At 40.5% G+C, this 57,671-nt stretch carries 56 protein-coding genes and 2 tRNA genes (2 of these 58 cut by a window edge); 30 read left to right on the top strand and 28 right to left on the bottom strand.

Annotation, left to right across the window (positions count from 1 at the left end; all coding sequences use genetic code 11):
* Both NQT65_RS01770 and NQT65_RS01765 read left to right on the top strand, forming a co-directional pair.
* Positions 1-516, top strand: the 3' portion of a protein-coding gene (locus NQT65_RS01770; RefSeq protein ID WP_256850353.1) for a pseudouridine synthase. Its footprint begins 171 nt before the window's first position; 516 of the gene's 687 nt are visible here — the last part of the coding sequence; its start codon lies beyond the left edge, outside the window; it ends in the stop codon at positions 514-516.
* Positions 509-952: an NUDIX domain-containing protein gene (locus tag NQT65_RS01765; protein WP_256850352.1), complete on the top strand. Its 444-nt coding sequence runs from the start codon at positions 509-511 to the stop codon at positions 950-952. The genes NQT65_RS01770 and NQT65_RS01765 overlap by 8 nt, the downstream gene beginning before the upstream one ends.
* Positions 953-1,006: 54 nt before the next feature.
* Here the strand turns inward: NQT65_RS01765 and NQT65_RS01760 are convergent, their stop codons facing one another.
* Entirely contained in the window at positions 1,007-2,275 is a 1,269-nt protein-coding gene (locus NQT65_RS01760; protein ID WP_256850351.1) for a sensor domain-containing diguanylate cyclase, read from the bottom strand.
* A 339-nt stretch (positions 2,276-2,614) separates the two neighbouring features.
* On the opposite strand from NQT65_RS01760, the gene mnmA reads away from it, so the two are divergent.
* The 5 genes from mnmA to NQT65_RS01735 all read left to right on the top strand — a co-directional run bounded on the left by mnmA (position 2,615) and on the right by NQT65_RS01735 (position 7,411).
* Complete coding sequence (gene mnmA / locus NQT65_RS01755; protein ID WP_004586724.1) at positions 2,615-3,715, top strand: tRNA 2-thiouridine(34) synthase MnmA; 1,101 nt, start codon at positions 2,615-2,617, stop codon at positions 3,713-3,715.
* The gene (gene hflD / locus NQT65_RS01750) at positions 3,715-4,317 is read left to right on the top strand and encodes a high frequency lysogenization protein HflD (protein WP_004586725.1); all 603 of its coding nucleotides are present in this window, start codon (positions 3,715-3,717) and stop codon (positions 4,315-4,317) included. The genes mnmA and hflD overlap by 1 nt, the downstream gene beginning before the upstream one ends.
* Positions 4,318-4,349: 32 nt before the next feature.
* Positions 4,350-5,720: an adenylosuccinate lyase gene (purB, locus tag NQT65_RS01745; RefSeq protein ID WP_024033516.1), complete on the top strand. Its 1,371-nt coding sequence runs from the start codon at positions 4,350-4,352 to the stop codon at positions 5,718-5,720.
* 77 nt (positions 5,721-5,797) lie between these two features.
* Positions 5,798-6,943 (top strand): cupin domain-containing protein, encoded by a 1,146-nt coding sequence (locus tag NQT65_RS01740; protein WP_256850350.1) that lies wholly within the window; start codon positions 5,798-5,800, stop codon positions 6,941-6,943.
* Positions 6,944-6,952: 9 nt separating this feature from the next.
* Positions 6,953-7,411 (top strand): GNAT family N-acetyltransferase, encoded by a 459-nt coding sequence (locus NQT65_RS01735; RefSeq protein WP_029772652.1) that lies wholly within the window; start codon positions 6,953-6,955, stop codon positions 7,409-7,411.
* A gap of 46 nt (positions 7,412-7,457) precedes the next feature.
* Here NQT65_RS01735 and NQT65_RS01730 read toward each other — a convergent pair whose 3' ends face one another.
* Both NQT65_RS01730 and NQT65_RS01725 read right to left on the bottom strand, forming a co-directional pair.
* Complete coding sequence (locus NQT65_RS01730) at positions 7,458-7,904, bottom strand: DUF4826 family protein (RefSeq protein ID WP_029772653.1); 447 nt, start codon at positions 7,902-7,904, stop codon at positions 7,458-7,460.
* Between the two features lie 143 nt (positions 7,905-8,047).
* Positions 8,048-9,451 carry a M28 family peptidase gene (locus tag NQT65_RS01725; protein WP_138611494.1) on the bottom strand — a complete coding sequence of 468 codons (1,404 nt, stop codon included), beginning with the start codon at positions 9,449-9,451 and terminating at the stop codon, positions 8,048-8,050.
* Between the two features lie 228 nt (positions 9,452-9,679).
* Between NQT65_RS01725 and NQT65_RS01720 the strand changes: the two genes are divergently transcribed.
* On the top strand, positions 9,680-10,477 hold the full coding sequence (locus NQT65_RS01720) for a spermidine synthase (protein ID WP_256850349.1): 798 nt from the start codon (positions 9,680-9,682) through the stop codon (positions 10,475-10,477).
* Between the two features lies 1 nt (position 10,478).
* Here NQT65_RS01720 and NQT65_RS01715 read toward each other — a convergent pair whose 3' ends face one another.
* Entirely contained in the window at positions 10,479-10,883 is a 405-nt protein-coding gene (locus NQT65_RS01715; RefSeq protein WP_256850348.1) for a GFA family protein, read from the bottom strand.
* A gap of 203 nt (positions 10,884-11,086) precedes the next feature.
* Between NQT65_RS01715 and NQT65_RS01710 the strand changes: the two genes are divergently transcribed.
* Together NQT65_RS01710 and NQT65_RS01705 are read left to right on the top strand one after the other, a co-directional pair.
* Positions 11,087-11,926, top strand: a complete 840-nt coding sequence (locus tag NQT65_RS01710) for a hypothetical protein (protein ID WP_256850347.1) — start codon at positions 11,087-11,089, stop codon at positions 11,924-11,926.
* 91 nt (positions 11,927-12,017) lie between these two features.
* Positions 12,018-13,865, top strand: a complete 1,848-nt coding sequence (locus NQT65_RS01705) for an ABC transporter ATP-binding protein (RefSeq protein WP_256850346.1) — start codon at positions 12,018-12,020, stop codon at positions 13,863-13,865.
* A gap of 355 nt (positions 13,866-14,220) precedes the next feature.
* Here NQT65_RS01705 and NQT65_RS01700 read toward each other — a convergent pair whose 3' ends face one another.
* Entirely contained in the window at positions 14,221-14,640 is a 420-nt protein-coding gene (locus tag NQT65_RS01700) for an MAPEG family protein (protein ID WP_029772660.1), read from the bottom strand.
* A 144-nt stretch (positions 14,641-14,784) separates the two neighbouring features.
* Positions 14,785-15,876, bottom strand: coding sequence for an endonuclease/exonuclease/phosphatase family protein (locus NQT65_RS01695; protein ID WP_256850587.1), 1,092 nt, complete (start codon positions 15,874-15,876; stop codon positions 14,785-14,787).
* A gap of 239 nt (positions 15,877-16,115) precedes the next feature.
* Between NQT65_RS01695 and NQT65_RS01690 the strand changes: the two genes are divergently transcribed.
* Positions 16,116-17,378, top strand: a complete 1,263-nt coding sequence (locus tag NQT65_RS01690; RefSeq protein ID WP_256850586.1) for a valine--pyruvate transaminase — start codon at positions 16,116-16,118, stop codon at positions 17,376-17,378.
* Between the two features lie 81 nt (positions 17,379-17,459).
* Here the strand turns inward: NQT65_RS01690 and NQT65_RS01685 are convergent, their stop codons facing one another.
* A complete protein-coding gene (locus NQT65_RS01685) occupies positions 17,460-17,903 on the bottom strand; it encodes a hypothetical protein (protein WP_256850345.1) in 444 nt (147 codons plus the stop codon).
* On the opposite strand from NQT65_RS01685, the gene NQT65_RS01680 reads away from it, so the two are divergent.
* Positions 17,888-19,075 (top strand): PQQ-dependent sugar dehydrogenase, encoded by a 1,188-nt coding sequence (locus NQT65_RS01680; protein WP_256850344.1) that lies wholly within the window; start codon positions 17,888-17,890, stop codon positions 19,073-19,075. The genes NQT65_RS01685 and NQT65_RS01680 overlap by 16 nt on opposite strands.
* A 58-nt stretch (positions 19,076-19,133) precedes the next feature.
* On the opposite strand, the gene NQT65_RS01675 is transcribed toward NQT65_RS01680, so the two are convergent.
* The 6 genes from NQT65_RS01675 to NQT65_RS01650 form a co-directional block, all read right to left on the bottom strand.
* Entirely contained in the window at positions 19,134-19,562 is a 429-nt protein-coding gene (locus NQT65_RS01675; protein ID WP_256850343.1) for a retropepsin-like aspartic protease, read from the bottom strand.
* Positions 19,563-20,171: 609 nt separating this feature from the next.
* A complete protein-coding gene (locus tag NQT65_RS01670) occupies positions 20,172-20,519 on the bottom strand; it encodes a DUF3024 domain-containing protein (RefSeq protein WP_256850342.1) in 348 nt (115 codons plus the stop codon).
* 536 nt (positions 20,520-21,055) lie between these two features.
* Positions 21,056-21,481: an SMI1/KNR4 family protein gene (locus tag NQT65_RS01665; protein WP_256850341.1), complete on the bottom strand. Its 426-nt coding sequence runs from the start codon at positions 21,479-21,481 to the stop codon at positions 21,056-21,058.
* Positions 21,482-21,525: 44 nt separating this feature from the next.
* Positions 21,526-21,981, bottom strand: a complete 456-nt coding sequence (locus NQT65_RS01660) for a hypothetical protein (protein ID WP_256850340.1) — start codon at positions 21,979-21,981, stop codon at positions 21,526-21,528.
* Between the two features lie 128 nt (positions 21,982-22,109).
* On the bottom strand, positions 22,110-22,451 hold the full coding sequence (locus NQT65_RS01655; protein ID WP_256850339.1) for a hypothetical protein: 342 nt from the start codon (positions 22,449-22,451) through the stop codon (positions 22,110-22,112).
* A gap of 107 nt (positions 22,452-22,558) precedes the next feature.
* The gene (locus tag NQT65_RS01650; protein ID WP_256850338.1) at positions 22,559-23,188 is read right to left on the bottom strand and encodes a hypothetical protein; all 630 of its coding nucleotides are present in this window, start codon (positions 23,186-23,188) and stop codon (positions 22,559-22,561) included.
* A gap of 249 nt (positions 23,189-23,437) precedes the next feature.
* Here NQT65_RS01650 and NQT65_RS01645 point away from each other — a divergent pair, with 249 nt between their 5' ends.
* Positions 23,438-24,400 carry an integron integrase gene (locus NQT65_RS01645; protein ID WP_256850337.1) on the top strand — a complete coding sequence of 321 codons (963 nt, stop codon included), beginning with the start codon at positions 23,438-23,440 and terminating at the stop codon, positions 24,398-24,400.
* 225 nt (positions 24,401-24,625) lie between these two features.
* Here the strand turns inward: NQT65_RS01645 and serS are convergent, their stop codons facing one another.
* The 6 genes from serS to lrp form a co-directional block, all read right to left on the bottom strand.
* On the bottom strand, positions 24,626-25,930 hold the full coding sequence (gene serS, locus NQT65_RS01640; protein ID WP_024033494.1) for a serine--tRNA ligase: 1,305 nt from the start codon (positions 25,928-25,930) through the stop codon (positions 24,626-24,628).
* Positions 25,931-25,939: 9 nt separating this feature from the next.
* Positions 25,940-26,320 carry a fluoride efflux transporter CrcB gene (crcB, locus tag NQT65_RS01635; protein WP_004586743.1) on the bottom strand — a complete coding sequence of 127 codons (381 nt, stop codon included), beginning with the start codon at positions 26,318-26,320 and terminating at the stop codon, positions 25,940-25,942.
* A complete protein-coding gene (locus tag NQT65_RS01630; protein WP_256850336.1) occupies positions 26,313-27,656 on the bottom strand; it encodes a replication-associated recombination protein A in 1,344 nt (447 codons plus the stop codon). The genes crcB and NQT65_RS01630 overlap by 8 nt, the downstream gene beginning before the upstream one ends.
* Positions 27,649-28,275: an outer membrane lipoprotein periplasmic chaperone LolA gene (lolA, locus tag NQT65_RS01625; protein WP_004586745.1), complete on the bottom strand. Its 627-nt coding sequence runs from the start codon at positions 28,273-28,275 to the stop codon at positions 27,649-27,651. The genes NQT65_RS01630 and lolA overlap by 8 nt, the downstream gene beginning before the upstream one ends.
* A complete protein-coding gene (locus NQT65_RS01620) occupies positions 28,275-30,803 on the bottom strand; it encodes a DNA translocase FtsK (protein WP_256850335.1) in 2,529 nt (842 codons plus the stop codon). The genes lolA and NQT65_RS01620 overlap by 1 nt, the downstream gene beginning before the upstream one ends.
* Before the next feature lie 154 nt (positions 30,804-30,957).
* Complete coding sequence (gene lrp, locus NQT65_RS01615) at positions 30,958-31,437, bottom strand: leucine-responsive transcriptional regulator Lrp (RefSeq protein WP_004586747.1); 480 nt, start codon at positions 31,435-31,437, stop codon at positions 30,958-30,960.
* Between the two features lie 142 nt (positions 31,438-31,579).
* On the opposite strand from lrp, the gene ald reads away from it, so the two are divergent.
* Positions 31,580-32,701 (top strand): alanine dehydrogenase, encoded by a 1,122-nt coding sequence (gene ald, locus NQT65_RS01610; protein ID WP_004586748.1) that lies wholly within the window; start codon positions 31,580-31,582, stop codon positions 32,699-32,701.
* A gap of 114 nt (positions 32,702-32,815) precedes the next feature.
* Here the strand turns inward: ald and pssA are convergent, their stop codons facing one another.
* The gene (gene pssA / locus NQT65_RS01605; protein ID WP_004586749.1) at positions 32,816-34,141 is read right to left on the bottom strand and encodes a CDP-diacylglycerol--serine O-phosphatidyltransferase; all 1,326 of its coding nucleotides are present in this window, start codon (positions 34,139-34,141) and stop codon (positions 32,816-32,818) included.
* Between the two features lie 287 nt (positions 34,142-34,428).
* Between pssA and trxB the strand changes: the two genes are divergently transcribed.
* The 4 genes from trxB (at position 34,429) to infA (ending at position 37,195) form a co-directional block, all read left to right on the top strand.
* Complete coding sequence (gene trxB / locus NQT65_RS01600) at positions 34,429-35,379, top strand: thioredoxin-disulfide reductase (protein ID WP_024033489.1); 951 nt, start codon at positions 34,429-34,431, stop codon at positions 35,377-35,379.
* A gap of 93 nt (positions 35,380-35,472) precedes the next feature.
* Positions 35,473-36,189 (top strand): leucyl/phenylalanyl-tRNA--protein transferase, encoded by a 717-nt coding sequence (gene aat, locus NQT65_RS01595; protein WP_138684626.1) that lies wholly within the window; start codon positions 35,473-35,475, stop codon positions 36,187-36,189.
* Complete coding sequence (locus NQT65_RS01590; RefSeq protein WP_054982611.1) at positions 36,182-36,886, top strand: arginyltransferase; 705 nt, start codon at positions 36,182-36,184, stop codon at positions 36,884-36,886. The genes aat and NQT65_RS01590 overlap by 8 nt, the downstream gene beginning before the upstream one ends.
* Before the next feature lie 90 nt (positions 36,887-36,976).
* Positions 36,977-37,195, top strand: a complete 219-nt coding sequence (gene infA, locus NQT65_RS01585) for a translation initiation factor IF-1 (RefSeq protein WP_002962494.1) — start codon at positions 36,977-36,979, stop codon at positions 37,193-37,195.
* 244 nt (positions 37,196-37,439) lie between these two features.
* On the opposite strand, the gene clpA is transcribed toward infA, so the two are convergent.
* Together clpA and clpS are read right to left on the bottom strand one after the other, a co-directional pair.
* Positions 37,440-39,701 carry an ATP-dependent Clp protease ATP-binding subunit ClpA gene (gene clpA, locus NQT65_RS01580; RefSeq protein ID WP_004586753.1) on the bottom strand — a complete coding sequence of 754 codons (2,262 nt, stop codon included), beginning with the start codon at positions 39,699-39,701 and terminating at the stop codon, positions 37,440-37,442.
* Positions 39,702-39,769: 68 nt separating this feature from the next.
* Positions 39,770-40,078, bottom strand: a complete 309-nt coding sequence (clpS, locus tag NQT65_RS01575) for an ATP-dependent Clp protease adapter ClpS (RefSeq protein ID WP_004586754.1) — start codon at positions 40,076-40,078, stop codon at positions 39,770-39,772.
* 209 nt (positions 40,079-40,287) lie between these two features.
* Between clpS and cspD the strand changes: the two genes are divergently transcribed.
* Both cspD and NQT65_RS01565 read left to right on the top strand, forming a co-directional pair.
* Positions 40,288-40,506, top strand: a complete 219-nt coding sequence (gene cspD, locus NQT65_RS01570) for a cold shock domain-containing protein CspD (protein ID WP_004586755.1) — start codon at positions 40,288-40,290, stop codon at positions 40,504-40,506.
* Between the two features lie 449 nt (positions 40,507-40,955).
* Positions 40,956-43,178: an NADP-dependent isocitrate dehydrogenase gene (locus NQT65_RS01565; protein ID WP_256850334.1), complete on the top strand. Its 2,223-nt coding sequence runs from the start codon at positions 40,956-40,958 to the stop codon at positions 43,176-43,178.
* 98 nt (positions 43,179-43,276) lie between these two features.
* Here the strand turns inward: NQT65_RS01565 and NQT65_RS01560 are convergent, their stop codons facing one another.
* The 3 genes from NQT65_RS01560 to NQT65_RS01550 form a co-directional block, all read right to left on the bottom strand.
* On the bottom strand, positions 43,277-44,521 hold the full coding sequence (locus NQT65_RS01560) for an amidohydrolase family protein (protein ID WP_126007255.1): 1,245 nt from the start codon (positions 44,519-44,521) through the stop codon (positions 43,277-43,279).
* Between the two features lie 10 nt (positions 44,522-44,531).
* A complete protein-coding gene (locus NQT65_RS01555; protein ID WP_004586758.1) occupies positions 44,532-45,914 on the bottom strand; it encodes an amidohydrolase in 1,383 nt (460 codons plus the stop codon).
* Positions 45,915-46,014: 100 nt separating this feature from the next.
* The gene (locus NQT65_RS01550; RefSeq protein ID WP_126007257.1) at positions 46,015-46,800 is read right to left on the bottom strand and encodes a hypothetical protein; all 786 of its coding nucleotides are present in this window, start codon (positions 46,798-46,800) and stop codon (positions 46,015-46,017) included.
* A gap of 250 nt (positions 46,801-47,050) precedes the next feature.
* Between NQT65_RS01550 and NQT65_RS01545 the strand changes: the two genes are divergently transcribed.
* On the top strand, positions 47,051-47,416 hold the full coding sequence (locus NQT65_RS01545; protein ID WP_054982616.1) for a DUF3718 domain-containing protein: 366 nt from the start codon (positions 47,051-47,053) through the stop codon (positions 47,414-47,416).
* A gap of 49 nt (positions 47,417-47,465) precedes the next feature.
* Here NQT65_RS01545 and NQT65_RS01540 read toward each other — a convergent pair whose 3' ends face one another.
* The gene (locus tag NQT65_RS01540) at positions 47,466-48,158 is read right to left on the bottom strand and encodes a DUF445 domain-containing protein (RefSeq protein ID WP_256850333.1); all 693 of its coding nucleotides are present in this window, start codon (positions 48,156-48,158) and stop codon (positions 47,466-47,468) included.
* 109 nt (positions 48,159-48,267) lie between these two features.
* Here NQT65_RS01540 and NQT65_RS01535 point away from each other — a divergent pair, with 109 nt between their 5' ends.
* Both NQT65_RS01535 and NQT65_RS01530 read left to right on the top strand, forming a co-directional pair.
* Positions 48,268-49,131 carry a fructosamine kinase family protein gene (locus NQT65_RS01535; protein ID WP_004586762.1) on the top strand — a complete coding sequence of 288 codons (864 nt, stop codon included), beginning with the start codon at positions 48,268-48,270 and terminating at the stop codon, positions 49,129-49,131.
* Positions 49,132-49,328: 197 nt separating this feature from the next.
* The gene (locus tag NQT65_RS01530) at positions 49,329-49,532 is read left to right on the top strand and encodes a CPXCG motif-containing cysteine-rich protein (protein ID WP_004586763.1); all 204 of its coding nucleotides are present in this window, start codon (positions 49,329-49,331) and stop codon (positions 49,530-49,532) included.
* Here the strand turns inward: NQT65_RS01530 and NQT65_RS01525 are convergent.
* Entirely contained in the window at positions 49,529-50,155 is a 627-nt protein-coding gene (locus tag NQT65_RS01525) for a riboflavin synthase subunit alpha (protein WP_126007261.1), read from the bottom strand. The two genes, NQT65_RS01530 and NQT65_RS01525, sit on opposite strands and share 4 nt — an antisense overlap.
* 128 nt (positions 50,156-50,283) lie before the next feature.
* Here NQT65_RS01525 and NQT65_RS01520 point away from each other — a divergent pair, with 128 nt between their 5' ends.
* The 4 genes from NQT65_RS01520 to NQT65_RS01505 all read left to right on the top strand — a co-directional run bounded on the left by NQT65_RS01520 (position 50,284) and on the right by NQT65_RS01505 (position 52,984).
* Positions 50,284-51,633, top strand: a complete 1,350-nt coding sequence (locus NQT65_RS01520; RefSeq protein ID WP_024033477.1) for an MATE family efflux transporter — start codon at positions 50,284-50,286, stop codon at positions 51,631-51,633.
* Complete coding sequence (locus NQT65_RS01515) at positions 51,626-52,672, top strand: DUF3080 family protein (protein WP_256850332.1); 1,047 nt, start codon at positions 51,626-51,628, stop codon at positions 52,670-52,672. Before NQT65_RS01520 ends, NQT65_RS01515 begins: the two co-directional genes overlap by 8 nt.
* A 113-nt stretch (positions 52,673-52,785) precedes the next feature.
* A tRNA-Val gene (locus NQT65_RS01510) sits at positions 52,786-52,862 on the top strand.
* A gap of 45 nt (positions 52,863-52,907) precedes the next feature.
* Positions 52,908-52,984: transfer RNA gene (locus tag NQT65_RS01505), tRNA-Val, on the top strand.
* 493 nt (positions 52,985-53,477) lie between these two features.
* Here the strand turns inward: NQT65_RS01505 and NQT65_RS01500 are convergent.
* Positions 53,478-55,841: an alkaline phosphatase D family protein gene (locus tag NQT65_RS01500; protein ID WP_256850331.1), complete on the bottom strand. Its 2,364-nt coding sequence runs from the start codon at positions 55,839-55,841 to the stop codon at positions 53,478-53,480.
* A gap of 406 nt (positions 55,842-56,247) precedes the next feature.
* Between NQT65_RS01500 and NQT65_RS01495 the strand changes: the two genes are divergently transcribed.
* The 3 genes in view from NQT65_RS01495 to NQT65_RS01485 are tightly spaced (at most 12 nt apart) and all read left to right on the top strand, a layout consistent with a single transcriptional unit that may run on beyond the window.
* Positions 56,248-56,952, top strand: a complete 705-nt coding sequence (locus NQT65_RS01495; protein ID WP_256850330.1) for a hypothetical protein — start codon at positions 56,248-56,250, stop codon at positions 56,950-56,952.
* Between the two features lie 5 nt (positions 56,953-56,957).
* On the top strand, positions 56,958-57,173 hold the full coding sequence (locus NQT65_RS01490; RefSeq protein ID WP_256850329.1) for a hypothetical protein: 216 nt from the start codon (positions 56,958-56,960) through the stop codon (positions 57,171-57,173).
* Positions 57,174-57,185: 12 nt separating this feature from the next.
* Positions 57,186-57,671, top strand: the 5' end (the start) of a protein-coding gene (locus NQT65_RS01485; RefSeq protein ID WP_256850328.1) for a CRTAC1 family protein. 1,443 nt of this gene lie beyond the right edge of the window; 486 of the gene's 1,929 nt are visible here — the first part of the coding sequence; the start codon lies at positions 57,186-57,188; the stop codon falls past the right edge of the window.

Genomic DNA, 57,671 nt, shown 5'->3' with positions numbered 1-57,671 from the left:
GTGCTTTGCCAATTTACAGACGATGCCAATAGAAAAACCTTGGCTGAATTTATTCCCATTAAAGGTGTATACGCTGCAGGCAGACTCGACCGAGATAGTGAAGGCTTGTTACTTTTAACAAACTGCGGAAAGCTTCAAAATACCCTTACCGCACCGAATAAAAAAACCAATAAAACCTATTGGGTGCAAGTTGAAGGCGAGCCTAGTGAAGAGGCCATTAATGCCCTGTGTAAAGGTGTTGAACTAAAAGATGGGATGACCTTACCCGCAAACGTAAAAATTATTGAAGAGCCAAAACTTTGGCCTCGCGTGCCGCCGGTAAGAGAGCGAAAGTCGATTCCTACAACGTGGTTAAGTATTACAATTAATGAAGGACGTAATAGGCAAGTTCGCCGTATGACCGCCCATGTTGGGCACCCTACATTAAGGCTTATTCGCTACAGTATTGGCAATTACACGCTAGATGGCATAAGCAGCGCACAGTACAGTGTTATAAAAGGTGAGGTAAATGCATAAACCCCATGTAACGGTGGCTGCTGTAGTAAAAAAAGGAGAGCGTTTTTTACTGGTAAAAGAGCGGGATAAATTTACTTCTAATATTTGTTATAACCAACCTGCCGGCCATTTAGAAGTAAACGAAACACTGGCTCAAGCAGCCAGTAGAGAGCTTTTTGAAGAAACAGGTTTGTCTCTAACGCCCACTGGCTTAATCGGTATTTATAACTTACATGCGGCTAATGGGGTGCATTACTTACGCTTTTGTTTTATGTTTGATGGCACCCAAGTCACCACTGAGCCCTGCCCAAAAGATGCAGATATAATTAGTGCTAACTGGCACAGTTTAGGGGACATTAAAGCACTGCCTCTAAGAAGCCATTTAGTTTTAAAATGTATTGAAGACAGCCTAAACCGCCCTATTCAAGACGTAGACTTTATTTACGAGGATAATTAAACATCTGCGCTTTATATAATTCTCAAAGCTATATAAATAGTCCAAGGCTATAAATTAACTTAATGCTAAACAATTTCGTCCTTGCCTTTTTGAATAATAAAGTGCGCTGTCGGCGGCCTTAATAAACTCTTTTTGATCGCAACTATCATCTTTATTAATTGCGTGAATACCCATGCTCAGGGTTAAGTAGCCGGTAAAGCTGTCTTCATGAGGGATGTGCAGCTCTTCAATTGCCTTTTGAATATGCTCAGCAATAAATAAGGCCCCTTGTTTATCGGTTTGAGGCAGCAATACAACAAATTCTTCTCCGCCATAACGCGCCACAAAGTCCTCTGTGCGGCTTACCGTACACGCTATTGCTTGCGCCACGTTATACAAACATAAATCACCTTCAACATGCCCGTAGCGGTCGTTAAATAGTTTAAAGTGATCAATATCGATTAAAATAATTGCCAAATCGTCACCACACTCAACAGCTTTTTCAAACTCTTTACTTAGCTTTTCATCAAAACGACGTCTATTTGCTATTTGTGTTAGCGAATCTAAAAATGCCATGTCGCGTAAAATATTTTGATCTTCTAAACGCTTGGTCGCATCATTAAATACAGCAATATATTCATCGCCCAAATTGATTCCAGATACTTCCATGGTAATTGTATTACCGTTTTTACAAGTAACATGGTAATCATGCGCGGGGATGTCTTGCCCTGTTTCATTGCCAATTTCTAACGCCGATTGCCACGTTTTTTTCACGGACTCTCGATAGTGAGGATCTGGGTATGCATTAACCCACCACTGCTCTAAGTTAGGTAAGTCATCAACGGTATAACCAAATACATCTATAAAGCGCTGATTAACTCTAATAATATCACCGGTTTTAGCACACACATTAGAGATAGGCATAGGCAAAATAGTAAATAAATGGGCGTAGTGGCTCATCTCGTGGCGCTTCATAGGATGATGCATTTTTTTAGAAAGGAAACTGTATGGCACATCTTCTTTTTCGTGAGAAAGCGAATGCTCCATAGTTAATACAAAGTACCACTCGTTCCACCATTTTTGTGTTGCTTCAACTAACGCCACTTCAGATTGGTTAATTAAATCTAAAGATGCGGTAACTGAATCAAAAATAGCATCAACGGGACTAGTCTGTTGAGAGTCTACGGGTACGTTGTGTTTAAATATTTCATGAAAAAGTTTGTAGGCAGATTGCTTAAACTCACTCGTCGGGTTTTCAAGTAACTGCTTTACATGAAAGCTTGAGTTAGTCGTATAAAACGTAATTAGGGTCGTAAGTTTTTTTACCTGAAAGGCGTAATTCATATATTCATTCCGTTGAAAATATTAAGGCAATAAAAATGCAAATTTAATACAAAAATCTTGCCTGTTCCTTAATTGTACAACAAACACAAGGTAATACGGACGCTATTATTATGCGCTCAGACAATAATGGCACCGAAATATCTTTTTACAATGGCTTATTTAAATTTTTCATCATTTTTTATGTTAAATGCGATTCAGTCTTATTTGCTATTTATTATATGAATAAAATAACTACAAAATCGTGTGTTTGCGCCACTCCTCCCTTTAAGCAAAAACAAAATGCGTGCTATAATCGCGGCCTTTCCAAGTTAACAGCAATCTGTATAAGCGAAATTATTCATGAGCGAAAATAGTCACATTAAAGTCATCGTTGGTATGTCCGGCGGTGTTGATTCTTCTGTATCTGCATATTTATTACAACAACAGGGCTACCAAGTAGAAGGCCTGTTTATGAAGAACTGGGAAGAAGACGACAATGACGAATACTGTGCAGCCGCTGAAGATTTAAAAGATGCACAAGCAGTGTGTGACAAATTAGGCATCGAGCTTCATACCGTTAACTTTGCAGCCGAATACTGGGATAACGTTTTTGAGTACTTTTTAGAAGAGTACAAAGCGGGCCGTACGCCAAACCCAGATATTATGTGTAACAAAGAAATTAAATTTAAAGCATTTTTAGAATTTGCAGCACAAGCACTTGGCGCCGATTATATTGCAACAGGCCATTATGTTCGTCGTGAACTACGAGACGACAAATACGTTATGTGCCGAGGCTTAGACGATAACAAAGATCAAAGCTATTTCTTATATACCTTAAGCCATGAACACATAGGCCAAACTCTTTTCCCAGTAGGCGATATAGCTAAACCAGACGTACGCCGTATTGCAGAAGAGCAAGACTTAATCACCCATGACAAAAAAGACAGCACCGGTATTTGTTTTATTGGTGAGCGTAAATTTAAAGACTTTTTACAAAAGTTTTTACCTGCTCAACCTGGTGTGATTGAAGATACTGACGGCAACAACGTAGGTGAGCACGAAGGGCTTATGTATCATACACTTGGCCAGCGTAAAGGCTTGTTAATTGGTGGCATGAAAGAAGGCTCTGGCGAGCCATGGTACGTTGTAGATAAAGACGTTGAGCGCAATGTGCTCGTTGTCGGACAAGGTAAAGACCACCCTCGCCTGTACAGCAATGGCCTAAACGCCAATCAATTACATTGGGTAGACCGTGTTGGTCCTCAAGGTACAACGCGCTGCACCGTTAAAACCCGTTACCGCCAAGAAGATATTAATTGTACCCTTCTCGTTGGGGAAGATGGTATGGCACGCGTATTGTTTGATGAACCACAAAAAGCCGTTACACCGGGTCAATCAGCTGTATTTTATGCCGATGATGTGTGTTTAGGTGGCGGTATTATAGATTCGGTGATTAAGTAATGAATCAACACCAAGTCATGGCGCTTGCCGCCATGTGCCAAGTGGCTAAACAAGTACAAAAAATCGCGCAATACGGCAGCGCAAACGATTCAGACTTAGACGTGCTATTTACAAGTATTGTACAAACATCACCCGCATCCCCGGTTGATGTTTACCAAGGTACGCATAACTTGCGCGACGGCTATAAAACATTAATGGCGCAGCTTACTGCTGGCGCTCAAAAAGATGTTGAAATAGTTAAGTACGTAGGTGGTTTGATGCAGCTTGAACGTATTTTAAATAACGAGCCAAAAAGCCTAGCTGAACTTGGCCGTCGTATCGACGACATTCATCGTCGCTTAGATCACTTTGCCATAACCGATGACACCGTAGTTGCCGGTTTAGCAGATATATACTCGTCGGTGCTGAGCCCCCTTGGGCACCGAATTCAGGTTTATGGTAAACCCGAGTTATTAAAACAGCAGCAAACGCAAAATAAAATTCGTGCCCTTTTATTAGCAGGAATTCGCAGTGCTGTATTATGGCGACAAATGGGCGGTAAACGCCGTCACTTTTTCTTTGCAAAAAGAAAAATTCTCGCTATTGCAAAAACAAACATTTAATTATCGTTCAAAACTAAAATTTAGGAGTTATTATGGAGCTTTCAGCGTTAACCGCTATCTCTCCAGTGGATGGTCGCTACGGCAGCAAAACCACTGAACTACGCAGTATTTTCAGCGAATTTGGCTTAATCAAATACCGCGTAACCGTTGAAGTGCGTTGGTTGCAAGCCTTAGCTGCAGCAAGCGATATTAAAGAAGTACCTGCATTTAGCGAACAAGCCAATGCACTTTTAAATGCCATAGTTGATAACTTCAGCGAAGCAGACGCACAGCGTGTTAAAGACATTGAACGCACCACAAACCACGATGTTAAAGCGGTAGAATATTTACTAAAAGAAAAAGTAGCCGATAACAGCGAAATTAACGCTATTAACGAGTTCATCCATTTTGCCTGTACATCAGAAGATATTAATAACCTATCTCATGGTTTAATGCTAAGCGAAGCTCGTGATAATGTGCTCCTTCCATACTGCGACCAACTACTTAACGCTATAAAAGAAAAAGCCATTGAGTACAAAGCAGTACCTATGATGACGCGTACCCACGGCCAACCAGCTACGCCTTCAACAATGGGTAAAGAGTTTGCTAACGTATACATGCGTTTAAAACGCCAACGCGACCAAATCGCACAGGTAGAAATGCTAGGTAAAATTAACGGTGCTGTAGGTAACTACAATGCTCACCTGAGTGCTTACCCAGATTACGATTGGCATACCCACGCAAGCAACTTTGTAACTAGCCTTGGTTTAACCTTTAACCCGTTCACTACACAAATAGAGCCGCATGACTACATTGCCGAGCTATTTGATGCTATTGCCCGCTTTAACACTATTTTACTTGATTTTGATCGTGACGTTTGGGGTTACATTGCCCTAAACCACTTTAAGCAAAAAACCATTGCTGGCGAAATCGGCTCTTCAACAATGCCGCATAAAGTAAACCCTATCGACTTTGAAAACTCAGAAGGTAACCTAGGCTTAGCAAATGCTATATTTGCTCACCTTGCACAAAAACTGCCTGTTTCTCGTTGGCAGCGTGACCTTACCGACTCAACCGTTTTACGTAACTTAGGTGTGGGTATGGGCTACACGCTTATTGCGTATCAATCTACACTTAAAGGCGTAAGCAAGCTTGAAGTAAATGAGCAACGTTTACTTGATGAGCTTGATCAAAACTGGGAATTACTTGCTGAGCCAATTCAAACGGTTATGCGTAAATACGGTATTGAAAAACCATACGAAAAACTTAAAGATTTAACGCGTGGTAAACGTGTAAATCAAGAGATTATGGCCGACTTTATCGATGGTTTAGACCTGCCAGAGCACGCTAAAGTAGAAATGAAAAAACTAACACCTGCCAACTACATTGGCCGCGCTGTTGAGTTTATTGACGATTTAGTTTAAATACTAAATTGCGCATATAAAAAGCGAAAGGATAATCCCTTTCGCTTTTTTTGTACTAAAAATTATAGGCCAACTCTATGTACCAATTAAAAATAAACAACCTCTGTGAGCAAGAATTTTTAAACCAATACTGGCAAAAAAAACCGCTATTAATTAAACAAGGCTTTACAGACTTTCAAGACCCAATAGAGGCAGAAGAGCTTGCCGGTCTTGCTATGGAAGAAAGTATAGAGTCGCGAATTGTTACTAACCACAATAACGATTGGCGAGCATACCAAGGCCCATTTGAAGACTTTGAAAAATTAACTGAGCAACACGCTACTTTATTGGTACAAGCGGTTGATCATTGGCATAGCGATGCAGCACAACTGCTTCACCCATTTAGGTTTATACCTAACTGGCGAATAGATGATTTAATGATCAGCTACTCAACCCCTAAAGGCGGCGTAGGTCCGCACCTAGATCAGTACGATGTATTTATTATACAGGGCGAGGGTAAGCGTCATTGGCGTGTTGGCCTACCTGATCCAACACTTAAACAATTTGCGCAAAATAAAAAACTACTGCAAGTTGAGCAATTTGAAGCCGTTATAGATTGTATTTTAGAAACCGGCGATATTTTATATATACCACCTGGGTGCCCTCACGAAGGCTATGCAATAGAAAACGCCCTTAACTACTCGGTTGGGTTTAGAGCGCCTAATCAACAAGACTTATTTTCTAGCTTTGCCGATCATGTTATTGATACCGACAGCGGCCAAAAACGCTATACCGATCATACTTTAGCCCTTAGGGACTCTAAAGGTGAGCTTTTACAGAGCGAAACCGATAAAGTTAAAACCCTTATGCAAGCGCTACTTAATAACGATGAGCTATTTAAGCATTGGCTTGGTAATACCTTAAGCCAAGCCAAGCACGAAATGGACTTAGCACCACTTGAAGAGCCTATAACCTGCGAGCAAATGAGTGATTTAATAACAAATAATGCAGAAGAGTTTGAGCGTTTAGGCGGCGTACGTGCTATCTATCAGCAGCTAGAAGACGCCCTATTATTAAGTATTAATGGCGAAAACTACCCGTTACCACTTTGCGACTTAAATGCCGTTACACTATTAACAGATCATCATTATGTTAATACCGACGATTTAAATGCAGCGCAGCCCAGCCTAGTTTTTATTCAAACCTTTACTACACTAGTTAATGAGGGGATGTGGTTTAATTAGAGGTGCGCTATGGGCTATCAAATTAATAAGGTCGAGTGGGATAGGCAAAAAGACCAGCTACAACAAATACGTGAAAAAGTATTTGTATATGAGCTACACATACCCAAACGAATAGAATTTGATAGCCAAGACAAACTAGCACACCATGTGCTAGTTACTCACAACAGTAACGCCCCCGTTGCCACAGGTAGGCTGTGTACAGATGGCTTAATAGGCCGAATAGCCGTTTTACCCGCACATCGTAATCGCCATGTTTATACTTCATTACTTACTTTTATTGTTAATCTTGCCGCTAACGATGGGCACCAAGTTATTAGTATTAATTGTATTTTAAATGAAGTTGAACGTTTTAAACGAAACGGCTTTATACAACAAGGCGGTGTTTTTATGGAAGCAGGTATACCTAGGCAGCGAATGCAATGCCAAGTGTCTGAGTTTGTCACTAAACCATTTACATTAGTACATTAAAAAAGGGCCGTTAATAGCCCTTTTTTACGTTTATACAAGCAATACCTTATTTTGGTTCATTAGCCCAAAGTTGCTCGTTTTCATGCATTTCGTATAAGCCGTGTGCACGGTTTATAAGTAAGTTAGCAAAGTCGACCTGGGTTTTATCACGCGCGCCAACACTCATTATTTGATCTGCTTTTAACTGCCATTGTAATGAAAAATAACGCATAGCATCGCGCGCATCTTTTGCTGCACTTACTTCTGCATGATCAGTAGGTAAGCGCCCTGTTATTACCCAGTAGCTCTTGCCATTTTGCGCTTTAAATTTCCACATAGCACACAATGGCGCTAAAAAGCGGCTATCTTTGTCTATTACTGATTTAGGCATAATGCCTTTTTCTGCTAAATATTTTTGGGCGTTTTGAAAACACTCGCGTTGCCAAGCAACCCGTTGTTGCTCTATTTGTGCTTGCTCTTGCGCTGTTAATGGTTTTTTTTCTTCTTGCTGCATTTTATTAACCTTTACTGCTTTTTTTTCTACACTCTAAGTGCATAACAAATAAGGTGCAAGCATAAAACACCTGCTTTGCACCTTAAATACACCATTTGATTTGTTTTTAATCACAATTGCGCTTAAGCAATAATAAATCGCTGTTATTTTATATTGTGATCAAACGAGCCTACATCACCTGGGAACACCACAGGCGATTCAATCCCGTCTTTGCTTATCGCTGCAACACCAAAATAGTAATTATCAATAACCACGTTTTTAAGTGTAGCTTTACTTACATTGCCCACATCTTGGCTAAATTGCCATTGCGGCTCACTGGTATAGCGCCAATAAATACGATAACCGGCAATATTATCATCATCTGAACTTTGCCACGAAAGCGTAGTGTCGGCCTTAACCGCGCCTTCAATTTTTACCTGCTTAGGGGGAGCTGGCGCCCAAGCCATTGAAGCCATTGTTACTGCGTTCAATGATGTAAGCTTTGCTGTGTAGTCAAAATCAACGCCATCTATGGTATCGCCATAGACCACACCATTTTCTGTACGTAAATCTTGATGTTGTCGGTCGTAATGCTCATTAGTTTCCATAATTCTGACTGCTGCAAAACCTGCATCGTTAAACGGTCTATGGTGCCCGCCCCGGCCAAATCTATCTAACCTGTAAACTAACATCGTATCTAAATTTGGAATATACCTATCGGCAATTGTATCTATATAGCGCGCTAAATTACGGCTCGCCGAATCGACTTCGCCACCTGTAAAACGGCGCGTTCTTGCTTGTTGTTTCGTTTCTACTACACGCGTGCCTTCTGAGAAAATACGCGCCGTTGTATTGTCGGTAACGCCATTAATACCGGTAATGTTGCCAATCATGTCGTTATTTAAAACGCCATGTACTTGCCAATTGTGCTCTTGCGCATACGCTGTGAGTATTTTACCGCCAAATAAACCTTGCTCTTCGCCAGACAACGCTGCATACACAACTGAGCCATTAAATTTATGCTTGCTTAGTACACGTGCAGCTTCAATAACCCCTGCCACGCCTGAAGCGTTATCATTAGCACCCGGTGAATCACTGGTAAAGTCCATTACATCGCTCACCCGCGAATCAATATCACCCGACATAATAACCATTCGGTTTGGCTCAGTACTACCACGCTGAATGGCCACTATATTCACTACTTCAACAGGATTAGGAATTCGTTTTTCACCTGATATAGTGTCTTTAACTTCAATAACTTCTAGGCAACCACCACATTGCGCTGATATTTTTTCAAACTCTTTTTTGATCCAACGCCGTGCAGCACCTATGCCCCGTGTATCTGACTTAGTTTCAGAAAGCGTATGGCGGGTACCAAAATCCACCAGCGTTTGTATGTCGCTCCCAATACGCTTAGCTGATACCTGCGCTGCAATATCATGTAGCTTTTGTTGTTCTTCATATTTTATGCTGGCATGAGCCTGTGCTGATAATCCTGCCGTACAAGCAAAGGCTAACGTACTCAATTTAATAAGTTTAGTTGTAATAGAAAAAGGGGTTTTGCGCATTATAAGCTCCTTATTTTTTACCTTACCATTACTCAACAACCTATTTAGTGCAACTATTTTGAGTTAAAGCTTTATACAAGTAAGCTCAACTGTAAAAATTAACCACACATAAGTACTCCCCTCTTTTAAGTAACCAAGCGTATTACAAACCTTGTTACATAAATACGCTATATACATAGCGTGTTTTCGTGGCAAACTAATGGGGTGTTTTATTTGTATTTGTAACCTATGCGCCAGCTTAAAGCCGACACTGTCTCTGCTAATTTAATTGCCACTAGTAACAACCAATATGGGCCTATTTGTGTTTATCAGAATACGGCCTATCGCTGGTTAACACTTGCCCAAAATGCGCAAAGCGATATCACTATTCAAGGGGTGATGAGCCTTAATGAGAATGAACGATTACTGATTGCGGTTAACCAATGTATGCTGTTATTTTTACTTAAAGCAGCTGAGCCTCTAAGTGTTTTAAATTTAGGTTTAGGTACTGCGGGCATTGAACGAGCCATTCATTATTTACATAACAAAACGGCTTATATAAATAACTTAGCTGTGTTTGACAGTGTAGAAATAAACCCCGCGATGATAAGCGTTGCTAAGCAGCATTTTAACTTGCCCGCTAATCATACGGTGCACTTACAAAATGCAGAGCTGTTTGTTGCAACGTGCACGCGCACATACAATGTCATTACAATTGATATTTTTAGTGGCGATGTACATCAAGACTTTTTATCTAACAGCGTATTTTGGCAAAACATACGTCGCTGCAGCGGGCTAAATGCGCAAATTATTATAAATTTAAACCCTAAAACAGGAAAAGAGCTCCAAGCTTTACTCGTCCTGTTTAGGCAACACTTTAGCTGTATTGCCCTTATAGAGTTTAACGAATACAAAAATATTGTCGTGATACTTTCTCAGCAAAGCTTAGTGCACATTAATAAAGAAGAAATAGCCCATTCGCCATTATTTAAAACGTGGGCGCCCACCCTTCACAACGACATAAACAGCATTTATCACATAGAGTAATTTAGCGCCCTGGTTCGTGTTTTTCATAGCACGGCAAATGGGTTTCTAATTGCTCCCAATTGGCTTTAGAGGTAACAAAATTATGCGACATTACCTGTTCAGTAATATCGTCATCTATCAGCCCTAGACGTATTCGCAAGCGAGATTTATCCTCTGCATTAGCACTGTAAATAGGTGAGCCACATGTTTTACAAAAAAAGCGCGCACGCCCAGGTTTGAAATTAAATTCAGTTAAATTATCTTCACCTTTGGTAAGTGTAAATTCGTGAGTGTTTACAAAACCATTAGTAGCAAAAGCAGTCCCGCTGTTTTTTCTGCATAGTGAGCAGTGACAATGAATAATTTGAGAAATAGCCCCTTTAATTTCAACACTTACCGCTTTACATAGGCACGTTCCAGTATACATATAATCCCTTTTATTATTTTTAATTGCGTGTAGTTAGGTATTTTAAGCGTTAAAATAAAAACGTCAGTAGAATAGATAAAACACAATATTGGTTGACTAATTTAAACCAAATTGGTTATATGGATTTTAAGTTTGGAAAATTAAAAGTCACATATTGGTTTACCAATTTATATACCTATACTTACATTAGTAAAAGAGGGATTATGCGCGTTAAATACAGCTTACTGTTAGTGGCCTGCTCAGGATTATTAGCCTGTAGCCAAAACAATCAAAATGCCCCCTCTGCAAAATGGCTATTAGTAGATAACTTTGAACAACAGCTAAAAGACTGGACAAAGGCCGACACAGACAACCAAACTCAACCTTATGTCGCTAACCCACAAGTAACTAAAATAGAAGTTGAGGACACAGCCAAAGGGATTAACCACTTTTTAATTAAAAAGCCTGCCGAAAATGGTATTGTCGGCAACCGCAAAGCCCTCAGCTATACAAAGCTTCCAAAAACAGTGCCCGTTGGCGAAACCTACACTTTTTTTACCCGTATTAACGTCGCCTCTTTTCCAAATAACCATGCTTTTGGATTAAGTAACTTAGAGCCAGAGCAAATAAACGTTCATGGCTACGACGCCTTTGAAGCCACTCTACGAGTTACCGATAAAACCGAATCAAATGGGTTAGTCAATACCGGGGCGCTAATGGTCAAAACTGATAAAGGCTATAGTAATATCCAAAACTATGCACAAGCGCAATCGGCTAAACCACTTGATACAAACAGTTGGTACAACATTTGGTACGTTGTTAATAATGCATCGGTAAAAATGCAAGGCCAGCAATACAATGTATATGTACAAGGCGGCGAATTTAAAAACCAAACCTTAGTGTATAAAAATGCCACCTTTAGAATGAAACGCGAACGCCCACTTAGCTATTTTTTAGCTAACTGTAATACGGGCCCACATAAAAAACCCTACGGAAATGGCGGTTTACGCTATGACGACATTTACATGATTAAAGGCGTAAACCTCACAAACCCTATTCGATAAAAGTAGCAGCGTAAATTAGTCCCTAAAGATCTACAGCGCGCCACTTAAATGGTATGATCATTTTCTATTATTTGTCATTTAAGTTTATAAAATGTATCGATTATTCGAAAAAATGACCAACGCATTTCCTGAGCAAAAGCCAACGCAGCCGCCCTCTACCTTATTTGCGTTTTGTCGTCATTACACTAAAGGTATGGAGCTGTCGTTAGTTTTAATGTCTGTTAGTGCTGCCCTGCTTGCCATTTTAGAAGTATCGTTATTTAGCTATATGGGCCAACTGGTCGATTGGTTGGGCACCTACACACCGCAAACCCTGTTTGAAGAGCAAAAAGCCGAACTTATAAAAATGGCGGTAGTGCTTTTAGTGATATTGCCTATAGTGGTGTTTTTTCACTCGGCTATTTTGCACCAAGCATTACTGGGTAATTACCCTATGTCGATTCGTTGGTCGGCGCATAGATACTTATTACGCCAAAGTGTTAGCTTTTATCAAAACGAGTTTGCAGGGCGTATTGCCACAAAAGTAATGCAAACATCACTGGCCGTACGAGAAGCCGTAATGAAACTGCTCGATGTACTAATGTATATTGTGGTTTATTTTGGCGCTATGGTGTTTTTAGTTGCTGAAGCTGACTGGCGTTTAATGCTACCGCTTTTAGTGTGGGTAATTATTTATGCCGCTATTCAAATGTACTTTGTGCCAAAACTTAAAAAAATTGCCAGCTCGCAGGCCGATGCGCGCTCTGAAATGACCGGCCGTATAGTCGACAGCTATACAAATATATCGACCATTAAGCTTTTTTCGTACACACAACGTGAAGAACAATACGCTAAACAAAGTATGGATGTATTTTTACAGCCTGTTTATAAGCAAATGCGTTTAGTAACCAGCCTTAACTTTGCCATTAATAGCCTAAATTACTTATTAGTATTTAGTGTGGCCGCACTATCCCTTTATTTATGGTCGTTAAGTGCAATTAGCGCAGGCGCCATTGCTGTTGCTGTTAGTTTATCGCTTAGATTAAATGGCATGGCGCAGTGGATCATGTGGGAAATAAGCAGCTTGTTTGAAAACATTGGTACCGCAACCGATGGCATGAAAACCTTATCTACGCCAATTAAAGTAGATGACAAACCCGATGCAAAAACGCTTGCCGTTTCTAAGGGCGATATCGCGTTTTCAAATGTTCACTTTAACTACGGCAAAGCCGCTAACGAAACTAATCGCGGCCCGGTAATGAACGGCCTAAACCTACATATCAAACCCGGTGAAAAAATTGGCTTAGTGGGTCGCTCTGGCGCTGGTAAATCAACATTAGTTAATTTACTGCTGCGCTTTTACGATACCGATTCTGGGACAATTAAAATTGATGGCCAAAACATTACCGATGTAAGCCAAGAAAGCCTTCGCCGCTATATAGCCATGGTTACGCAAGACACCTCCCTGCTTCACCGCTCTGTAAAAGATAATATTTTATACGGCCGACCCGATGCTTCAGAAGCCGAAATGCTCAGCGCTGCCAAGCAAGCTAAAGCACTCGAGTTTATAAGCGATTTAGAAGATAGCAAAGGTAATAAAGGGTTTGATGCTCAAGTAGGCGAGCGCGGTGTAACCCTCTCCGGTGGGCAACGCCAGCGTATTGCTATAGCGCGGGTATTACTTAAAAATGCACCTATTTTAATACTCGATGAAGCCACCAGCGCGCTCGACTCAGAAGTAGAAGCCGCAATACAAGCAAGCCTAGATGATTTAATGACAGGTAAAACTGTGATTGCCATTGCTCACAGGCTATCGACCATTGCGCAAATGGACAGACTTATTGTACTTGATGAAGGACGCGTTGTAGAGCAAGGCAGCCACGAAGCGCTCATTGCGCAAAATGGTATTTATGCTGGCCTTTGGGCGCATCAAACCGGTGGGTTTATTGGTGTAGATTAGGGCGTGTTGATCTTTGCGAATTGAAATTTGTTCAATCTAGGGGCGATCAAATCGCGGCGCGAGGTTTGTAACCTAGTGGGCTAAGTAAAAACCGAGCAACAAAGAGTTTATCGCCCCTAGGCAGAACCCAAAGGGCAGCGTATGTTTGGCATTTATGCTGCGTTATCGCCTATTTATGGGGAATAACCACACTTCATAGGCTCTGCCTTGCCTAAAAACCAAACATACTGCTGCAAATTCAAACGCCAAAGGTCAACACGCCCTAATCTCAGCTAAAAACTAAAAAGCGAAAGGGCTGATTACAGCCCTTTCGCTTTTTTATACTAATGGCTAAATAGCCTTTAATCACGTGATATTAAGCCATTAATCTTAAGCCAATTAAAATTAGCATAACAATATTGGCTATAAAACTGATTAAAAAGAAATACGTGCGTGGGCTTGGGTTTTTCTCTGTGGCTATAACGTAATACAGCGCCATATGAATTAATCGCGCTATTACATACACCCAAACACACATAGCAAATATAGGGCTTTGGTAATTTATAACAAATGCAAACAGCACAGTACCAATAAACAGCGCGCTGTTTTCTAGTGTGTTATGAAAAGTACGATGAGCTCTAAATATAAAACTGTCGTGCGATAAATCATCGCTAATTTTACCCGGTACAGCATTAGGCTGTTTAGCTTTGCTAAAGGTAGCTACCGACCACTGTACCACTAACATTATTAAGTAAACGTAAAACGCCATATAGGCAGAAAGCGCAACTTCAGTCATTTTTATGTCCTTAAAATTGTTTTAACTTAGTACTTACAGCAAGTTTTAAGCCTAAAATAAGTTTATTATAATTAGTAACTTATAATTTATAGGTTCATTAATAATGTAAAAGCTGCAAAGCTATTTATAAATGTTACCCACGTATTAACTCCTTAACGTTAGCGTAATTGATACCACTGCGTGATCGGTTGTTAAATCGTCTCGTTCGTATTCTGGGTTTATTAAATGCCTGTCGTATGTATGATAATCACTCACTTCATAAAAGCTATCATCGTAACTTGGGTCAAATTCACACGAGAGTAAAATATAATCAAGTACCGTACTACTTGTTCCATAGTAATGGGTAGGGCTGCGATTTAATAACGGCGCAGAGGGGCTATTACTTTGTTGAACATCTGCATTCCCAGCGTTTTGCTGGGTGTTGTGCGCCGTAAATTGGCTCATTTTTAGTGTTTTAAATAGCTGCCACGCGTCATTTAAACAATATTTAGCAAGGTATGTTTTAACATCAAACGCTGGGGCAAATCGCAATGTATTCGTTAGTAAATGGCTCAACACGCCATCGGCTAGGTCGTTATTAAAATCGCCCATTAACACCATAGGCTGTTGTGTAGCTTCGCGTCGGGTAATCATTTCTATCATTAGTAAAGTGGCTTCACTGCCGCGCTGAATGGTTGAGCCCCACGAGCCGGCCACATTTGCTTTAAGAGTGTCTATTATGTTTTTTTCGCTTGAGGATGGCTCGGTTTTGGCTGAGCTAGTAGTACTTTCATCACTCTCAATCATGGATCGTTTTGACTTAAAATGCACTACATAACAGTCGGTATTACCTACATGGGGTAATCTAATGGTGGCTCTTAACACCTTACGGCTAAACGTAAAATTACTATTAAGGCCAAGCATTTCAACAACCTCGGTATTGTGCTTAACCGCAGCAACATCAACAATCTCAAATTTAGACGCTATAGCCACGACCGGGCGCTTAAAAATAAAATCATCAATCACCTCTGGCGTATCAACCACAGCAAAATATGTATAGCCTTGCTGCGCCATTAACGCTTTTAGCGATTCAATACTAAATACTTCTTGAAAACCTATTACATCAGGCGCGTACTCATTTAAATAATCTACAATCCAGCGCTGTTTGCGTGCCCATTGCTCTGCGGTATAAATTTTTTCAAAATCGTAATACGCATTAGGCGGCTCAAGGTAGTTAAATAAATTAAACGTGGCTATTTTAAATCGCGTGTTTTTTACTACAGGCTCGTTTAAATCAGCGGCAGGTTCAGCCTCAAGCGTAGTGTGATGTAAAGTCGATTCAAAATTACTGATAACAATAGCCTAGCGAATAAAAGTGCATTAATTATACCCTAAAGGGTTTAAAGTTCTAAACCGTGAATTATTCTCAACATGCAAATAAAGCCCTTTATTTAGGCTATACTGCCCTCCTCGTTATTAGCGCACACATAGGTATTATGAACTACTCAAATTTTGGTACTAAATTTACACAACCCAACGGAATAACGCAGCTTATGGAAGATTTAGGCAGCGCTAACGCAAGCAATAATCCAAATATTGTTATGCTAGGTGGCGGTAACCCTGCACACGTACCACAGGTTAATGCTGTATTTTTAGATGAATTACAAAAGCTAGTAGCCAGTAATAAAGTATCGCAAGTATTTGGTTTGTACGACGGGCCAACTGGCAATGACGAATTTAGAGCGGCTCTTGCTAAACAGCTCAATAGCGAGTTTGACTGGGGTTTAACACCACAAAACATAGCATTGGGTAACGGCAGCCAAGCTAACTTTTTTGTGTTGTTTAATATGCTTGCGGGCAAAATGAGCGATGGCACTAATAAGCGTATTTTGTTTCCGCTTGCGCCTGAATACGTAGGTTACGCCGACCAAGGTTTATCTGATAATATGTTTGTGGCAATAAAGCCCGACGTCGAAATTTTAAATACACCCAGTGGCTCTAAGCAATTTAAATATGTCATTGATTTTGACGCGGTTGAAAACGTATTAGCCAACGATACCAGTATTAGTGCACTGTGCGTATCGCGCCCTACCAACCCAACTGGTAATGTCATTACCGATGCGGAAGTACGCCATCTAGACGCCCTTGCACACAAGTACAATATTCCCCTAATTATTGATAACGCCTACGGCGACCCCTTCCCGGGCTGTATTTACACCGATGCAAACCTTACGTGGAACTCAAACATTATATTGTGTATGTCGCTTTCAAAACTGGGCTTGCCAGGCCTGCGCACTGGTATTGTGGTTGCCAATAACGAAATAATTAAAGCCATTGGCCGTGTTAACGGCTCTATGGTGTTATCGCCTAACGCTATTGGCCCAAGCTTAGTAACCCGCTTAATTAACGAAGGCGAATTACTGCCTTTGTGTAAAAATACTGTATTACCTTTTTATAAAAATAAAGCAGAGATAGCCATAAACCTGTTTGATGAAATTTTTGAAGACTTGCCTGTCTATTTACATAAACTCGAAGGCGCGTTTTTTATGTGGCTATGGTTTAAAGACTCAAAAATAACCAGCGAAATGCTTTATCAAAAACTCAAAGAGCAAGATGTATATATAATTCCTGGGCATAACTTTTTTATTGGCATTGAAGATAGCTGGGAGCACAAACACCAGTGCGTACGCATTAACTACGCCAACGATGAAGCCACACTCAGAAAAGGCTTAGAGGCTATTAAGGCGCTTATTATGTAGCGCTTTAATTAACGTTATACATCGTACTTTAACGAGGTGGTTAACGCTTAGCATTAGCCACTGATTTTTTTATTTAACCTACTATTTAGGGGCTAACGCCTTGGTTAACAAGGCAAACAACAAGCCACCAAAAGCACCTGCTAGTAATTGCAAATAAAATCCCCATCCACGTGCGCCCGCTATAATATGAATATTCATAATCGACTCAATGGCCACTAGCACCAAGGCAAAAGCAGTGATACCCGATCCTACAAATAACACCATGCTGTATTTTTCAAACTTTTTAACAAGTAACACAACAGCAAAAAAAGCGATAGCCAAAGCAATGGCAATAATGGCGCCATAGGTAGGTAATAGCCCTAACCAATCATCTAGCGTTAAATTAATACGGTCGCTTAAGCTGACCACAACGCCCACATCAACTAATTGATTGACAACGTATTGGCTATGAAACAAGCTAGCAAGCGTAAAGGTAAATAACCAAGAAACTAAAAATATAGGGAGTAAACGTGTTAAAAATGGCATGGTTATCTCAACTTAAAATAAAGCTTTTTTCTTACAGTAGCAAAGGCTTGCAATGTAAACAACGACTCTCTCAATTCGCGCTATGGCTGTTTGTAGGACTATTTGCATCTACAGCCACTGCTGCTGAATTACCTAAAGAGCAATACAGCACTCACACACTCGCAGCACAATTAAATTCGCCGTGGAGCATGGTTAAACTGCCAAACGGGTCATGGCTAATTACAGAGCGCGACGGCCACGTTGTTATTGTAAAAAACAATCAGCAAACTAGAGTAAATTTAAACCTTGAAGGTTTATACGTTGCAGGCCAAGGCGGCTTACTCGATATAGTGCTCTCGCCTAATTTTAACACCAGCAAAGAAATTATATTTACCTACGCACAAGGCACAGCTGAGGCTAATCGCCTGGTAATTGCAAAAGCTACCTTTAATGGCACCGGCTTTTCAACGCCTGTTATTATTTACACAGTAGCGACTGATAAGAATACCCCACAACACTACGCTGGCCGCGCCCTCTTTTTACCCGACAACACTCTACTGTTTTCAACTGGTGATGGCTTTGATTTTAGAGAGCAAGCACAAGTAATAACCAGCCAACTTGGCAAACTATTACGCATAAACCTAGATGGCACTATTCCAAAAGATAACCCATTTATTAATCACAAAAACCCCAATGCACACGCTGTTTACTCGCTCGGTCACCGAAACCCACAGGGCTTAATATATGATTACGATTCCGAGCAAATTGTTAGCCACGAGCACGGCCCCGCAGGTGGCGATGAGCTAAATTACTTAACGCCAGCGACCAACTACGGCTGGCCGGTGATCACCTACGGTGACGATTACTCACAAGCACGTATTTCTCCATTTAGAGACTACCCCGGTATGCAAAAGCCAAGCGTAGATTGGACGCCATCAATCGCCCCGTCAGGCATGGCGTATTACGGCACTAAACATACAGCTTTCCCTTCACTTCAAAAACATGTGCTCATTACCACGCTTGTAGATAAAAAGCTCTACAGCGTTAATTTAGCTAATCGAAAGTTCACGCAGTCACACATACTTCCAGAAGCAACAGGAAGATTAAGAGATCTGTATGTAACCACTGAAGGTAATGTAGCAATATTAACCGATGGGAAAGATGCTGAGCTGATGTTGTTTAAAGCAAATTAGCTCACAAAGAGGATTAGAGGCGCTTCGCTATAATAGCGGCTTAAGGGGGCCGCTTTAATCACTCACAATCAGACAATGGTTCACTAATTGTCAGTGTATTAGTACCAAAATCTAATATAGCTTGGTATTTTCTAAAAAATGGAGAGCCTAATAACCCATGTATTGTATCGCCACCACCAGCGGCCTGAACATGGTCTAGGTTGAGTGATACAAACTCTGTACTTTCATACAATTGGCCTGCAAATTCAAATTTTAAAACGTCTATTAAGCCCATTTCGTGTTTGGCTGTACCTAAACCTGCGGCATTTTCCTCGCTTAGTTCTTCTTGTATTCCAAGCTTGTTAATACATGCTCTATCTAAAACAGATGCACCCGCCGCCGTATCTAAAATTAAACGTACTGTATGCCCGTTTATTTTAGCCTGAATAATTTGATGCCCTGTTTCTGTCACTTCAAATTTCAAGCTTGTGGTTTTAGCTAATTCCATAATGTTCCTTATTTAGGTTAATTGAAACACACTCTACTACAGTTACCTTCTAACACAACCGTATAAATGGTAAGTAACTAGCTTTCACTTATATCCTTTTGTAGTTAAAACATGGCAGAGATTTTTAAAGCTAAAAATACGAAAACTAATTTTCTTGGAGCCTATTAATTTACAAAGAGGGCAAGAGGCGCTTCGCTTTTAGAGAAATATAATAGCTTAAATAAAGGTGTTTTGAGCAAATTGCGACTTGATGTCTGAAGTCAAGATTTGACCCCAGCGTTTTACCGACCCCAGCGTTTTAAGCTAGACACCGATGGTTCTTCACTGCTTAAAAATTTGAAAAAAGGAACATCAAAAAACTTAAATATGACAAGGTTATTCGTGTAATCATTGAATTCGATGCTCAGGTCGTAATCCTTCCAAGCTATTTGAGGTCTACTTTCAGTATCTGCCGTAGAAGCTTTTGTATAAATCTGAATAGTGTCCATGTACCTGTAGCCCTAACTTTTAAATAAGGGGCGCAGGCATGTGGGGTATAATGGCGAAGCCGCCCCGCATGTATGCGTCCCAGCGAACGGAGTGAGTGACTTAATTTTTTTGTTATGTGACTTACCCAAAAAAGCAAGCATATTCATCATGATCTATAATGGCAAAGACTTGCTCAATAGTTTTTACATACATATTCGGCTCATAGCCATGCCATTTTAGATCTTGTCGCATCCAGAAAATTTTCCATTTACCTTGAGCGCGGATAAAAGTTGCTTTAGCCATGTCCAGGTCATGATATTCATTTGGGCTGTCCCAAACAGGACGCGTTTCATATATATAAACTGATTGTTTCTCCAGCCGCCAACCAATATCTAACTCATTTCTAATATGCACTGGTGGCCTACGCTTATTTAAAAACGCGTTGGCAGCTTTTTCTATCTTCTTTATTTCGAATTCACTTAAGGCCATAAACGTTTAATTTTTCACCTGTCACATAACACCCCACTAAGGGGCGATAATACATGGGCTAAAATTAGGAACGAAGTGACGCAGCCCATGTGTTAGCGTCCCAGCGAGCAGCGCGAGTGCCTTGAGTGGTTTGTTAGCTGACATGCTCTCCGTGTCGTTTCTTTAATTTACGAGGCAAAATAGTGTAAATAATCGCACAAATCACAATTACATATAACGAATGAAATATTAGACCTACTGCGTTTAAAGGATCTGGTTCGCACTGTGTTTTTATGACGGAGCAGAAGAAAAATTCCACTGCAAACGATGACAACACCCCTAGTCCAACTATAGCCATATAACTGAATATTGGTTTGAACTTTAACATTGTAACGAGCAGCAAAATTATTAGTACTGGAAGTCCGATAATTAGAGCGGTCTGCATAAATCCCTCCTTGGTTGGTTTTGGCAGCTAACGCCCCTAATAAACGGCAAATGCTTGGTGGCTATAATCCCGAAGGGATAGCCAGCGAGTATTTGTCCGGTTGATTGGTTTGTTATAAGCACGTTAACTCACTAATGCAGCTACTTACCTTAACAACTTCACCAGTTTCATGTGACCAAATATAAACCGAGTCACTGTAATTACCATTTTGTTTAAGTAGAATTAATTGATCGCCACACCCATTGCCAGCTATTGCGAGCGCATTCACTGGAAAATTCCCGAAACCTTCGCTAGATCTAGTTTCAGATATAATGTGATTGCAAGTGCGAGCAATGCGTTTTCTATCCGATGTATCAAAAATTGGATATTGTTCCCAAATGTCACCAGCTACTTCGATTTCACCGCCATTATTTTTTTGCATCGCAGTTTTGTAATTTTCGGGAAGCTTTGCTTTCAACTCTGTCTCAGCTGCAAGTATAAATTTTTCTTCTAGGTTGAATGCCAAAACATACTCCTGAGTGCTTATAACACTTTCCATAACCGGTTTGTGCCGCTCTTGCACAAATCCGGTTCATGGTATTGTTATTTACCCGACAACATCTGTTTAGCGATATTAATAACATCTAGTTCTCCACCCTCTATCTGAGTCGTTGACGCGACCGATATTACAAAGTTAATCGTCTTGGATTTTGCTAAATAATAATATAGATAAATGTCGTCTTCATCAGTATTTGCTACGGCAGCTCCAGTCATGCTGATACAGCCGACGCCACATTCACCTTGAACTAATTCAGAGTCAAATTCTACTAGTTTTTGATTTATCTCTTCAGATATCCTTTCAAACTGCTCTGCTATACCCGTGCCATATTCAATGCTTACAAATGGCATCTGATTTGGCCCGAAAGCAAGAATTCGTCTTAAGTTATCATTTTGAACCTTTAATTCATCTGGCAGCTGAATTAAAAAATGCTCAGTTTTAACATTTTGTGCATTTGTAAATAACGGAAATAAAGCAAGTACTAAAATAATAAATCTCATAACGTTCCTAGGGTAAATAACTTTTAAATAAGGGGCGCAGGCATGTGGGGCATAATGGCGAAGCCGCCCCGCGTGTATGCGTCCCAGCGAACGCAGTGAGTGACTTAATTTTTTTGTTATATGCCATTCTATAAACAACGCCCCGTACTAGAGATTGAATGTTTGATGACAGCATTGTCTTGGATTTCTGTTGTAGCCACTAAAACCCAATCTTTGCAGGGGATACCATTGCCTTCTATGTTTTCTAATTTAGAAGAAATATTTCCCGATAACAAATTTATGAATGCTTCTGAATCTATTTCTTTTAGTTTATTTAAAGCTTCTTCTTGCGGAGTACCAGTAGGAATAATTTTATATAGTTCACTTTTCCAAAACACTAATCGTTCTTCTACGCGTGTTTCCTTTGCGCAAGAGGCCAAAGCTAGCAAACTAATTAAAAACAGCTGAAACTTAAAATTTTTCACTGGCATATAACACCCGCATAACGGGCAAAAATACGTAGGCTACAATACTAAGCGAAGCGCAGGGAGCCTACGTTTTTTGTCCCTAGCGAGCGAAGCGAGTGTTAATGCGTTTGTTAACTCTCATAGCCCAACTCACTTCGCATTGTGTCTATTATCTGGTTCCTCAATTTTTTAAGGTCTTCTCCTTTCCTTACCATCTTTTGCTGAATTTCTGTTTCGAAATTGTAGCTGCCAGTCAAAAATGATTCAGGAGTAAGCTGTTCGTTCAATTGACGAAGCATTTCTGGCTGCATTGTAAGCAGTTCTTGATATAGCGACTCAAATTGCTCTAACTTTTCCATTAAGTTTCGAGAGCATACTATCCTCAGGCCGGTTAACTCGCTCGTGGCTTTTTGAAACCCTTCCTGTATGCCGATTGTGAAATCATTTAAAACTTTTTGATAATTTAATATGGCTTCTGTAGATGATTTCTCTTCGTAGAGTCTTCGCGTTGCGTCGGGAAGAGTTTTATTCATAAACACAACATAATCTTGCCCCGCTAGTTTTGCGGCATTATCAAGAATTTTAAAGTAGTTTTGATATTCAGTTTTTCTCGTTTCGAAGTGCTTTTCATCTCTTTCACGCTTAACCTTATATTTATGATGCAAGAATGGGAGTAAACCAGAACATATAAGCGCAATGACAGCCGGAATTATTATTTTAGCTTCCAGCCAGTTGTTAACTAGATTAGTAGATTCTTCCATTGAGCCTATATTCCTTGATGAGAGTTAACAATTTTGTCTACGACATTTGTCGTTTTATAAACCGATAAATGTCCATATATTACAATGCATTTATCTTAACCATCAAATAAACACCTGTAAACAATTAGTTAACTGAAAATTATTTTTAATCAGTGCGAAAATACACCAAAATGGTGGAGATCAGTAATATTGGACAAAACAATATGCACTGTCTATATATACAGTTAAATTTTACTAGAGATTCATATCATGAAATCACCTTTTTTAACTATGATAGCCGAACAAATGTATCTAAAGCGTTATGCTAAAAGTACCATTAAAGCGTATTTATACTGGATAGCTTCGTTTATTCGTTTTAACTCTATGAGGCACCCAACAACGATGGGAGATAATGAGGTCGAACTTTTTTTAAATCATTTAGTCAACCAACAAAATGTTGCTCCTAATACTCAAACACAAGCCTTAAATGCGTTGAGCTTTTTATTTAAAGAAGTGATTAAAAAGCCACTCTCATTATCATTAGGTTTTATTAAGAGCAAACGAGCAACTAAACTACCGGTAGTTTTAACGCAGCAGGAAATAAATAATTTTTTTAAAGTGTGCTCTGCGAAGCATTATTTACCCTGTGGACTACTTTATGGCAGTGGTATGCGATTAATGGAGGTACTGCGTTTACGAGTACACGATATTGACTTTGACTATAACTGCATTCGAATTTGGGATGGCAAAGGAGGTAAAAATCGTGTTGTAACGCTTGCAGTAGAGCTCATGCCGCAATTATGTTCTCAAATACAATTAGTTGATAGTTACCTGCAATTAGATCTGAAAAACCCCTTATATAGCGGCGCTTACATGCCGCATTTGTTACGTAAAAAATATCCAAACCATAACAAACAATTAGGGTGGGAATATTTATTTTCATCACATAAATTAAGCATTGATCCTGAGAGTAAGCAGCTGAGGCGTCATCATATTGATGAAAAGCAATTACAACGCGCTGTTAAACAGGCTGCTAACGATGCAAAAATTAGGAAATACGTTACACCACATACCTTACGCCATTCATTTGCAACGCACCTATTGCAAAGTGGCGCTGATATTCGCACGGTTCAGGCACAATTAGGCCATAGTGATGTGCGAACAACCCAAATATATACTCATGTTTTACAACAAGGAGCCAATGGTGTTGTAAGCCCATTTTCGAGATTATAAAACCAGCAAAAGTTTTTAATTGTGTGTCACGCGTTAAAGTACGCCTTATACAAAAATAGCGCCGATATGTATGAAGCCGATTCTTACACAATGAATTTCACTGCGAATTAATATCTCAGCTTTTACCTTTAACCTCGAACCTTTTCCTAAAACAAAAAAACCGCTGTTCGTTAAAACAGCGGCTTTCTTTCTAAAGCTTACAGCTAAAAAATGACAGCTAGTACTTTAAACTTTCCCAATCACTTCAAGTCCACCCATGTATGGGCGTAATACTTCTGGTACTACTACTGAACCATCGGCTTGTTGGTAGTTTTCTAGTATGGCTACGAGTGTACGGCCAACGGCTAAACCTGAGCCATTTAGTGTATGTAGTAACTCTGGCTTTTTAGCACCTTCACGGCGAAAACGTGCTTGCATACGGCGCGCTTGGAAATCGACCATATTTGAACAAGACGAAATTTCGCGGTAGGTATCTTGCGCCGGTAACCATACTTCTAAGTCGTATGTTTTAGCTGCGCCAAAGCCCATGTCGCCCATACATAAAATTACTTTACGGTATGGTAGTTCTAGCGCTTGTAAAATTTGCTCTGCGTGGCCTGTTAGCTCTTCAAGCGCTTGCATTGAATCTTCTGGTTTTACTAGTTGAACTAGTTCAACTTTATCAAACTGATGCTGGCGAATTAAGCCGCGTGTATCACGACCGTAGCTGCCCGCTTCACTTCTAAAGCACGGCGTGTGCGCAGTTAAGCGAATCGGTAAATCGCTTTCTTCGTAAATCTCATCGCGTGCGCTATTAGTAAGCGGTACTTCTGCTGTTGGGATTAAGCTAAAGCCAGCTTGTTGTTCACCGTCGTCGTTTACTAGGCCTAATGTATGGAATAAATCGCCTGCAAACTTAGGTAATTGGCTTGTACCGTAAAGGCTTGCGCTATTTACTAAGTACGGTACATACATTTCTGTATAGCCGTTTTTATCTGTGTGGGTATCTAGCATGTATTGCGTAAGTGCACGGTGCATACGCGCTACTTGGCCGCGCATTACTGTAAAACGTGCGCCACTAATTTTAACGCCCATTTCAAAGTCTAGGCCGTTTAGGTCTTGCCCTACGTCTACGTGATCTTTTACTTCAAAGTCGTACTTTTTAGGCGTGCCCCAGGTAAGTATTTCAACGTTGTCGTCTTCATCAGCGCCTTCTGGTACTGATTCGTCTGGCAAGTTTGGAATTGCTAATGCAATTTCGTTAATGGCGTTGAGTACTTCGTCTTGCGCTTTTTTAGTTGCGTCTAATTCGCTGCCTAAATTTGCCACTGCGTCTAGCAGTGGTTGTGCGTCTTCGCCTTTTGCTTTTGCTTGGCCAATAGCTTTAGCACTGGCGTTACGTTGACTTTGAAGCTCTTGCGTTTTTACTTGTAATGTTTTGCGTTGTTCTTCAAGTTCTGTCACTTTTGCAACATCAAGCTCGTAGCCACGAGCCGCTAAGCGTGCTGCAGTTTGCTCAACGTCTTGTCGTAAATATTTAGAATCTAACATGTTAGTTTTTTAACCTTTTTGCATTACCAGCTGAAGGCCCAGCCAAGCCATAAAAATACAGATCATCACATTTAAGATGATATTGAGGGCCATTTTAATAAAGTGACCTTGTTGTAATAACAACAACGAGTCCATTGAGAATGTTGAAAAGGTGGTTAACGCACCTAAAAAGCCAATACCAATAAGGGTTTTAGCGGGGCTTGTGGCGATAATTTCTTTCTCTATCAAACCGTACAAAATGCCCATTAACAATGAACCCAGAATATTAACCGTCAACGTACCAAAAGGGAATCCCCTACCAAGGAGTTTTAGCATGGTTTCGCTAATAAAAAATCGTAAACAGGCTCCTGAGGCACCGCCAAGGGCGATCATCATATAAAGTTTAATCATTTTCGTATCGTTTAAGTGGGCTTTGCGCGTCGCGTTCTTTTAAGTAATCAAGCTTTTGCTTAATTTTTTGCTCAAGGCCGCGATCGCTCGGTAAATAATAGTGTTTGTCTTGAATTTCTGGCGGTAAATATTTTTCACCGGCGGCAAAGGCGCCCTCTTCGTTATGTGCGTAGCGATACTCGGCGCCATAGCCTAAATCTTTCATTAGGTTTGTGGGCGCGTTTCGTAAATGCTCTGGCACTGGGTAGCTTGGCTCGTTTTTGGCATCAGCCTTTGCTTGGTTAAATGCCATATAAACGGCATTACTTTTAGGTGCGCTGGCTAAATATAAAGTGGCTTGAGCAATGGCGCGTTCGCCCTCGCTTGGGCCTACACGCTGAAATATATCCCATGCGTTTAACGCCACTTCCATTGCCCGTGGGTCGGCGTTACCTATGTCTTCTGTGGCAATGGCAAGTAAACGCCTTGCTACATAAAGTGGGTCGCCGCCGCCGGCTAAAATACGGCAATACCAATACAGCGCGCCATCGGGTGAGCTGCCTCGTACTGATTTATGAAAAGCCGATATTAAATCGTAAAATTCATCGCCGCCTTTATCGTATTTAGCTAAATGGATTGGTAGTACTTGGCTTAATACGTGCTCATCTACGTTGTATATGCCGTTTTGCTCACTCGTTAAATCAACCGCTTGCTCAAGCAGGTTTAACACTTTACGGGCATCGCCGCCGCTTGCTTGGCAAAGCGCCTGTTTGGCGTTATCGGCAATAACAATATTTTTTTGGTTTAGTTGCTCATCTTGCTTAAGTGCGCGCTCTATCACTGTGTATAGGTCGGTATCGGCTAGCGACTTTAAAACATACACGCGTGCACGCGACAAAATAGCGTTGTTAAGTGCAAATGAGGGGTTTTCGGTTGTCGCACCTACAAATATAAAAGTGCCGTCTTCTATGTGAGGTAAAAATGCATCTTGCTGCGATTTATTAAAACGGTGTACTTCATCCACAAACATTAAGGTGCGTTGCCCGCGGCTTTGTAGGTTATCGTGCGCTTGCGTTACGCTGTCGCGAATATCTTTTACGCCTGCGGTCACAGCCGACATTTGTATAAGTTCGGCATCGGCGTGGTTTGCAATAATTTGCGCAAGGGTGGTTTTACCTACCCCAGGCGGCCCCCACAAAATTAAGCTGTGGCAACGCCCTGCAACAATGGCTTGGTGCAAGGGTTTATCATCACTTAATAAATGCTGCTGACCGATGTATTCGTCAAGCGTTGTTGGGCGCATACGTGCCGCAAGTGGGCGTACATCGGGCCCAAAATTAAAGCCTAAATTATTCACCGTTACTCTGATCGTCTATTTCTACACCCTCTGGTGGGGTAAATTCAAAGGTGCTTGTATCAAGCGCGGTATTTACTTGTGCATTGTTAAAACTAAACGATGAAAGCTGACCAGAATTATCCGTCACGACTAACTTAGCAAGGCCTTGCTCGTTACCTGCAAAGGTAATATCAAGTTGCTCTACTTGGCTTTCTACGCCTTTATTTGGCGTTACACTAAAGCCAGAGTCTGTGGCTTGAACGCTGTATTTTTCCCATTGTGCGGGATCTTTTGAAGTAAGCAGTACAAACGGTGTTGAATCTATAAGGCTATGGGTATCCATAATAGTTACTTGCTCAGCAAAGCTATCGAAATAATAGGTTTTGTCACCATTTGATACAAATAAGGTATCGTCTGGGTTTGTTTGCTGCCAGCGGATCATCATAGGTTGTTTAAGGGCAATTGTGCCCTCGCCTTGCATAACCGCTTGTCCTTGCGGATCGGTTACGTTTTGAGAAAACTGCGCTTTAAAACTTTTAAGGGTTGCGAGTTTGTCTTGCAGTGCTTGGCTGTCATCAGCAAAGCTAGGCGTGGCAATTAAACTGCCAAGCACTAATAATAAACTGTTTAACTTTTTCATTAATTTGCTCCATTAGGTACTAATACATCGCGAGCGCCGTTATGGCCTGGTGAACTCACGATACCCGATGTTTCCATTTGTTCTACTAGTCGTGCTGCGCGGTTATAGCCAACACGTAATTTACGTTGTACTGACGATACCGATACTTTGCCGGTTTCGATTACAAACGCAACGGCTTCGTCGTATAAAGGGTCTGACTCTTCATCTGCGTTTTCACTGGTTTCACCTGGTAATAAAACATCTTCTGTTGCATCACCATTTAAAATTTCATCAATGTAATTAGGTTTACCGCGTGCTTTCCAATCGTTTACTACCGCATGTACTTCATGGTCGTCTACAAATGCGCCATGCACACGCTCTGGTACGCTTGTGCCTGGCGGTAAGTAAAGCATATCACCCATACCGAGTAAGTTTTCTGCGCCTTGTTGATCCAATATGGTACGCGAGTCTATTTTACTCGACACCTGAAACGCCATACGCGTAGGTATATTGGCTTTAATTAAGCCGGTAATTACATCTACCGATGGGCGCTGTGTTGCGAGTACTAAATGTATACCTGCGGCACGCGCTTTTTGCGCAATACGGGCAATAAGTTCTTCAACTTTTTTACCTACAATCATCATCATGTCGGCAAATTCGTCTATTACTACCACTATGCTCGGTAATTTATCTAATTCGTCTGGGCCTTCTTTCATACCGTCGGTGTCTTTAAATAATGGGTCAAGAATTGGGTAACCCGCTTCTTTGGCCTCAAGTACTTTTTGATTGTAACCTTTTAAGTTACGTACACCCAACGCCGACATTAATTTATAACGGCGTTCCATTTCGCCTACACACCAACGCAGCGCGTTAGCGGCTTCTTTCATGTCGGTAACAACTTCACACAATAGGTGCGGAATACCTTCGTAAACCGAAAGCTCAAGCATTTTCGGGTCAATCATGATCATACGGACATCATCAGGGCCCGATTTGTACAGTAAGCTTAATATCATTACATTAACGCCCACTGACTTACCTGAACCTGTGGTACCCGCTACCAGTAAATGGGGCATTTTACCTAAATCGGCACACACAGGTTGCCCTGCAATATCTTTACCTAACACCATGGTTAGTGGCGATGGATTTTGCTCAAATTTAGGGGCGTTAATTACCTCAGATAAACGTACAATTTCGCGGTATTTGTTAGGCAGCTCTATCCCTATGTAAGTTTTACCTGGGATCACCTCAACCACACGTACACTAATTGCCGATAACGAACGGGCTAAATCTTTTGATAAACCAGTAATTTTAGACACTTTTATACCCGGTGCTAAATCAAGCTCAAAACGTGTTACAACTGGGCCTGGGTATACGCCAACCACTTTTGCTTGTACGTTAAAGTCGAGTAATTTTGTTTCAACAAGACGCGATACACTTTCAAGCTCTTCTTCCGATATCGGGTTTTTGGCTTTATCCGGTCTGTCGAGTAAATCAAGCGACGGTAATGGCCCTGGCGGTGGCTCTTTATCTAGTAACTCTTCAAACTTTTCTTTTGCTGTTGGCGGAGGCTGATATGCAGGTTTTGGCTTAGGCATAGGCCTTGCTGGCGATACCACCGTGGTAACCGGTTTTTCAGGCTCAACAACTTGGCTTTGATCAAGCGCATTAAGTGCAGCCGCTGTATCCATTGGCTCATCGTCTATGGCGCTAAAGCCAATTTCTTGGTCGAGTATATTGTCTAGCTCATCAAATGGGCTGTAGTCATCACTAATTTGCGGCTCGCTAAAGGTAGGTTGCTCTTTAGTAATAGCTTTTTGTTTAGCTGGTTTTTTACTTTTAGCAGGCTCTTGTTCAAATTCTGATGATTGCTCGAGTGTGGCATCGCTTTGCTCATAATCGTCAACGTCATCATTAAATTGCGCATCGGCTTGCACCGGATTTGCCGCAATACGCTCTCGTTGCATCCAACCTTGGGCGTAATTAGCAATGTAACGGTAGCCTCTAACCACTAAATCGCCGAGGTAGTCTACAAATTCAACCCACGACACACCGGTTAATAAAGTAAGCCCAGCAAAAAAGAAGCACAATAATAGTATAGAGGTACCGGTAAAGTTAAATGCCGGCATCATGGCCGATGCAATCACATCGCCCACTACCCCACCGGATGAAAAGTTATAAATATCATCAAAGTTAATGCTGCTGATTGCCGTTGCTGAGGTAATAAATAAAGCAAAGCCAATAACACGCAAGGCAAGTGTGGTGTAGTCGAGCTGTAAAATACGATGAGGTTGTTTAAATAATAAATAGCCAAACAGCTGAATAGCGGCCGGCACTAAATAAGCAAGCCAACCAAATGACAGTAATAATATATCGGCTACCCAAGCACCGGCAGTGCCTGTAATATTTTTTACGTTTCTAAATTCACCCGTTTGCGACCACGCAGGGTCAGCGGGATCAAAGCTGATTAAAGCACATAAAATGAATATTGCCGCAAAGGTACTGATGATCAGCCCTGTTTCTAATAGTCTTTGCACACCGTTTAGGCGCATAACTTCCTATCCCTCTTTATTGTTCTATTGGCACTTGCTTGCAATCAAATACCTTAGCAGGAAATGCAATTTGATGCACTTTATCTTAATGTGTATGGCCTGATTATGAACAAGTTTTTATAAATTAGAGTGTGTTTATCTTTTGCGGTTAAATTTACGCAATGTAAGGGCGAATTATTACGCCGTCTTCACCTTTTACTTCTTCCATTACTACATAGGTGCGGCTCTCACTAACATTTGGCAGCTTTAAAAGAATGTCGCCTAGTACACCTCGGTATTCTGACATATCGTTTACGCGTGTTTTTAATAAAAAATCAAAATTACCCGATACCAAGTGACACTCTATTATCTCTTCGTGCTGTTTAACCGCCGCACTAAACTCATCAAATACGTCGGGCGATGTTTTGGTAATGGTTACCTCAACATACACAGATAAGCCTTGGCCAAGCTTTGCTGGATCAACCACCGCTTTGTAGCCAAGTATATAACCTTCACGTTCTAACTTTTTTACGCGCTCCAGACAGGGCGTGGCGCTCAGGCCAACTCGTCGGGCCAGTTCTACATTAGAAAGGCGGCCATCGTGCTGTAATTCCATTAAAATTTTACGGTCAATTCTATCTAATAACTGATGCATACACCCAACTAGTTTAATATTCTGTTTATTTTTATTATTTAGATAATAACACTGGCTAGCCTTTTAAAAAAGGTGAGACACACTGCCTTATGATGAATATAATAGTGAAAAATGTTAATCCGTTCTTAATAAGGCAAATTTTATGATTATTGGTGTACCTAAAGAAATTAAAAACCATGAATACCGTGTAGGTATGGTTCCTGCGAGTGTTCGTGAATTAGTAAATCACGGCCACCAAGTGATTGTTGAAACAGATGCAGGTATGGGCATTGGTTTTACTAACGAAGATTACACACAAGCTGGCGCTGAAATTTTAGCAACTGCAGCTGATGTTTTTGCAAAAGCAGACATGATTGTAAAAGTAAAAGAGCCACAAGCTGTTGAGCGTGCAATGCTACGCGAAGACCAAATTTTATTTACTTACCTTCACCTTGCACCTGATCTTCCACAAACTGAAGACCTTGTTAAAAGCAAAGCGATTTGTATTGCTTACGAAACAGTGACTGATGCACGCGGCGGTTTACCGCTTCTTGCACCAATGAGTGAAGTAGCAGGTCGTATGTCTATTCAGGCCGGTGCACAAGCGCTTGAAAAATCTAACCACGGCCGTGGCATGTTACTTGGTGGCGTACCAGGCGTTGAAGCAGCTAAAGTAGTTGTTATTGGCGGCGGCATGGTGGGTCGTAGCGCAGCGCAAATGGCTGTTGGCATGGGCGCAGACGTTGTAGTACTTGACCGCAACATCGATGTACTTCGTGCACTAGACGCGCAATTTGGTAACAAAGTTAAAGCGATTTACTCAACAGCTGACGCACTTGAAAAACACGTACTAGAAGCTGACTTAGTAATTGGTGGCGTACTAATTCCAGGTGCTGCAGCACCTAAACTAGTAACAGCCGATCACATTAAAGCAATGAAGCCAGGCTCTGCAATTGTTGATGTTGCTATTGACCAAGGTGGTTGTATTGCAACTTCTAAAGCAACAACACACGCTGATCCTACATACATTGTTGATGAAGTTGTTCACTACTGTGTTGCTAACATGCCAGGTGCAGTACCGCGTACTTCTACCTTTGCACTTAACAATGCAACATTGCCGTTTATTATTAACCTTGCAAACAAAGGTTACAAAAAGGCACTACTAGATGACGCGCACTTCTTAAAAGGCTTAAACGTAATTAAAGGCCAAGTAACTTACAAAGAAGTAGCTGAAGCGTTCAACATGGAATATGTTGACCCTCGTACTGCAGTAGAAAACGCGTAATTTTGCGTTTAGTCGTTAGGTGTTATTGAACAAAATAGTTACCTAACTACGAACAATAAAAAAGCAGCTAATTAGCTGCTTTTTTGTATCTAAATTTTGACTATATAAATTAATTTATATAAAACGCTTAATTATAAAATCAACTTTTACGCGTTTAGCCTGACCAAGTAGCTTTTTAACCGGTTGCGGGTAATTTTCTACTGTTTCTAAATCATTTGGCCCAGTTAGACGGCGGCAGTGTTTTAAAATTTCCTGCTTTTCGTTATCTATGGCTTGCATAATACTTTGCTGTGGGTCTTCAATTAAAATACCGTTTTCGATATCAAGGCCCCACGCTCGTGGATTAAGGTTATGGCCGCTTAATAAGTGGCGTTGTCGGTCGGCGCAAATACCTTTTAAGTGAAACGAGTTACTCTCGTGCTTCCATAAATACACGTTTAAATTGCCGTTATCTATATGGCGCTTTTGCGATTTTACAAATTTATGCAAAATAGTTTCGTATAAATACGGGAGTGCACCAATTTTACTAAATGGCTCACTTGGCGGCAGATAAAAATCGTTTGCGGTTTTATCACCTACTACAATGGTTACTTGCTTACCTTGTTTTAATAATCGACGTAGTGAGCGCATAAGCGGCGCCGGAAAATTAAAATACGGTGTGTAAAGTACAAGCTCTTGCTCTGTGGTATCAAACAAGTTTTTAATTAATCGGTTAAGGCTATTATTACGACGCCCTAAACCTAAAAACAAACGCACACCGAGTGGGTCGGTATTGGGCGTAGTTGGGTTTGCATAACTGGCCGACTTTAGCTCGCGCATTAATTGCTTTTGTTCAAATTTAAAGTCTATTAAGCGCTTAAGCGGGCGTGTATCAATACGTGGCACGGCTTGCGAGCCTATTAGCTTAGACTCAATAAAATCAACCACAGAGTCGCACAGTGCTGCTTGGTCAACTAAAAAGTAACGGTCGAGCCTGTAGCGTTCGTTGTATTGTAAGTACACGTTATTTAAGCTGGCGCCGCTGTATAATAAAGTATCATCTACAACAAAGCCTTTAAGGTGTAACACACCAAACAACTCTTTGGCTTTAACCGGTACACCGTAAACTTGTACGTTTGATTTAAATTTTTCTAAATAGTCACAATATAAACTTGCGTTACCGTCTGACTTTTCCGCACCAATAAGACCACGTTGAGCACGATGAAAATCAACCAACACTTTTATTTCAAGGTTGGGGTTTGCCAACGACACACGATGCAGCGCTTCAAGTATTTCGCGCCCTGCTTCGTCATCTTGTAAATAAAGTGCCGTAATGTAGATTCTTTTTTTTGCATTGCTAATTAAACGTAGCAATTGCGTACGGTACTCTTGTGCGTTGGTTAAGACGTTAACGTCTTTTGAAGTCAACCCAAATGCGGGTTTTTCCTGCCAAAATAACATAGTTGCCTATTCACTAAGGTCACATAATCTATCAGTGACAAATAAAATTAGGTAAAACATATCAAAAAAATACTAACGGGTCATGAATTAACGAAGCTTTGTTGCTCATCTGTTTGTTTTTTAGCCTTTACGCGGGCTTTTTTATCATTCAAGGCAAAGTCAGTACATAATATTGCACAGCTTTTAATTTTGTCAGAAAAAAATATTCACATAATTTGTTTACTTGTGCCTTGTTTTTCTTAGAATCGAAGCCATTAAGTTCAGTATTAAACGTTTAGGAAAAGATCATGACTGAAGCAAAACACTCTAAGTTACTAATTTTAGGCTCTGGCCCTGCGGGTTACACTGCCGCAGTATACGCAGCACGTGCAAATTTAAACCCTGTTTTAATTACCGGCATTCAACAAGGTGGCCAATTAACGACCACAACTGAAGTTGAAAACTGGCCAGGCGATGCGCACGGTTTAACAGGCCCTGCATTAATGGACCGTATGAAAGAGCACGCTGAGCGCTTTGAAACGGAAATTGTGTTTGACCACATTAATAAAGTAGATGTGTCTAAGCGCCCGTTCACGCTTACTGGCGACCAAGGTACTTATACGTGTGATGCATTAATTATTGCCACTGGTGCATCGGCTAAATACTTAGGCTTAGAGTCTGAAACTAATTTTCAAGGTCGTGGTGTATCTGCATGTGCTACGTGTGATGGTTTTTTCTATAAAGGGCGTAAAGTTGCCGTTGTAGGTGGTGGTAACACTGCTGTAGAAGAAGCGCTTTACTTATCTAACATTGCGGATGAAGTACACGTTATTCACCGTCGTGATAGCTTCCGCAGTGAGAAAATCCTTGCTGATCGTCTTAACGAAAAAGCGCAAAATGGTAACGTAGTAATGCACTACAACCGAACGCTAGACGAAGTACTTGGCGATGACATGGGTGTAACTGGTGTACGCATTAAAGATACGCAATCTGATGCTACCGAAGAGCTTGATTTAGCGGGTGTGTTTATTGCTATCGGCCATAAGCCAAACACCGACATGTTTGAAGGCCAACTAGAAATGAAAGACGGCTATTTAGTGGTTGAGTCTGGTCTTAACGGTAACGCTACACAAACAAGCGTACCTGGCGTATTTGCCGCAGGTGATGTGTCTGATCACATTTACCGTCAAGCAATTACATCTGCAGGTACAGGCTGTATGGCAGCCCTAGATGCAGAGCGTTTCTTAGATAACCTATAAACGCTACAAAATTAATAAAGGCTGTTAGTTCAGCCTTTTTTTATGCCTAAAATATAGTTACACTTTTATGATAATTAATAAGTTAAGCCCTCTATGAGAAACCAGCTATACCAACTAAGTGAAACCGATATAGCATTTCCAAATCCCGAATATGCACTTACCTCCCCCGATGGACTGCTTGCCATAGGCGGCGATTTATCTGTAAAGCGCTTAAGTAATGCCTATAAAATGGGTATTTTCCCATGGTTTAGCGAAGGTGAGCCCATTATGTGGTGGTCGCCAAGTGAACGCGGCATTGTAGAGCTAAATGACTTTCATATAAGTAAAAGCTTGCGTAAACATTTAAAAAAACACCCTGTTAAAGTAACTGTTAACAATGCCTTTGCTGAGGTGATAGAAGCGTGCTGTGAGCAACGTATAGACACCGAAGGCACATGGATAACAAACGACATGTTAAGCGCTTATATTGCTGCACATGACGCTAATATTGCGCATAGTGTTGAGGTATGGCAAGACGGCGAACTTGCCGGTGGGCTGTATGGCATTATGCAAAATGGCGTTTTTTGTGGCGAGTCGATGTTTCATAATCAAACTAATTGCTCAAAACTGGCCATGTGGGCGTTAGTTAATTGGTTAAAACGCCATAACGCACATTTTATTGACTGCCAACTAGAAAACCCATATTTAACCTCTTTAGGCGCAAAAGTGATCCCTCGCTCAGAATTTTTGACTAAACTTAAACGAGCAAATGCTTACACCCTCAACTCAACCATGTGGCAACCACAGGAGTTAACAGCAATTTATGAGTGAACACATTCCTGCACGCGTTGGCCTTAGCCAAGAGTTTGCTTGTAGCTATTTACCTGACAGGCAAGAGCAATTATTGGTAATACTTGACCCAACCTGTTACAGCACGCATAAATTTGAGATGCTTTTATCGCTCGGTTTTAGGCGCAGTGGTAATCAAATTTATCGACCGCACTGCCCTTCGTGTAGCGCTTGTAACTCGGTGCGCGTGTTAGCCCAAGAGTTTACCCCTTCAAAGTCACAAAAAAGAAAACTAAATAAAGTAAAAGCAAACTTTGAAGTTAAATACACACAAGCTAAGCGCGAAGAATATTACCCACTTTATAGTAAATACATTTCAATGCGCCACAGCGATGGCACTATGTTTCCGCCTAATTTAGAACAGTTTCAAAGTTTTTTATTTTGTAGCTGGTTAGAAATAACGTTTATTGAGCTTTGGCACCAAGACACTTTAGTTGCAGTGGCCGTAACAGATTGCATGGATAACGCTGTTTCGGCTATTTATACGTTTTTCGATCCCGACTTTGAGCACTACAGTTTAGGGACTGTGATGATTTTACAGCAGCTCGAATTTGCCAAACAGCAAAATAAAGAATTTGTGTATTTGGGCTACCAAATCGATGAATGCACCAAAATGAAATACAAAACTCAGTTTTTACCCGCGCAAAAACACGTTAATGACCAGTGGTTGGCTATTTAATTTGCAAAAATGCCCGCTGCGCCTTTACTTATTGGCGTATTTTGGGCAAAATCTGCAGCGTTTAACTATTAAAGAGGTGTTACGCTAAACATGGCGAAAGAAGACGTAATCGAAATGCAAGGGACAGTCCTTGATACTTTACCAAATACAATGTTCCGAGTTGAGCTAGAAAATGGTCACGTAGTTGTGGCTCATATTTCAGGTAAAATGCGCAAAAACTATATCCGTATTTTAACCGGCGATAAAGTAACGGTAGAAATGACTCCTTACGATTTATCGAAAGGACGTATCGTATTCCGTGCTCGCTAAGTGCGTAAACGAGATTTAGTTTTTGGCTAGTGAATAACTAGCTTAAAGCGTTTATTAAATGTAATTGATGGTACTGACTAGCAATTACATTTAATAAACAAAAAACCCAGCTTTTGCTGGGTTTTTTGTTGCCTATAAAAAAGCACAAAAAAGCCCACGCGTATCGCGCAGGCTAGTTTATATACCCATCCGCATAATTAAGTTATTTATTTTGCGGATGGGTACTATAAGTGAATACACTTATTTAAGCGGGTGTTAAATTACTTTCATAGTCAAAGTTAATTTTCTTATCTTTAACTGATACTTTAACTGTACCGCCATCAACCAGTTCACCAAAGAGTATTTCGTTAGCCAATGGCTTTTTAAGCTCATCTTGAATAACACGTGCCATTGGACGTGCACCCATTGCTTTATCGTAGCCTTTATCTGCTAACCACTCTCGAGCCTTGGAGGTCAGCTCAAGGTTAACTGACTTCTTATCTAATTGTGCTTGCAACTCAACTACAAATTTATCGACCACTTGCAAGATAACGTCTTTTTCAAGGTGGTTAAACCAAATAATATTATCTAAGCGGTTTCTAAACTCAGGTGAAAATACCTTGTTAATTTCACTCATTGCATCGTGCGTATGATCTTGCTCGGTAAAGCCAATCGATTTACGTGTAGTTTCTTGCACGCCGGCATTGGTTGTCATAACCACCACTACGTTTCTAAAGTCAGCTTTACGACCATTGTTATCGGTTAACGTACCGTGATCCATTACTTGCAGTAATATGTTGTAAATATCTGGATGGGCTTTTTCAATTTCATCCAATAATACAACTGCATGCGGGTTTTTAATAACGGCTTCGGTAAGTAAGCCGCCTTGTTCAAAACCAACATACCCAGGAGGCGCACCAATTAAACGGCTTACTGCATGGCGCTCAACGTACTCTGACATATCAAAGCGGATAAACTCAACGCCCATACATTTAGCGAGCTGTTTAGTAACCTCGGTTTTACCTACACCCGTTGGCCCCGCAAATAAGAACGAGCCCACTGGCTTATCTTCGTTTGCAAGCCCAGAGCGAGATAAACGAATCGCAGATGTTAACGCGTCGATAGACTGATCTTGCCCAAACACCAACATTTTAAGATTACGATCAAGATTTTTAAGCGTTTCTTTATCGGTCGATGACACGCTTTGAGCTGGGATACGTGCCATTTTAGCAATAATCGATTCAATATCTGATACACCAATGGTTTTTTTGCGCTTAGAACTTGGCTGCAAACGCTGGTTGGCACCGGCTTCATCTATCACATCAATGGCTTTATCAGGTAAATGACGCTCATTAATGTATTTAGCACTTAGCTCAGCAGCTGCTTTTAATGCTTTTTGCGTGTAACGAATACCATGGTGTTCTTCGTAACGCTCTTTTAAACCATTTAAAATTTTAGTGGTATCGGCCACACTTGGTTCAAGTACATCAATTTTTTGGAATCGGCGTACTAACGCACGGTCTTTTTCAAAAATATTTTTGTATTCATTGTAAGTGGTTGAGCCCATACAACGTAACTGCCCGCTTGAAAGCAGCGGTTTAAGTAAGTTAGAGGCATCCATAACACCACCCGATGCAGCACCTGCACCAATAATAGTGTGTATTTCATCAATAAATAAAATTGAGTTAGGTTTTGCTTGTAACTCTTTTAATAAGCTCTTAAAGCGTTTTTCAAAGTCGCCGCGGTACTTAGTACCGGCAAGCAATGCGCCCATATCAAGCGAGTAAACAACAGCATCGGCAATTACTTCAGGCACTTGTTCATTAACAATGCGATACGCAAGGCCCTCTGCAATGGCTGTTTTACCTACCCCTGCTTCACCAACAAGCAGCGGGTTATTCTTTTTACGGCGACATAAAACCTGCACGGTGCGCTCTACTTCGCTGTCGCGCCCTACTAATGGGTCAATGTTACCGTCTTTGGCTTGGGCATTTAAATTAGTGGTAAAGCTATCTAACTTACTTGCCTCTTCGTTTTGAACCTCTTGTACTTCTTCATGAATATCGTCAGTGTCATCTCCTAACTCATCATCCGTTTTAGAAATTCCATGAGAAATAAAATTCACTATATCTAAGCGAGAAATATCGCTTTTCTTAAGTAAATAAACCGCTTGGCTTTCTTGTTCAGAAAAAATAGCAACGAGCACGTTAACGCCTGTAACTTCGTTTTTACCAGATGATTGAACATGAAAAACCGCACGTTGAAGCACGCGCTGAAAGCCCAGTGTTGGTTGGGTTTCGCGTTCTTCTTCTAAATCGGGAATAACCGGTGTGGTTTCGTCTATGAATTCTAATAGTTCGGTTTTTAAACCAGAAATATCAACACCGCAGGCGTTTAGCGCTTCGCCTGCTGAAGGGTTATCTAAAAGCGCAAGTAAAAGGTGTTCTACCGTCATAAACTCATGGCGGCGTGTACGCGCTTCACGAAACGCGGCATTTAACGTTAGTTCTAAGTCTTTGTTTAGCATTGGCAACCCCTTACTGAGATAATTATTTTATACCACAACAATGAGATGATTGATCACCTAATTGGTATTTATTCCTGCTCACAACTACAAAGCAGTGGATGCTCGTTATCCCGTGCATAACGGTTAACTTGTTCCGCTTTGGTATGGGCTACATCTGCGCTAAATACACCGCATATCCCTTTACCTTTTTCGTGAACTTGTAGCATCACATCAGTTGCTCTATCGCTATCCATATTGAAAAACGTCATTAGAACTTCTATTACAAAGTCCATTGGCGTGTAGTCGTCGTTATTTAAAACAACTTTGTATTTTCGCGGTGGCTGCAGCTTTTGCTTTTCACTATCGCGAACTGTGTCGATGACACCTGAATCTTTCATACCACTCATAATTAAATATAGTCTTGTCTTTAGAACTCAAGCAAACTTGAATAAAAAATAAATTAAATGTTAAAAAAATACCACAAAACACTTGACTGACTGGCCAAATAAACTACAGTCAGAAGTAGATTGATTAATCCTTAGTCAGTCTAGCAAATTATACGGTTTAGAATAACTAAATTAGTCAACTTATAGAAGGATGTAGAAGTATGGCTTGTGGTAAAGTCAAATGGTTCAACAACGCCAAAGGTTTTGGTTTCATCGTAGAAGACGGCTGCGAGAATGATATTTTCGCTCATTACTCAACGATTGTAATGGACGGTTATAAGACACTTAAAGCTGGTCAGGATGTAACATTCGAGCTAGAACAAGGCCCTAAGGGCTTACACGCTAAAAACATTGCGCCTAACGGCGACATTTTAGAGTGATCAAAAATTTGTTCGACTAAAGCGAGCGACCTAATTTAGATCCTCGCTTAATTCCCCACTTACCATTCAACTCTCTTCTTATTACTAAATTGCTCCTGTACACGCTAAATTCAACCCTTTTCCTTGATTTTATTTTATATACCCCAATGTTCTAACAGTTACCTGCTAATTAAGGCTGTTCAAAAGCGCAAGCGCTAGCCCTTTTTAAACAAGCTTGTTACACTCTTGTTGCTAAATTACGCGGTTACATTTTAGCTTATGCTTTTACGCGGCTAAAATACGTGTACTTTGCAACCTATAAAAATCAGTTAGTCAGGTGTGACTATTCTGCCTTTTGGCATATTAAGAGTACCGACACCTAACAAACTGCTTGTTAACGCAACCATGCGCTAATGAGTTTCTTTGCATTGTTGAATACGGCCACTGCGGCCTACTATCTAGGAATGATGATGACATCAAAAATTATCTACACTAAAACGGACGAAGCTCCGGCGCTAGCAACCTACTCGTTGCTACCAATTATCCAAGCCTATACAAATGCGGCAGGTGTTGAAGTTGAAACTCGCGATATCTCATTAGCAGGTCGTGTAATTGCAAACTTCGCTGATTACCTTACTGAAGAGCAACGCATCGGCGATGCGCTTGCAGAGCTTGGCGAACTAGCAAAAACACCAGAAGCAAACATCATCAAATTACCAAATATCAGTGCGTCTGTACCGCAATTACGCGCTGTCATTAAAGAGCTTCAAGAAAAAGGCTACGCACTACCAGAGTACCCTGCTGAGCCTAAAAATGATGAAGAAGCTAAAATTAAAGCCACTTACGACAAAATTAAAGGCAGTGCTGTAAACCCAGTATTGCGTGAAGGTAATTCAGATCGTCGTGCACCAGGTTCTGTTAAAGAATATGCACGCAATAACCCTCATTCAATGGGTGCGTGGAGCAAAGACTCACAATCATACGTTGCAAGCATGAGCGAAGGTGACTTCTTTGGTTCTGAGCAATCTGTAACTGTTGATGCAGCAACTGATGTACGTATTGAGCACGTAGCGACTAATGGCGAAGTGACTGTACTTAAACAAAGCACGCCGCTAATTGCTGGCGAAGTAATTGATGCATCGCGCATTAGCGCAGCTAAACTACAAGCGTTTTTAGCAGCAGAAATTGATGCAGCTAAAGAAAAAGGCGTATTATTTTCGCTTCACATGAAAGCGACAATGATGAAAGTATCTGACCCAATTATTTTTGGTCATGCGGTAAAAGTTTTCTACAAAGACGTATTTGCTAAACACGGCGAGCTTTTTGAAGAGCTAGGTGTTGATGTAAATAACGGTTTAGGCGACGTTTATTCTAAAATTCAAACATTAGATGATGCTAAGCGCGAAGAAATTGAAGCAGACATTCAAGCGGTTTACGCTGAGCGTCCTGCTATTGCAATGGTTGATTCTGACCGTGGTATTACTAACTTACACGTTCCAAGCGATGTGATCATTGATGCGTCTATGCCTGCTGCCATTCGTTCAAGCGGTCAAATGTGGAACAACGACGGTAAACTACAAGACACTAGCTTTGTGATCCCAGATCGTAGCTACTCAAGCGTTTACCAAGCTACAATTGATTTTTGTAAAGAAAACGGCGCGTTCGATCCTACCACTATGGGTAGCGTACCAAACGTAGGCCTAATGGCTCAAAAAGCAGAAGAATACGGTTCTCACGACAAAACGTTTGAAGCAAAAGCGGATGGTTCTATTCGTGTTGTTGATGCAAATGGCACAACATTACTTGAGCACACTGTTGAGCAAGGCGATATTTGGAGAATGTGTCAGGTTAAAGACGCACCAATCCAAGATTGGGTTAAGCTTGCTGTAAACCGCGCACGTGCTACGGGCGTGCCTGCTATTTTCTGGTTAGATGAAAACCGTGCTCACGATGCAGAGCTTATTAAAAAGGTAAACAAATACTTACCAGATCACGATACTGATGGCCTAGACATTCAAATTTTAGCACCGCTTGAAGCAACTTTGTTTTCATTAGCGCGTATTAAAGAAGGTAAAGACACTATCTCTGTAACGGGTAACGTATTACGTGACTACCTAACAGATTTATTCCCAATTTTAGAGCTGGGTACCAGTGCTAAAATGCTTTCTATTGTGCCACTAATGAACGGTGGTGGCTTATTTGAAACTGGCGCAGGTGGTTCAGCACCTAAGCATGTTCAACAGTTCGAAAAAGAAAACCACTTACGTTGGGATTCGTTAGGCGAGTTTTTAGCACTAGCGGCTTCGCTTGAGCACCTAAGCGTGAATACAGGCAACAAAAAAGCACAAGTACTTGCTGACACACTAGATAAAGCAACAGGTACGTTCTTAGCTGAAAACAAGTCGCCTTCACGTAAAGTAAAAGAAATTGATAACCGTGGTTCTCACTTCTTCTTATCTTTATTCTGGGCACAAGAGCTGGCTAAGCAAGACGAAGACAGCGAGCTTAAAGCGCAATTTACACAAATTGCGAGCGATTTAGAAACGCAAAAAGAGCAAATCGTAAGCGAGCTTAACGATGCACAAGGTCCTTCAATGGATATTGGTGGTTACTTCCAACCAAATGATGATGCAGCGTTTAAAGCAATGCGCCCAAGTGCAACGTTTAACGAAATTTTATCTAAATTAGTATAATTTTAGATTAAATTAAAAAACCGCTTACGTTTAAAGTAAGCGGTTTTTTTGTGCCTTTAATAATTAACCTGAATTTTGGATAATTAAAGCTATATTAATTATTTTGTATATGCACGCGGCATAGATGATTCAGTGGTATAGCGCTCACGCAGTTTATCTTGGCGCGACTGCGTAGATACTTCTTCACCGTTAATAATCATTTTACTAACGTGCGAGCTTAGCTCAAACGGGTCGTTGCTCCACATCACTACATCAGCGGCTTTACCAACTTCAATGCTGCCGGCATTAATATTAAACACACTCGCCACATTAGATGTAACGGCCTCTAATGCGCCTTGTTGGCTCATCCCATATGATACGGCATTGCCTGCATCAAATCGAAGTTGATAAATATTATGACTGGCATCGCCACCCACAGTTAAAATAACTTTTACCCCAGCTTTTTCAAGCGCGGCTGCGTTATCTAAACTGGCATGTAAAGAGTCAAAGCTTGAAGGTAAGCTATCCATAGCACTCATAATTACTGGTACCTGCGCTTTAGCAATCTGCTCTTTAACAACAACAGCATCTTGTGCGCCATTGAGCACTAAATTAATACCAAATTGCTCTTTAACTTTAAGTAGCTCAATAATATCAGCCGCACGAGATACACCCACTACAAGTGGCATATTGCCGCTAAGTACTTTAACCATTACTTTATCTTCAGTACTTGGGGTGCTGTCGTCGTCTTTTTTAGGCTTTTTAGCTGCTTTTGTTTGGTGCTCTTCAAGCTTATTAATTAGCGTTTGCAATGTAAATGCGCGCGAGCCCTTACTGCGCTCACCTAAATAAACCACTAATGCAGCTTGTTTTTGTATGTCGCCTTGTAAATCACCGCTTAAATCAACAACGCTTGCTAAGCCCGAAAAAATACTATCGCCACCATGCGGGGTAATTACATCGCGGGTTACACCGCCTTTACGTGCATACGGGATAAGGCTTGAGTGAGCGTTATAAGCAAGGCTTACATCAAAATCAATGCCTGCTTTTTCTTCGCCTGCATCGCGTGAGCCTGCAACTGCACTTACTTCCACTAAGCCAAGTTGATTAATGCTAGCAATAAAACCTGGGGTTACAATTTGCCCATTTGCATCAATAACTTTATCTGCTTGTACTTGCTGTGGATTAATAGCGGTAATTTTACCGTTATCCATAACAATGCTGGCGTTTTCTAAAACGCCTTGCTCGGTTGCCGTATGCAGCGTAGCATTAATAATAGCAAGCGATTGTGCATTGGCTGCACCTGAGGCTAATAGTCCGGCAGCAACCAGAGATAGCGAAAACGAACGTGATAAATTTTTCATTCTGGGCTCCTTATTGTTGACCTAACATAAAATCACTTTGTGCTTGAAATGCGCTATCGTTTCTATCGTAAACTTTTGCGCCATCAATAAATACTTGTTCAGCTTTTGCGTAAACGCTAAATGGGTTTTGGTTCCAAATAACCACATCACCTTGCTTACCTGCTTCAAGCGAACCAGTTTTATCTTCAATACCTAATGATTTAGCCGCGTTTGAGGTGATCCACTTAATCGCGTGCTGCTCCGAAATATCAAAGCCATTTTCGTTTGCACGGTACATTACTTTACCCGCTTCTTGGTTTAAGCGCTGAATAGTGGTGTCTGAGTCAGAATGCACAATGGCACACGAATTTTTTACCGCATCAACAATAGCTACGTTTTCTTGAACCATGTCGTAGGCTTCCATTTTAAAGCCCCACCAATCTGGCCAAAGTGCAGCACACGAGCCATTTTCAGCCAATAAATCTGCAATTTTATAAGCTTCTACACCGTGATGGAACGTACCTGCGTGATAGCCAAATTCTTTTGAAAGGTCGATCATCATCGCCATTTCTTCAGCTTTATAACAGTGATTATGAATTAACACTTCACCTTCAATGACCGCGCGAAGAGTATCGTGCTTAATATCGCGAACTGGTGCTTCTGGGTTTAAACCTGCTTCATAATCGGCGTCGTACTTATCCCATGCACGTTTGTACTCTTGTGCTTCTGCCCATGCCATACGGTAACCGGCCATGTTACCCATACGGGTTGAAGGCAAAGTACCTTGGCGACCATATACGCGTTTTGGGTTTTCACCACAGGCCATTTTTAAACCATTAGGCGCATCAGGGAATTTCATTGCTTGCATGGTATGCGCAGGAATGTTTTTAAGTGTAACGCCACGGCCACCAAATAAGTTAGCTGAGCCTGGTAAAATTTGTAGTGAAGTAATACCGCCTTCGCGCGCGCGGTTAAAACCAGGATCTTGAGGCCATACCGAATGCTCTACCCACACCTCAGCAGTATTTGGGCTGGTCATTTCGTTTCCGTCTTGATGAGACTCAACCGATGGGCTTGGATAAGCACCTAAGTGAGAGTGTACGTCAATAATACCTGGGGTAACCCATTTTCCCTGTGCATCAATGGTTGCATCTGCATTGGCCGATAAGTCTTTACCTACTTGTTGTACTTTACCATCAACAAGTAACACATCGGCGTCATCTAAGCGCTCGCCAGTGCCAGTTAGTACTGTTGCATTGGTAATTAGTGTGCTTTTACTTGCAAGCGGTGTGTAGGTGCTTGGGTATGGGTTTTTATTAATGGTGATTTTTGCATCTTGTGGGCCGTTTTCTTGGCAGCCAACAAGGGCAGCAGCTAAACCAACTGCTAACAATGAGGGAGCAAATTTTTGCATGTTGTTAGGTTCTCCTGTTTTTTTGCTACTTTAGCTAAAGCGGCGTAATAAAGCTAAAAAAACAGGTAAAAAAGCGATTAAATGAGTTAAACGGCTGTAATTATTTTTTTATATAATTGTTATACAGCTTTTCAAGTGCGCCTTCGGTTGTAAGCGATGGATCTTTGTTTATAAAGTGTTTTACGGTGCGAGTTACAAAGTCTGAGTTTTGCTTATGTTGCTTAGCAAAATCCTTAATTAATGTATTGCCATCGCTTGCTGCTGTTACTTTATCATGGCGATGACGATACTGGCTAAGAGCTCTATTAAAGTCGCCGTTATAATCCTCTACCAATATTTTATAAAAGTCACTTTTTTGAACTTTAAGTACGTTAATACAGTAATTTAACGCGTCTTTGAAGTCTGTAAAAACGGTGCCTTCTACATCAAACTCTTTGGTTTTTTCACGTACGGTCACGCGGGCTTCTTCGGTGGCATATGTAAAGCCTGTAAACGCTAAACGCTCAGATGCCTCTTTACCTAATTTCATGCCCGCTTGAATGCTGTGCGCAAATTCGTCACTCATTTCACTTAATTCGTTTTCTTCCCACATGTTATAAACACGCAGCGCCTTAGCGTACTTATTAGAGAGCTTTTTTTTAAGTTTTGTAAAACGCTCATCTATCGTCATTAGCCTTTCATTATGCAATAAGGCATGGCACTCATAACACGCGGCAATAGAGACAAAGTCGGCCTCTTCGCCTAAATCAATAATGCTCTGTAGCATATGTAACGGCGGGCAATGATCGCGCTCTGTGGCTTCGCATCCACAATAAAAACATTGATTAAAATGCTTGTGCTCGCAGGCATACGCTTGCTGGTAATAGCTGGCTAACGTTTTGCTCACTGGTTCTCCTAAAAATTAAGCGCGTAAATAATGGGGGCGATAATAGCAGGCTGAGAAAATATGTCAGTAGCTATAAAATAATTTTGCCTAAGTGTGTCAAAAAACACATTTATTAGGGCTTAAATTCAGTCACCTAGCTTAAGTGTGTATTTTTAAACATACCTGCTTACACCTTGTTGCGTTTGGTTAACAGCTTTTTAGTTTAAATCGCTCAATAATAAAGCTGAACCACAAACAATGAGGACTAATTATGAACACGTTAAAAGCTACTTTATGCACAACTATGGTACTAGGCGCAACTTTACTAATTGCAAAACCAGCATTAGCCACCCAATTTGTCGCGGCCGATTCATCGCCAGGTACACAGGCTTGTATGGCTGTTGCAGCAAATAAATCGTACGTAGTACGTAAAGCATCACGCGATTTAAATATAAGCAAAGCGGTAATGAGCAAAAAGCTGCACTGTAATAACTTATCAATGGGCGATTTTGTTACTTTGTATAACCTTGATAAAAGCGCAAATTATTTAAATATTGATACCAGTACTCGCACATCAATTAAAGACTTAGCTAAATCGTACAACCCAGAAAAAGTAATCATCACAGGGCCAAAATAGTATGGTGTTAACGCAAAATTAAGCCTGCTTTGTAAGCAGGTTTAATTTATTAAATAACGGCCGCAATTAATCCAAATAAACCGCCAAACACACCGCCCCATACTACTAGCCAGCCTAAATGCTCACGTATCATAGTTTGAATAATGTCTTTAACCATTTTAGGGGTGAGTTCATTTAAGCGCTCATCAACTAATTTAAGTACCGTAGCATGTAAGCTTTGTGCGCTATTCCCTTGCGATAACGTATCGTTTACTAGCGCTTTAAAATCGTCTGTCTGGCTAATTTGCGCAAGTGATAGCTGCATTTTTTCAATAAACTTTTCTCGCATTGGCTCTATAGCCGCTGTGCCACCAAACATACCTAACATACTGCCAAACTGAGATTGCTCTATTACTTGAAGTAGGTTGTCGAATGCAGGGTTTAAATCAACCTTAGTAATAATGCCCTCAAAGTCGATATTAGGTTGTGCTTTGCTAAGTAGGTTATTAATTTTTTGTTCGGAGAAAAACTCAGTCAAAATTAAATTACGAATAGCCACTTTAAAACTTTCAAATTTTAGAGCAATAACACCCGAGCCATATAACAAAGGTACTTTTTCAAATAACATATGAACAGCCAATAAGTTTGTGACAGCACCAGATAGCGCAAATAACCCCACCGATAACACAATAGCGTGGTTAAAAAGGTAGCCTATAACTACGCACAAGACAGCGAGCAAATTGGTGATAAAACTTTTGTTCATTGTTACTCCATTAGCATTTTTTATATCGTTAATTTTACAACGATTAGTTTGTTAAATTAATACTTTTTTGCCATAGTTTAAGTATCTGTTTAAAAGGCGAGCAATTGATATGTGGAAAACAGTAAACGAGCACATTAGCCAAGCCATTCATTATGACTTTAAACATACTTACAAACGTCAGCTGCAAAGTACAAATACCGATAAACTCTATCAACTCACCGATGGAAAACACAATTACTTGGTTAAAATTGCCCTTAAAAGCGAACTAGATCGCCTAGAAAGCGAAGCGATAGGACTTAAGCAGCTCACCCAAAATAGTGTTTTTATGGTGCCCGACTGCATTGTAACAGGTGCTAATATTGAATTTTCGTTTATTGTACTCGAATGGTTAGTACTTGATAAACAGCCCCACACGCATTGGCACGATATGGGTAAACAACTGGCTATGCTGCACCAAAAGCACGACCAAGCAATGTTTGGCTTTGATGTAGATAATTACCTAGCCACTACTGTGCAACCAAACCAATGGCATAAAAAATGGGACTTATTTTACGCAGAAGAGCGCATCGGCTGGCAACTGCAACTATTAGCCGAAAAAGGCATTCAGCTTGTAGAGCCTGAGCTATTAATTAATTTGGTAAAAGAGCAATTGCACAGCCATATTGTGGAGCCCTCTTTAGTACATGGCGACTTTTGGCGAGGAAATATGGGCTTTATTAAAAATGTACCGACCTTATTTAATCCCGCATGTTATTACGGAGACCGCGAGGTAGATATTGCAATGAGCGAGCTATTTGCCCCCTTACCTGATGATTTTTATAACGCCTATAACGCGCAATACCCATTAAGCGAAAACTATAAAAAGCGCAAAGCAATATACCAACTTTACCCTATTTTAAATCACGCAAATATATTTGCAGGGCACTATCTTACTCAGGCTAAGCAGCATATTGATGAGCTGCTATCGCTTTAAATAATAACGCCTCATAAGACGTAAAATAACTGTCATAATCGTTGCTTCAGCACTATATTTAAAAAGGATGTTATTTAGGCTCAATACCTTGTTGTTTAGTTCAGTTTTGAGCCATCAATTTGTTGCTAGTATAACTGCACAACTTAATTAACGCGTATCAACAAGTTAATTCTTACCTTGGTACTATTGGAGTGATTATGAAAGATTTTTTATCACAACGTATCACGTGTCCACACTGTGGCAACCACATACACCTAGACATTGACGCAAGTATGGGGGATCAAGACTACGTAGAAGAATGCAGTGCCTGTTGTAACCCTATTCATTTAAACATGCACATAGACCATGCTCATAAAAAATTAGAGTTACACATAGACAGCGACGATGAACAAATTTTTTAGCCTTGGTGGCGTAAGTAATTTTCTACCGTGTTAATAATGGTATAAGTTTGCTGATCAACTTCTATATTTAGTTCATCACCCACTTGAGCGTTGCCTAAATTTGTAATGGCCAGCGTTTCGGGGATCAGGTGTAACCAAAACCCCTGCTCGTCAATTTCGCCCACGGTTAAACTTGCGCCATTTATTGCTACAAAGCCTTTGTACAAAACATACTTTTGCCATTTAGTAGGTAAGCTTAACTGAATTTTACAGTTATTTTGTTGCTTAACTATTTGCCCAATTCGGGCAGTGCAGTGTATGTGCCCCGACACAATATGCCCACCTAATTCAGTACCAAAGGTTACTGAGCGCTCATAATTAACTAAGCTACCTAGTGCAAGCTTGCCTAAATTCGTTAGTAATAGTGTTTCATCAATTACATCAAAATGTACTTGCGCCACTACATCGTGGTTACTTAATTCAACTTTAACCACCGTTAAACAACAGCCATTAATTGCAATGCTCGCGCCTAAATCTAAATGTTTAACGTATTCATCACCTACCGATACAACCAAACGTAAAACCCCTTCGGTATGCGTGGTAGATACAACAGTAGCTTGAGTTTGAACGATTCCTGTAAACATAAAATCACTTAAAATTATTACAAAGTGCTAGTTTAACGTATCAACTCGTAAAATCATTCACTACAGTGATTTTTATTTGAAACACAATCGATTACAATTGCGCCCTGTTTTATCAAATAGCTGTTTTTATGACCTTTAGTAGCTGGGAAGCCAAACGTTTAATCACCCTTGCCGTACCTGTATTTTTAGCACAAGTAACACTCGTTTTAATGTCGGTGGTCGACACCATTATGGCAGGCCAAGTAAGCCCAACAGATTTGGCTGCGCTGTCGATTGCAACCGGTATATGGAACCCGTTATTACTGGCGCTGCAAGGTATTTTGCTCGCGTTAACCGGTATTATTGCCCAATTTGCGGGCGCTAATGATAAAAAGGGTATTAGCCATTATTTTCAGCAAGCTCTTTATTTAACCGCTATTTTAAGCGCAATTGGTTTTGGTATAGCCAACCTAGCCGATATAGTGATTTTAAAACTCGATACAACCCCCGCTATCGCAAGCCTTGCGTACGACTATATCCATTTTGTGAAATGGGGAGCCTTTGGTTTTTTAATTTTTACCGTTTATCGCAATATGACCGAAGGCATGGGGATGACAAAACCCGCTTTTTATATCAGCTTACTGGGCCTTGGCGTTAATATTCCGGCTAACTATATTTTTATAAATGGTTTATTTGGCTTACCAGCCTACGGCGGTGCAGGTTGTGGTATTGCTACGGCATTGGTACTGACTGTAATGGCTGTTGCACAAGTGACGTATTGCCAGTTTAGTAAAAAAATCGATGCAAAAGCCCTGCTGGCAAATTTTGAAAAGCCCAATATTAAAACCATTGGAATTATTACTAAATTAGGTATACCTATTTCGTTGGCCACCTTTTTTGAAATTACGCTATTTGCGTGTATACCATTATTTATTGCACACTTAGGTGCTGTTGCTGTGTCGGGTCATCAAATTGCGGGAAGCGTGACCGCGTTATTATTTATGATGCCACTGAGCTTATCTATCGCCATTAGTATTCGTATTGGTAATTTATTTGGTCAAAACCATTTAAGCCAATTAAAAACTGCTATATCAACCAGCTACATATTAGCCATTGCTATTGCGTTATTTTTAGCTTTTATAACCTTTATTGGCCGCGATTTAATAAGCCAACTTTACACCGACAGCCCAGCTGTTATTGCATTAGCGACCTCAATTATGATTTTGGCATGTATTTATCAAATTCCTGATGCACTCCAAGTCGCTGCGAACGGCATTTTAAGAGGTTTAAAACATACGCAGCCTATATCGTATATAACGTTTATATCTTACTGGTTAATCGGGTTTGCTTTAGGCTACGTATTGGGAAGAACAGATTTAATTGTGCCCGCCATGGGGCCGCACGGTTTTTGGATAGGTATTATTTTTGGCTTAACCGTTGCTGCTGTATGGCTTATGTTCACCGTTAATAAGCGATTAAAGCAGGCGCCATTTGTATAAAAAAGCACTAACATTAATACCAAGCAAAACATGGTTAAGTTGTTTATTAGCGGTGTGTTGCGCCGTGCTTGCTGGGTGTTCAAAAGCGCCTAGCAACACTTATCAAACATACACAGCACGCTTAAGTAATACCCTTGAAACCCAAGCCCCAAGTTTAAGTAAACCTGAAGCAATTAGCCCGCTTTTACCCCCTAACACGCTTTTAAACACCACCACCATTAGCTTGATTGAACTTGCCAGCTTAAGCCATTGTAAGCTCAGCTTACTTATTAGTGAGCACAACAATCAGCTAGGTAAAACGGCCGGACATGCCGGTGTTTTAAAGTATCAAATAGAGTTTGTGCAAAATGCACTGCAGTGCTTAAGCACGCTTGAGCCTGACTCAGCAGTTTATAAATCCCTGTTAAAAGCAAAAACACATAAAGAGCAAACACTAAACCACTACTTTAATTTAATGTTGTATAACGAATTTGAGCTAAAAAACACGTGGCAAGCTAGCAGCGCAGAGCTTTCTGCTTCCCCGGCAGGGTTTAGCGACACGGTAGCGGCCATGCAGCAGCTTGCGCTCATAAAACAACACATACTTAATAAACACTACTTAAAAATTAACTCCGCAGACATTTTTAACGCGTTAGAGCAGCTTAATAAATACCGTTTTAACCAATTACTCATTTATTCTGCACGTCTGCAAATAGCATTTAATAATTCAGCCACGCAATTTATTGAATCGCAATCCATTGATGAAATATGCCCAGCAGGAAAAAATAAAAAAGTAGCCAATATCGTCAGTAACGTGTTTCAAAAGTATTTCCTTAAAGAAATACAGCCTTATCAGGCTAATTTAGCAGGCTACCTTGAAACACTTTTACCTTTGTATAACCAACTGTGGTTTGATCAAGCCATAACAAATAAGCAAATAAATACTTTTATAGCGCTGGATTCACAAAGCAATCTACTAAACCAGCTTAAAGGCTCAGCCAAAAAACACGTTACCTGGTGGCAAAACTTTTATAAAACGTGTGAAATCAGCCCAATATGAATAAAAAAACGGCAAATAAACGTAAAAGCAACAAACTTGCTTGATTCACCACTCACCACGCTATATATTAGCGGCCGCTGATAATTAAATTTATCGCATCTTAATTAGGTAATACGACCGTAGCTCAGTTGGTTAGAGCGCTACCTTGACATGGTAGAGGTCGGTGGTTCGAATCCACTCGGTCGTACCAAATTTATTCCTCCCTCTTAATAAATATAATTAAGATACTATTTGTACGACTGTAGCTCAGTTGGTTAGAGCGCTACCTTGACATGGTAGAGGTCGGTGGTTCGAATCCACTCAGTCGTACCAAAATTATTCTGACTTCTTTGAATAAATTATATTTAAGAATCCCTATATGTACGAATGTAGCTCAGTTGGTTAGCACGCTACCTACTCTCTATGCCCACGCCGAAATCGGTGGTTCGAATTCACTCAGTCGTACCAAAATTATTATTCCCTCTAAATAAATATAATTCAGGTATTATTTGTAGGAATGTAACTCAGTAGGTTAGCCCGCTACCTACTCTCTATGCCCACGCCGAAATCGGTGGTTCGAATCCACTCAGTCGTAACAAAATTATTCATTCCACTGAATCAATTTAATTAACCTATTCCTATAAATAGTTAAACCATAACTCAGTTGGTTAGTGCGCTTCCTAATCTTTATGCCCCGCGCCGAATTCAGAACCGCATTACTGAAAGAGCTAAGACATTATTTTTTACTTAAAATTGCGTCAATAAAAACGGCGGTTGAATATATCAACCGCCGTTTTAAAAAGTACACGAGTAATTTTAACCTGAATTAACTTAACAGGTTGTTACCTTTGTTCTCTTGCTGATGAATTGTTACAGGCCAACCCGGGAACTGATTACTTGCTTTACCATCGTTAACATCGACTAAAAATCGATAGGCATCCATTGTGTAAGTGAGGTTGTCACAATCAAACGTAATAAACCCAAAACCACTGCCTTTTTCATGTGCTTTCACATAGCGGTTATTTGATTTTCCAACCTCTGGATTACCAACCGCATAGACATAAATCTTGTTGCCAAAGGTGTCATTATATTCGCCTGTTTCGGCAAGTCCATGTGCAGGGCGGTTTTGATAAGGCATATCCATCGAGTCAGGTTTCCACCACCTTGGCCAACCTGCTGAAATAGCAGGCGTACAAAAAGCCCAATTACTATCTCTTTGTTGATTTACACCATATTGCGATAAAGAACCTAAATGGGTATCGCCACAAATATGTAACGCCATAGAGTCACGCATTGCATCAATTGCACGGTTACGCGCAGAGGCAGGCCAACCACTTGAGTCAAAATCATATTTTAAGAAACGATCTGGCAAAGGCTGATGAGTAGAAATAGCAGCGAATACGGTTTGGCTTAATACCGCCTTTAATTTATGCCCGCGCCAGTCATTACCCCACGCTTTGAGAAAATTCTCTTGGCGATTTCCTAGCAGATCCAAACCTGGAGGATTGAATAACGGGTTATAATAAAGCGGATCTTCGTCTTGCCCTGTTTCTCCCACCGCAACATTAATACGCTCCGGGCCACTTTTCCATTGCCTATCGGCAAGAATGGCAAAACCAACACCGCCGTATAGCATCGCCCCATAATACGAACTAATGCCATTAGTTGGTGTAGAGTCATAAGGATCTGGGTGATGGTTAAGCGTTGTTTTATGTACCATATTAACCACCCGCGCAGAATCTATGTAACCGCCTAAAACACTTGCTGAAGGGTCTTTTGCAATATTTTGCATTTTTGCGCCTCCCTCCCCCCACAAATTCCCTTGCAGTACATCGTGATCATCAGGTAAACAAATTGTCGGTTGATTACGCATGACTTCTTTAAAAGCCCAACCAAATTGATAAAATTTGCGTAAATAGTTTAAAATTGCCAAATCATCCGGCGTACGAATAACACCAAATCCCCCATGGCTTTCATAAATTTGATCGCCAGAGAAAAACACTAAATCGGGGTTTAATTTTTCGACATTTTGCGCAACAGGTTGGTACGGAAAGCCATAATCATTTTGACAGGTCAATGCAGCCATTCGTAGCGTATTATTGCTTGGGTTTGCTTTTATAATCCCTGAATATATATCTGGTGTGTGTGTACCATCGCTGAATTTCTCATGATATACAACTCGATAAGGCGTATCTTGTTTCTCATTCCAATTGGCAATACGAAAAGTCGCCAACCAGCCATCATGGTCAATACGCTGTGAGTCGATAGCAATCCATTGATTGTCACGTTGTACTTGCAGCTCTAATTGTTGATTGTCTTGCCCACCTATTGGTCCTGTGTAAGCACTCAATTTCATCACAAAACCGTCATGACTTAATGTATCGCTTAATGAATACATAGTCCAAAGAATAGGGCCAAATGACTGTTCATCAGTAACAGAGAACGCCCCACCTTGCATAGCCCAGTGGCTAAATTTATAACGTGCGCCTAATTTGTCTTCAGGCACATTTTCATAAGTAACAGATGGAATTGAGAAATTACTCACTAGCGCGACATTACCTAATAGCTCTGATGCAGGTACCAAATGGGTAACCGTACCGATTATTTTTTCAGTTGATGTTAAACGAGCAGTTAGCTCTAACGCCATAGCACCTGATTGAGGAGTCCCAATAAGTGTTAAAGTAACGGCTTGATTCTCTAACGGAATTTTTAAAGGCACAGTGTTGCTACCCAACACTAAATCATTATTTTTAATACCGAGGTCATATCCCTGTTGAACAAAACAGTTACTGCGGTATTCATTGAGTTCACTTTTAGCGCCAAGACGAATACCCGCGCCACCATCGTTGTTATTTTGCTTTAAACGCGTAACCTCCACTGACATGGAAAAAGCTTGGTCAATATTCGTTATTTGATGAGTTAAAGAGTGAACACTGCGATTCCCCCCACGAGTTATACATTCAGCCGCACCGTTATTCACACGCCAATCTTCCATCGGATTAGCCCAATACTGTTTGCCAAGCCAAACTCTATTATACGTTTTATACCAGTTATCACGGTGAGTCTTGTTACCGCGAGTAACGGTTGAAGTCATAGCACCTAAATGACGAGTACAGCCAGAGACGCCAGTGGCAACAACCCCAGCAGCAAACATTTTAAGAACTGAGCGACGAGATATATTTTTATTCATAATTTTCAATCTCACACATTGAATATTGTTAACAGTAAACAAACAATATATGTTTTCGTTAAAAATATCAGCATTTGTTTTCAGAAAAACATTAAGAAATTATAAAAACTTCATTCAAATGTAAGATTACATGTTTTGAAGACCCTATTTCACCCGCAATAACACACGGTTCAACATTGATTTAGTCCCTTATATTTAAAACGTTTGGCATTTACTCACGCACCAAGATAAAACATTTAACTAAACGCTGAGCACCCAACTTTATGCTTTGCTTTATTATTGCACTAATTAATGGTTGCTATTTGATCACAAAAAAATGTAACCTAAATGAATTGTTGACAATTAACAGTAAACTTAACTTGTTATGTCATTCCTAAATAACTATAAAATAAAGACACGAATTTTAATGCTAGTGCTTATTCCATTACTAATTACAGGGCTTATATCAGTTAAAAAAGTACGATCTTCTTTGGCGCAGCAGCAGAGGCTCGCTTATCGACAAAACGCGCTAACAAATACTAATCAGTTTAAACAATTCATTACTGAGAACCAGCAGCCAGTTAAGCAATTTCCGACCTTGAATAACCACGTAGAAATAATCGATAAACAATTAAGCGATCTGCAAATAGTCAGACAAGTAGCTGATGAAAAAAATCACCTAAGTAAAGCATACATAGCTCAATTTGGTCGAGAAGTTAACACGATGTATGAAATTAACAATCTCATCCGCAAACTATTAATGACATTGAGTGAAATTGTGGTCATCACCAGTAGTGTCGAACGCTCATTTCACGATAGCGTTATAAATACTGCAAGCAATACACAATTAGATGTATACATATACGGCGAAATTTTCAGAAGCGCGACCGCAGTGCAAACTTATAATGGCCTATTTTATAATTTTGCCACTGAAAATACACAATGTGCGTTTATTCAAATGACGCAAAACGTGAGCTATTTAAAGTCTGAAGAAGTGACGCTACAAACCCGTGAAAACATCTATCAAACAATCAATAAACCGCTAAATATCGCTGGCACTTATTGGCCAGAGGTTGTTAAAAATGTGTCAGCCATACAACAGCACACCATTGAAATGTACTTAAAGAGCTGATCGACATGGCCCTGCAAATTGCCACAGCCACAGAAGAACAAACATCAGTGTCTAATTTCATCAATGAGCAAATAACCTTAATCAACACTGATGCTCAAGCTGTAACAAGTACTATCCAAAGTAACCAACAAACGGTCGATAACTTAGCTGATATTGTTGAAAACTTAGAAAGCTACATTAATGAGTTTACTTTGGTTAAGCCCACAACCAACACCTTATAAGGAGTATTTTCTATGAGCAATACAGTATTTAAACTCAGTGCTATATCTATTGCACTTAGCATCACAGCTTGCAGTAATCAACACACCAGCATGCAAGCTAAACCTAAAATAATGTTCGACGATGTCTCTGTTGAAGTGGGATTAACAACTGATAAAAACTGGAAGTACGGCGGCCCATCCCTATCTGATTTAAATAATGATGGCCTCTATGATTTATTACTAACTAATCATGACTCTACGCCTGTTCAGTTATTCTTATCAAATAGTGATTTTAGTTTTACCAAGCAAGCTGATATTTACCCACGAGTTGACTTACACGGCATGGCCAGTGGCGATTACGATAATGATGGCGATAATGACATTTTATTATCATTAGGCGGCGGTAATGGCCTTAGCCCGCAACCACAGCGGTTATTACAAAACAACCAAGGTCAATTTACTGATGTTACAGCGCAAGCTGGCTTATCAGAAATGGGAGCGCGAGGACGTTCTGTTCGG

Origin of the sequence: Pseudoalteromonas agarivorans, assembly GCF_024518735.1 — a bacterium.
GTDB lineage: Bacteria > Pseudomonadota > Gammaproteobacteria > Enterobacterales > Alteromonadaceae > Pseudoalteromonas > Pseudoalteromonas atlantica.
Note: the sequence above shows the minus strand (reverse complement) of the source record. Positions and strands in the feature narration are given on the sequence as shown.

Excerpts from the sequence above, each read along its gene's own strand:
- NQT65_RS01710 (WP_256850347.1), top strand. The coding sequence starts at position 11,087 with ATGCGCGTTAAATACAGCTTACTGTTAGTGGCCTGCTCAGGATTATTA.
- NQT65_RS01685 (WP_256850345.1), bottom strand. The coding sequence starts at position 17,903 with ATGCCATTTTTAACACGTTTACTCCCTATATTTTTAGTTTCTTGGTTA.
- NQT65_RS01670 (WP_256850342.1), bottom strand. The coding sequence starts at position 20,519 with ATGGCCTTAAGTGAATTCGAAATAAAGAAGATAGAAAAAGCTGCCAAC.
- NQT65_RS01560 (WP_126007255.1), bottom strand. The coding sequence starts at position 44,521 with ATGAAAAATTTATCACGTTCGTTTTCGCTATCTCTGGTTGCTGCCGGA.
- mnmA (WP_004586724.1), top strand. The coding sequence starts at position 2,615 with ATGAGCGAAAATAGTCACATTAAAGTCATCGTTGGTATGTCCGGCGGT.
- NQT65_RS01520 (WP_024033477.1), top strand. The coding sequence starts at position 50,284 with ATGACCTTTAGTAGCTGGGAAGCCAAACGTTTAATCACCCTTGCCGTA.
- aat (WP_138684626.1), top strand. The coding sequence starts at position 35,473 with ATGAGAAACCAGCTATACCAACTAAGTGAAACCGATATAGCATTTCCA.
- NQT65_RS01500 (WP_256850331.1), bottom strand. The coding sequence starts at position 55,841 with ATGAATAAAAATATATCTCGTCGCTCAGTTCTTAAAATGTTTGCTGCT.
- NQT65_RS01725 (WP_138611494.1), bottom strand. The coding sequence starts at position 9,451 with ATGCGCAAAACCCCTTTTTCTATTACAACTAAACTTATTAAATTGAGT.
- NQT65_RS01690 (WP_256850586.1), top strand. The coding sequence starts at position 16,116 with ATGAACTACTCAAATTTTGGTACTAAATTTACACAACCCAACGGAATA.
- NQT65_RS01565 (WP_256850334.1), top strand. The coding sequence starts at position 40,956 with ATGACATCAAAAATTATCTACACTAAAACGGACGAAGCTCCGGCGCTA.
- lrp (WP_004586747.1), bottom strand. The coding sequence starts at position 31,437 with ATGCATCAGTTATTAGATAGAATTGACCGTAAAATTTTAATGGAATTA.
- ald (WP_004586748.1), top strand. The coding sequence starts at position 31,580 with ATGATTATTGGTGTACCTAAAGAAATTAAAAACCATGAATACCGTGTA.
- NQT65_RS01765 (WP_256850352.1), top strand. The coding sequence starts at position 509 with ATGCATAAACCCCATGTAACGGTGGCTGCTGTAGTAAAAAAAGGAGAG.
- NQT65_RS01740 (WP_256850350.1), top strand. The coding sequence starts at position 5,798 with ATGTACCAATTAAAAATAAACAACCTCTGTGAGCAAGAATTTTTAAAC.
- trxB (WP_024033489.1), top strand. The coding sequence starts at position 34,429 with ATGACTGAAGCAAAACACTCTAAGTTACTAATTTTAGGCTCTGGCCCT.
- NQT65_RS01660 (WP_256850340.1), bottom strand. The coding sequence starts at position 21,981 with ATGAGATTTATTATTTTAGTACTTGCTTTATTTCCGTTATTTACAAAT.
- lolA (WP_004586745.1), bottom strand. The coding sequence starts at position 28,275 with ATGAAAAAGTTAAACAGTTTATTATTAGTGCTTGGCAGTTTAATTGCC.
- NQT65_RS01620 (WP_256850335.1), bottom strand. The coding sequence starts at position 30,803 with ATGCGCCTAAACGGTGTGCAAAGACTATTAGAAACAGGGCTGATCATC.
- NQT65_RS01590 (WP_054982611.1), top strand. The coding sequence starts at position 36,182 with ATGAGTGAACACATTCCTGCACGCGTTGGCCTTAGCCAAGAGTTTGCT.
- NQT65_RS01645 (WP_256850337.1), top strand. The coding sequence starts at position 23,438 with ATGAAATCACCTTTTTTAACTATGATAGCCGAACAAATGTATCTAAAG.
- NQT65_RS01665 (WP_256850341.1), bottom strand. The coding sequence starts at position 21,481 with ATGGAAAGTGTTATAAGCACTCAGGAGTATGTTTTGGCATTCAACCTA.
- NQT65_RS01760 (WP_256850351.1), bottom strand. The coding sequence starts at position 2,275 with ATGAATTACGCCTTTCAGGTAAAAAAACTTACGACCCTAATTACGTTT.
- infA (WP_002962494.1), top strand. The coding sequence starts at position 36,977 with ATGGCGAAAGAAGACGTAATCGAAATGCAAGGGACAGTCCTTGATACT.
- purB (WP_024033516.1), top strand. The coding sequence starts at position 4,350 with ATGGAGCTTTCAGCGTTAACCGCTATCTCTCCAGTGGATGGTCGCTAC.
- cspD (WP_004586755.1), top strand. The coding sequence starts at position 40,288 with ATGGCTTGTGGTAAAGTCAAATGGTTCAACAACGCCAAAGGTTTTGGT.
- clpS (WP_004586754.1), bottom strand. The coding sequence starts at position 40,078 with ATGAAAGATTCAGGTGTCATCGACACAGTTCGCGATAGTGAAAAGCAA.
- NQT65_RS01545 (WP_054982616.1), top strand. The coding sequence starts at position 47,051 with ATGAACACGTTAAAAGCTACTTTATGCACAACTATGGTACTAGGCGCA.
- clpA (WP_004586753.1), bottom strand. The coding sequence starts at position 39,701 with ATGCTAAACAAAGACTTAGAACTAACGTTAAATGCCGCGTTTCGTGAA.
- NQT65_RS01705 (WP_256850346.1), top strand. The coding sequence starts at position 12,018 with ATGTATCGATTATTCGAAAAAATGACCAACGCATTTCCTGAGCAAAAG.
- NQT65_RS01655 (WP_256850339.1), bottom strand. The coding sequence starts at position 22,451 with ATGCCAGTGAAAAATTTTAAGTTTCAGCTGTTTTTAATTAGTTTGCTA.
- NQT65_RS01735 (WP_029772652.1), top strand. The coding sequence starts at position 6,953 with ATGGGCTATCAAATTAATAAGGTCGAGTGGGATAGGCAAAAAGACCAG.
- NQT65_RS01730 (WP_029772653.1), bottom strand. The coding sequence starts at position 7,904 with ATGCAGCAAGAAGAAAAAAAACCATTAACAGCGCAAGAGCAAGCACAA.
- NQT65_RS01700 (WP_029772660.1), bottom strand. The coding sequence starts at position 14,640 with ATGACTGAAGTTGCGCTTTCTGCCTATATGGCGTTTTACGTTTACTTA.
- NQT65_RS01555 (WP_004586758.1), bottom strand. The coding sequence starts at position 45,914 with ATGCAAAAATTTGCTCCCTCATTGTTAGCAGTTGGTTTAGCTGCTGCC.
- pssA (WP_004586749.1), bottom strand. The coding sequence starts at position 34,141 with ATGTTATTTTGGCAGGAAAAACCCGCATTTGGGTTGACTTCAAAAGAC.
- NQT65_RS01530 (WP_004586763.1), top strand. The coding sequence starts at position 49,329 with ATGAAAGATTTTTTATCACAACGTATCACGTGTCCACACTGTGGCAAC.
- NQT65_RS01715 (WP_256850348.1), bottom strand. The coding sequence starts at position 10,883 with ATGTATACTGGAACGTGCCTATGTAAAGCGGTAAGTGTTGAAATTAAA.
- serS (WP_024033494.1), bottom strand. The coding sequence starts at position 25,930 with ATGTTAGATTCTAAATATTTACGACAAGACGTTGAGCAAACTGCAGCA.
- NQT65_RS01495 (WP_256850330.1), top strand. The coding sequence starts at position 56,248 with ATGCTAGTGCTTATTCCATTACTAATTACAGGGCTTATATCAGTTAAA.
- NQT65_RS01535 (WP_004586762.1), top strand. The coding sequence starts at position 48,268 with ATGTGGAAAACAGTAAACGAGCACATTAGCCAAGCCATTCATTATGAC.
- NQT65_RS01540 (WP_256850333.1), bottom strand. The coding sequence starts at position 48,158 with ATGAACAAAAGTTTTATCACCAATTTGCTCGCTGTCTTGTGCGTAGTT.
- NQT65_RS01490 (WP_256850329.1), top strand. The coding sequence starts at position 56,958 with ATGGCCCTGCAAATTGCCACAGCCACAGAAGAACAAACATCAGTGTCT.
- NQT65_RS01675 (WP_256850343.1), bottom strand. The coding sequence starts at position 19,562 with ATGGAATTAGCTAAAACCACAAGCTTGAAATTTGAAGTGACAGAAACA.
- NQT65_RS01650 (WP_256850338.1), bottom strand. The coding sequence starts at position 23,188 with ATGGAAGAATCTACTAATCTAGTTAACAACTGGCTGGAAGCTAAAATA.
- crcB (WP_004586743.1), bottom strand. The coding sequence starts at position 26,320 with ATGATTAAACTTTATATGATGATCGCCCTTGGCGGTGCCTCAGGAGCC.
- NQT65_RS01525 (WP_126007261.1), bottom strand. The coding sequence starts at position 50,155 with ATGTTTACAGGAATCGTTCAAACTCAAGCTACTGTTGTATCTACCACG.
- hflD (WP_004586725.1), top strand. The coding sequence starts at position 3,715 with ATGAATCAACACCAAGTCATGGCGCTTGCCGCCATGTGCCAAGTGGCT.
- NQT65_RS01720 (WP_256850349.1), top strand. The coding sequence starts at position 9,680 with ATGCGCCAGCTTAAAGCCGACACTGTCTCTGCTAATTTAATTGCCACT.